The sequence below is a fragment of the Paracoccus marinaquae genome (assembly GCF_018860165.1).
Lineage (GTDB): Bacteria > Pseudomonadota > Alphaproteobacteria > Rhodobacterales > Rhodobacteraceae > Paracoccus > Paracoccus marinaquae.
This window is the reverse complement of sequence record NZ_JAHKNG010000035.1, coordinates 1-41,293: the sequence shown is the minus strand read 5'-3', so window position 1 is coordinate 41,293 and position 41,293 is coordinate 1. Positions and strand designations below refer to the sequence as shown.

The 41,293-nt window shown below is 62.3% G+C and carries 42 protein-coding genes and 4 pseudogenes; 12 read left to right on the top strand and 34 right to left on the bottom strand.

Translation table 11 applies throughout. The features are described 5' to 3' along the window. Window positions 1–122: 122 nt before the first annotated feature. From KNW02_RS15920 to KNW02_RS15880, 9 genes are all read right to left on the bottom strand, one after another. Entirely contained in the window at window positions 123–311 is a 189-nt protein-coding gene (locus KNW02_RS15920) for a transposase (protein ID WP_252733977.1), read from the bottom strand. 101 nt (window positions 312–412) lie between these two features. After that, complete coding sequence (locus KNW02_RS15915) at window positions 413–955, bottom strand: hypothetical protein (RefSeq protein ID WP_216034259.1); 543 nt, start codon at window positions 953–955, stop codon at window positions 413–415. Between the two features lie 102 nt (window positions 956–1,057). Beyond that, on the bottom strand, window positions 1,058–2,275 hold the full coding sequence (locus KNW02_RS15910) for a pentapeptide repeat-containing protein (protein WP_216034258.1): 1,218 nt from the start codon (window positions 2,273–2,275) through the stop codon (window positions 1,058–1,060). After that, complete coding sequence (locus KNW02_RS15905; protein ID WP_216034257.1) at window positions 2,265–3,029, bottom strand: hypothetical protein; 765 nt, start codon at window positions 3,027–3,029, stop codon at window positions 2,265–2,267. Before KNW02_RS15905 ends, KNW02_RS15910 begins: the two co-directional genes overlap by 11 nt. A gap of 13 nt (window positions 3,030–3,042) precedes the next feature. Beyond that, window positions 3,043–3,615, bottom strand: a complete 573-nt coding sequence (locus KNW02_RS15900; protein WP_216034256.1) for a recombinase family protein — start codon at window positions 3,613–3,615, stop codon at window positions 3,043–3,045. A 298-nt stretch (window positions 3,616–3,913) separates the two neighbouring features. Beyond that, window positions 3,914–5,188, bottom strand: coding sequence for a phosphopyruvate hydratase (gene eno / locus KNW02_RS15895; RefSeq protein WP_216034255.1), 1,275 nt, complete (start codon window positions 5,186–5,188; stop codon window positions 3,914–3,916). 23 nt (window positions 5,189–5,211) lie between these two features. After that, window positions 5,212–6,621: a pyruvate kinase gene (pyk, locus tag KNW02_RS15890; protein WP_216034254.1), complete on the bottom strand. Its 1,410-nt coding sequence runs from the start codon at window positions 6,619–6,621 to the stop codon at window positions 5,212–5,214. 20 nt (window positions 6,622–6,641) lie between these two features. Then, complete coding sequence (locus tag KNW02_RS15885; protein WP_216034253.1) at window positions 6,642–7,898, bottom strand: glycerate kinase type-2 family protein; 1,257 nt, start codon at window positions 7,896–7,898, stop codon at window positions 6,642–6,644. A gap of 7 nt (window positions 7,899–7,905) precedes the next feature. Continuing rightward, a complete protein-coding gene (locus tag KNW02_RS15880) occupies window positions 7,906–8,979 on the bottom strand; it encodes a tartrate dehydrogenase (RefSeq protein ID WP_216034252.1) in 1,074 nt (357 codons plus the stop codon). A gap of 184 nt (window positions 8,980–9,163) precedes the next feature. Between KNW02_RS15880 and KNW02_RS15875 the strand changes: the two genes are divergently transcribed. Next, window positions 9,164–10,078 carry a LysR family transcriptional regulator gene (locus KNW02_RS15875; protein WP_216034251.1) on the top strand — a complete coding sequence of 305 codons (915 nt, stop codon included), beginning with the start codon at window positions 9,164–9,166 and terminating at the stop codon, window positions 10,076–10,078. A gap of 138 nt (window positions 10,079–10,216) precedes the next feature. Further along, a complete protein-coding gene (locus tag KNW02_RS15870) occupies window positions 10,217–11,482 on the top strand; it encodes an SLC13 family permease (protein WP_209057917.1) in 1,266 nt (421 codons plus the stop codon). A 443-nt stretch (window positions 11,483–11,925) separates the two neighbouring features. On the opposite strand, the gene KNW02_RS15865 is transcribed toward KNW02_RS15870, so the two are convergent. After that, window positions 11,926–12,159, bottom strand: a complete 234-nt coding sequence (locus tag KNW02_RS15865) for a PIN domain-containing protein (protein ID WP_209057915.1) — start codon at window positions 12,157–12,159, stop codon at window positions 11,926–11,928. A 139-nt stretch (window positions 12,160–12,298) separates the two neighbouring features. Between KNW02_RS15865 and KNW02_RS15860 the strand changes: the two genes are divergently transcribed. Both KNW02_RS15860 and KNW02_RS15855 read left to right on the top strand, forming a co-directional pair. Continuing rightward, a complete protein-coding gene (locus KNW02_RS15860; RefSeq protein WP_216034250.1) occupies window positions 12,299–12,541 on the top strand; it encodes a type II toxin-antitoxin system ParD family antitoxin in 243 nt (80 codons plus the stop codon). After that, entirely contained in the window at window positions 12,538–12,846 is a 309-nt protein-coding gene (locus KNW02_RS15855) for a type II toxin-antitoxin system RelE/ParE family toxin (RefSeq protein ID WP_209057911.1), read from the top strand. Before KNW02_RS15860 ends, KNW02_RS15855 begins: the two co-directional genes overlap by 4 nt. 299 nt (window positions 12,847–13,145) lie before the next feature. On the opposite strand, the gene KNW02_RS15850 is transcribed toward KNW02_RS15855, so the two are convergent. Beyond that, a complete protein-coding gene (locus tag KNW02_RS15850; RefSeq protein ID WP_216034249.1) occupies window positions 13,146–13,667 on the bottom strand; it encodes a hypothetical protein in 522 nt (173 codons plus the stop codon). Window positions 13,668–13,824: 157 nt separating this feature from the next. Here KNW02_RS15850 and KNW02_RS15845 point away from each other — a divergent pair. Then, window positions 13,825–14,043 (top strand): annotated as a pseudogene (locus tag KNW02_RS15845) (IS110 family transposase); the annotation flags it as partial. A gap of 234 nt (window positions 14,044–14,277) precedes the next feature. Here the strand turns inward: KNW02_RS15845 and KNW02_RS15840 are convergent. The 9 genes and pseudogenes from KNW02_RS15840 to repA all read right to left on the bottom strand — a co-directional run. Then, a pseudogene (locus KNW02_RS15840) lies at window positions 14,278–15,083 on the bottom strand (transposase); the annotation flags it as partial. A gap of 80 nt (window positions 15,084–15,163) precedes the next feature. Continuing rightward, window positions 15,164–15,244: pseudogene (locus tag KNW02_RS21305) on the bottom strand (DUF6927 domain-containing protein); the annotation flags it as partial. Window positions 15,245–15,275: 31 nt separating this feature from the next. Beyond that, window positions 15,276–15,794, bottom strand: a complete 519-nt coding sequence (locus KNW02_RS15835) for a type II toxin-antitoxin system YhaV family toxin (RefSeq protein WP_216034248.1) — start codon at window positions 15,792–15,794, stop codon at window positions 15,276–15,278. Further along, on the bottom strand, window positions 15,791–16,117 hold the full coding sequence (locus KNW02_RS15830) for a type II toxin-antitoxin system PrlF family antitoxin (protein ID WP_209057874.1): 327 nt from the start codon (window positions 16,115–16,117) through the stop codon (window positions 15,791–15,793). Before KNW02_RS15830 ends, KNW02_RS15835 begins: the two co-directional genes overlap by 4 nt. A 126-nt stretch (window positions 16,118–16,243) precedes the next feature. Next, on the bottom strand, window positions 16,244–16,702 hold the full coding sequence (locus KNW02_RS20915) for a DUF6927 domain-containing protein (RefSeq protein WP_252733976.1): 459 nt from the start codon (window positions 16,700–16,702) through the stop codon (window positions 16,244–16,246). Window positions 16,703–16,801: 99 nt separating this feature from the next. Then, on the bottom strand, window positions 16,802–18,973 hold the full coding sequence (locus KNW02_RS15820) for a ParB/RepB/Spo0J family partition protein (protein ID WP_216034247.1): 2,172 nt from the start codon (window positions 18,971–18,973) through the stop codon (window positions 16,802–16,804). A gap of 168 nt (window positions 18,974–19,141) precedes the next feature. Then, entirely contained in the window at window positions 19,142–20,353 is a 1,212-nt protein-coding gene (gene repC, locus KNW02_RS15815) for a plasmid replication protein RepC (RefSeq protein WP_216034246.1), read from the bottom strand. A gap of 212 nt (window positions 20,354–20,565) precedes the next feature. Continuing rightward, entirely contained in the window at window positions 20,566–21,498 is a 933-nt protein-coding gene (gene repB / locus KNW02_RS15810; protein WP_209057868.1) for a plasmid partitioning protein RepB, read from the bottom strand. Further along, window positions 21,482–22,675 (bottom strand): plasmid partitioning protein RepA, encoded by a 1,194-nt coding sequence (gene repA / locus KNW02_RS15805; protein ID WP_216034245.1) that lies wholly within the window; start codon window positions 22,673–22,675, stop codon window positions 21,482–21,484. Before repA ends, repB begins: the two co-directional genes overlap by 17 nt. 209 nt (window positions 22,676–22,884) lie before the next feature. Between repA and KNW02_RS15800 the strand changes: the two genes are divergently transcribed. Together KNW02_RS15800 and KNW02_RS15795 are read left to right on the top strand one after the other, a co-directional pair. Continuing rightward, window positions 22,885–23,112 carry an AbrB/MazE/SpoVT family DNA-binding domain-containing protein gene (locus tag KNW02_RS15800; protein ID WP_216034261.1) on the top strand — a complete coding sequence of 76 codons (228 nt, stop codon included), beginning with the start codon at window positions 22,885–22,887 and terminating at the stop codon, window positions 23,110–23,112. Further along, window positions 23,102–23,497 carry a PIN domain-containing protein gene (locus KNW02_RS15795; protein WP_216034244.1) on the top strand — a complete coding sequence of 132 codons (396 nt, stop codon included), beginning with the start codon at window positions 23,102–23,104 and terminating at the stop codon, window positions 23,495–23,497. The genes KNW02_RS15800 and KNW02_RS15795 overlap by 11 nt, the downstream gene beginning before the upstream one ends. A 21-nt stretch (window positions 23,498–23,518) precedes the next feature. Here the strand turns inward: KNW02_RS15795 and KNW02_RS15790 are convergent, their stop codons facing one another. After that, complete coding sequence (locus KNW02_RS15790) at window positions 23,519–24,403, bottom strand: recombinase family protein (RefSeq protein ID WP_216034243.1); 885 nt, start codon at window positions 24,401–24,403, stop codon at window positions 23,519–23,521. 181 nt (window positions 24,404–24,584) lie between these two features. Between KNW02_RS15790 and KNW02_RS15785 the strand changes: the two genes are divergently transcribed. After that, window positions 24,585–24,827, top strand: a complete 243-nt coding sequence (locus KNW02_RS15785; RefSeq protein ID WP_216034242.1) for a type II toxin-antitoxin system Phd/YefM family antitoxin — start codon at window positions 24,585–24,587, stop codon at window positions 24,825–24,827. Beyond that, window positions 24,827–25,228: a type II toxin-antitoxin system VapC family toxin gene (locus KNW02_RS15780; protein ID WP_216034241.1), complete on the top strand. Its 402-nt coding sequence runs from the start codon at window positions 24,827–24,829 to the stop codon at window positions 25,226–25,228. The genes KNW02_RS15785 and KNW02_RS15780 overlap by 1 nt, the downstream gene beginning before the upstream one ends. 32 nt (window positions 25,229–25,260) lie before the next feature. Here KNW02_RS15780 and KNW02_RS15775 read toward each other — a convergent pair whose 3' ends face one another. After that, window positions 25,261–26,358 carry a tyrosine-type recombinase/integrase gene (locus tag KNW02_RS15775; RefSeq protein WP_431356766.1) on the bottom strand — a complete coding sequence of 366 codons (1,098 nt, stop codon included), beginning with the start codon at window positions 26,356–26,358 and terminating at the stop codon, window positions 25,261–25,263. A 126-nt stretch (window positions 26,359–26,484) separates the two neighbouring features. On the opposite strand from KNW02_RS15775, the gene KNW02_RS15770 reads away from it, so the two are divergent. After that, window positions 26,485–27,372, top strand: coding sequence for a DUF1403 family protein (locus KNW02_RS15770; protein WP_216034239.1), 888 nt, complete (start codon window positions 26,485–26,487; stop codon window positions 27,370–27,372). A 2-nt stretch (window positions 27,373–27,374) separates the two neighbouring features. Continuing rightward, window positions 27,375–27,983 carry an SMC-Scp complex subunit ScpB gene (gene scpB / locus KNW02_RS15765; RefSeq protein ID WP_216034238.1) on the top strand — a complete coding sequence of 203 codons (609 nt, stop codon included), beginning with the start codon at window positions 27,375–27,377 and terminating at the stop codon, window positions 27,981–27,983. Here the strand turns inward: scpB and KNW02_RS15760 are convergent. From KNW02_RS15760 to KNW02_RS15750, 3 genes are read right to left on the bottom strand one after another with little or no spacing between them, the layout of a single operon-like run. Continuing rightward, complete coding sequence (locus KNW02_RS15760) at window positions 27,980–29,011, bottom strand: TniQ family protein (RefSeq protein WP_256447748.1); 1,032 nt, start codon at window positions 29,009–29,011, stop codon at window positions 27,980–27,982. The two genes, scpB and KNW02_RS15760, sit on opposite strands and share 4 nt — an antisense overlap. Next, a complete protein-coding gene (locus tag KNW02_RS15755) occupies window positions 29,008–29,889 on the bottom strand; it encodes a TniB family NTP-binding protein (RefSeq protein WP_216034236.1) in 882 nt (293 codons plus the stop codon). Before KNW02_RS15755 ends, KNW02_RS15760 begins: the two co-directional genes overlap by 4 nt. A 1-nt stretch (window position 29,890) precedes the next feature. Further along, on the bottom strand, window positions 29,891–31,552 hold the full coding sequence (locus KNW02_RS15750) for a transposase family protein (protein ID WP_252733974.1): 1,662 nt from the start codon (window positions 31,550–31,552) through the stop codon (window positions 29,891–29,893). Between the two features lie 116 nt (window positions 31,553–31,668). Between KNW02_RS15750 and KNW02_RS15745 the strand changes: the two genes are divergently transcribed. After that, window positions 31,669–32,667 (top strand): hypothetical protein, encoded by a 999-nt coding sequence (locus KNW02_RS15745; RefSeq protein WP_431356767.1) that lies wholly within the window; start codon window positions 31,669–31,671, stop codon window positions 32,665–32,667. Between the two features lie 287 nt (window positions 32,668–32,954). On the opposite strand, the gene KNW02_RS15740 is transcribed toward KNW02_RS15745, so the two are convergent. The 9 genes and pseudogenes from KNW02_RS15740 to KNW02_RS20910 form a co-directional block, all read right to left on the bottom strand. Then, a complete protein-coding gene (locus KNW02_RS15740) occupies window positions 32,955–33,176 on the bottom strand; it encodes a hypothetical protein (protein ID WP_216034235.1) in 222 nt (73 codons plus the stop codon). 13 nt (window positions 33,177–33,189) lie between these two features. After that, a complete protein-coding gene (locus KNW02_RS15735) occupies window positions 33,190–34,551 on the bottom strand; it encodes an NADH-quinone oxidoreductase subunit N (protein ID WP_078523489.1) in 1,362 nt (453 codons plus the stop codon). 5 nt (window positions 34,552–34,556) lie between these two features. Then, window positions 34,557–36,017 carry a complex I subunit 4 family protein gene (locus KNW02_RS15730; protein ID WP_216034234.1) on the bottom strand — a complete coding sequence of 487 codons (1,461 nt, stop codon included), beginning with the start codon at window positions 36,015–36,017 and terminating at the stop codon, window positions 34,557–34,559. Window positions 36,018–36,028: 11 nt separating this feature from the next. After that, window positions 36,029–37,927, bottom strand: coding sequence for an NADH-quinone oxidoreductase subunit 5 family protein (locus KNW02_RS15725; protein ID WP_216034233.1), 1,899 nt, complete (start codon window positions 37,925–37,927; stop codon window positions 36,029–36,031). Continuing rightward, complete coding sequence (gene nuoK, locus KNW02_RS15720; protein ID WP_050532696.1) at window positions 37,924–38,235, bottom strand: NADH-quinone oxidoreductase subunit NuoK; 312 nt, start codon at window positions 38,233–38,235, stop codon at window positions 37,924–37,926. The genes KNW02_RS15725 and nuoK overlap by 4 nt, the downstream gene beginning before the upstream one ends. After that, window positions 38,232–38,750 carry an NADH-quinone oxidoreductase subunit J family protein gene (locus KNW02_RS15715; protein ID WP_078523484.1) on the bottom strand — a complete coding sequence of 173 codons (519 nt, stop codon included), beginning with the start codon at window positions 38,748–38,750 and terminating at the stop codon, window positions 38,232–38,234. The genes nuoK and KNW02_RS15715 overlap by 4 nt, the downstream gene beginning before the upstream one ends. Further along, window positions 38,747–39,634: a complex I subunit 1/NuoH family protein gene (locus KNW02_RS15710; RefSeq protein WP_252733971.1), complete on the bottom strand. Its 888-nt coding sequence runs from the start codon at window positions 39,632–39,634 to the stop codon at window positions 38,747–38,749. The genes KNW02_RS15715 and KNW02_RS15710 overlap by 4 nt, the downstream gene beginning before the upstream one ends. 8 nt (window positions 39,635–39,642) lie before the next feature. Next, window positions 39,643–40,635: an NADH-quinone oxidoreductase subunit D-related protein gene (locus KNW02_RS15705; protein ID WP_051487980.1), complete on the bottom strand. Its 993-nt coding sequence runs from the start codon at window positions 40,633–40,635 to the stop codon at window positions 39,643–39,645. 204 nt (window positions 40,636–40,839) lie between these two features. After that, window positions 40,840–41,064, bottom strand: a pseudogene (locus KNW02_RS20910) (heavy metal-binding domain-containing protein); the annotation flags it as partial. Window positions 41,065–41,293 lie beyond the last annotated feature (229 nt).

Genomic DNA, 41,293 nt, shown 5'->3' with positions numbered 1-41,293 from the left:
TAGAGCGTTCCGTGGGTTCTCCGCATGTCTTCCTCCATCGCAAAAGGACGGCACCCGCCGCCCAACGTTCAGGATACAGACAGATCCGCCATGGGCCGGGCCGATGGAAAAGACATGCGGTCTTACGTCTCTTGTTTTGGCTCGTTGGCCCGTGGCGCAAAACGCGGGTCCTTCAACCATTTGAAAATAAGGTTCGCATTGACCGCATACCGCCGCGCCACTTGCGCAACCGACATCCCCGGCGTCGTCGCCTGCGCGCAAATCTCGCGCTTCTCCTCGTCAGCCCAAAACCGCTTCTTCCGCCTGCTCATAGAGCGCCCCATAGTGTCCACTATCGATGGTGGACACTTAGCCGCCTCCAGCAGCGCGCGTTAGGTCGGGTTCAACGGACGCTCACTTAAAGCCAGGAAAATTAATTCTTCTTTAGCTTCTCGTCCAAGTAATACTTTGAGCAAAAGAGCATGTTTGCGATTAGGTAGCCATCTAGTTGTTCGTCAACGCTATTGGTGGGTGGCAAATTCTGCTCTTCCTGCCACATTCGTTCGTTGTGGTCCTGTCCATCGACAGCAACTGCCTTCCATAATGTACCAACGACCTTTTCCAAAGTTGGACGTACGCCATTGATAGCGCCGTCGATATCAAAATCATCTGCCAGTGCCGCCTCTTTAAGTACATCAGGGAAGCGATCCATGAGGCCCTTTCTTATTGGACTGTTTTCTCTCATCATCGCACTGAGATAAGGATCTCGCGCACTCACGCGAACACTTCCGTAAGCAGCTCTGACTCGTTGATCGAAACAATCATACACAAAGTAAGTCATCTCATATTGCGTACCAAAGTCGCGTTTATCTTGTCCCCACGAGAACAGTTGAGCATTAGATGCTGATGTCGAGGTGAGTGCGACAAGAAGACTGATCGTAGCAGTTTTGGCGCGTTTTTTGGCTTTCGTGCACATCGGGTTTTTACCCTGCTTATCAAGAATTGATATGTTAGTCGGCCTAGCGCAGCACAACCACGCTGTCGCCATCCCAGACTTAGCCACTTCAGCACCAGATGTTCATCTAGGCAACTTGCTCTTCTGTTTTTCCTTGTGCTCGCGGCGGTTGGCAAGCCGCGCCCTCGCAGCCATCGACCTGATTGGGTCGTCACGGGCGAAGATGGTGCGGAGCACAGGCGCTGAATAAAGGACCTCTGCCTGCCTTTCATAGATGATAGCAGGGGTTACGGGCGAGGATTTCGACGAAATCTTCTTCTTGTGGGACGCATGAGGGTTCAGCCGCGCCTCGATAGCGTCGAGGCGGTGCGTGATAGCCGCGGAAATCTGCGTCCCCGCTGCTTCCTCGAAAAGCTCGGACAGATCCAAGACATCCTCGGCCTTCACGTCATCGAGCAGAGCCAACCGATTGACAGCAGCCAAGTGATTCCGCCCCAGTCTAATGGCGGCCTCAAGAATCAATTCCTTTCGAAGGCCCGCGTTCTCTTGGCGCAAGAATAGTCCCTTCATGCTCTCGAAATTCTGCATGAAAATGCCGGTGTTCGCGCTTGCCTTAAAGGCAGACAGGCGGACACGCGGCGATTTTGCAGCGCACAGTTGGACGATTAAGTTTCTGACATCACTATCATGCCCGTGAAGACTCGATGCGATGGTCGTGAATTTCTCGATTAGTGGGGTGTTCTCACTTTGCCGCGCGAAGATACTCAGCATGAGCTCGTGGAGTTCGGTTCGGGAGCTGGTGAAGCTTCTGAGGAAGTAGAACAGGTCGGTACGCTTGGTGAGGTCAATGTCGTCGGCGAGCAGCTTCTGGCAGAGGATCGCCGCAGTCCTTTTGTCGGCCTTTTTCAGGATTGAGTGCCTTTCGCGCTGGTTTCTATAGCGTGCATGAAACCAGCTGGATATTTCAAAAGGATCGCCTTCAAGCAGAGTGCGATACATGCGGTCAGCCATCGGATTATCTTTGAATAGACGCAACTCTCGGTAATACGTCGCAAAACATGACCCTTGGAGATCGGCTCCTTCAAAATTTGTGCTGCTATCAAAGATAACATCGGCGCCGTAGCTGCCACGCAGGTCAGCGCCGCGAAAGTCGAACCCGCGCAAGTCGGCCTTCGAAAAATCAGCGTCCCGGAGGTTGCTGCAACGGAAGTCTCGCGCGGGGTCCAGGCCCAGTGCGATGCAGGCTTCCGAGAATTCACCAGATGTGGCCGCGACCGCCTCAAAGGCGGCCTCAAGATCACCGGGATCCACAAGCGTCTGTAGGCTGGCGTCATTCCTCATCTGGCAACTGAATATTCGCGGACGATAACGTGATTTCACCAACATACTTGCCGGTCCCGCGGAGGGCGGAATCAATTGACTTCGAGATAAAGATGTCCATCAGTCGGCGCTGTGTTCGGCTGAACCTTTCGAAATATCTCAATGAACGCTTGTCCTTCGCGACCTGGGCGATCGCGACGTCCCTCTGCCTAACGGTTGCGCGCGCCAGCACAGTTGTTCGGTTGGCTCGCTCGGCGCGAGCAAACCTTACCAAGCTATCACTTTCCAAGTAGGTACCGTTGAGAGGGCTGTCGTCTGCTTCCCGGACTTCCCAACGGAGGTTAGGCAATGCCTTTACTAGGTTGTGCACGAGGAGGTCATGTGAGGTCAGGGTGGTTTCCCGCTGCACAGACACATGCATCTCACCTGAAGCAGAGGCTCCAAGCGACGGACCGGTTATGTCAACAGTCGCGTTCGCTGACGCCTTGAACCCCTTGGCTACGTGATTTTTCTGGGTGATGACCCTGTCCATCTCGGAGGTCGGTGGCCTGCGCGACTCGCCATAGCGGCTTTCCGGCACCGGCGACGCTCCTTCAATATCTAGGGATAGCGTCAACTTTGATATCGAGATTTCGCAGGTCTCGTCACCCAGATCTAGATCTCCAGAGGCCAGCCGCAATTCAACGAGGCAGTCCAGCTCGTTTTCGCGCGTAGACGAAGGCTCCACGCGGACGACCAGCTCGCAAAGCTCGGAAACGGCGTTCGTGGTATTCATATGGCCTCCGAGGCTATTCAATTTTTTCGTCCGCTTTGGTGCCCGAGGCTTTCAGCGCGCGGTAAACGGTCATGCGTGACACACCTAAATCGCGGGCGATCTTGGCCTTGCTCGCGCCTTCGGCTGCCAGCCTTCGAATTTTCAGGTCATCGACCTGCTTTCGCCTGCCCTTATAGACACCCTTCTGCTTTGCCGCCTCGATGCCGGCTCGCTGGCGATCACGGATGAACGTCAACTCCATGTCAGCGACCATCCCAAGGACGGTTATCACCATACGCCCCATTCCGCCTGCCGTGGTCACCTCAGGCTCAAGAACACGCAATGATGCACCCTTGGCATCCAACTCATGCACCAGGTTCAGGACGTCGCGGGTCGAGCGGCCGAGGCGATCAAGGCGAAGCACGACCAGTTCGTCATCTGCGCGCAGGAACTCCAGAATGGTTGCGAGTTCGTTCCGACCATCGCGGGACGCACCCGAGCCAGTCTCCGCACGGACTATCTCGCAGCCGGCCGCTTTCAGCCTGGCCTTCTGGATCTCAAGATCCTGGCTCGATGAGCTGACGCGGGCGTAACCGATCCGGGGCATGGCATTCTGTAACTTTAGGGTGGCTTCTACAATGATACTGTCACTATGATCTCCGCGCCACTCATTTGTGGCATTTTCGAGTGTCACAGCCGGTAGTAACCTGTGGGTGTACCCAAATGGGACACAGTTCAAGATGGATGAGCACCGCAGCTCAGCCGCGGCGGACCATCGGCTGTGACCGGCAGCGCTAATCCGCGTCGCGAAAGCGGCCGGTCTCGTCTGCCCCCCCGGCATCTTCACCCCGACCGAGGGCCTCGCCGGGGCAACCCCATCTGGCAAGCCAGATACTTGTTTGGCCTTAGCGCAGGATGCTGCGGCCGGCATATTCGCCGGTTTCGCCCAGCATTTCCTCGATGCGGATCAACTGGTTGTATTTCGCCAACCGGTCCGACCGCGCCAGCGAGCCGGTCTTAATCTGGCCGCAATTGGTCGCCACGGCCAGATCGGCGATGGTCGCGTCCTCGGTCTCGCCGGAACGGTGGCTCATTACCGAGGTATAGCCCGCACGGTCGGCCATGCGCACCGCGTCCAGCGTTTCGGACAGCGTGCCGATCTGGTTGACCTTGACCAGCAGACTGTTGCCGCAGCCCTTCGCGATGCCATCGGCAAGGCGCGTCGGGTTGGTGACAAACAGATCGTCGCCGACCAGTTGCACGCGACCGCCCAGCTTGTCGGTCAGCAGCTTCCAGCCCTCCCAGTCGTCCTCCGAGCAGCCATCCTCGATCGACAGGATCGGGTAGGCGTCGCAGAGCGCGGCGAGATAGTCGACATTCTCGGCCGGGCTGAACGATTTGCCCTCGCCCTTCATCTCGTATTTGCCGCCCTTGAAGTATTCCGTGGAGGCGCAGTCCAACGCCAGCATGATGTCGTCGCCGGGGGTGTAGCCGGCCTTCTCGACCGCCTTCAGGATGAAATCCAGCGCGTCGCGGGTGGACGACAGGTTGGGCGCAAAGCCGCCCTCGTCGCCGATGCCGGTCGACAGCCCCGCCGCCGACAATTCCTTCTTCAGCGTGTGGAACACCTCGGACCCCATGCGCACGGCCTCGCGGATATTCCCGGCGCTGACCGGCATGATCATGAATTCCTGGATGTCGATCGGGTTGTCGGCATGTTCGCCGCCATTGATGATGTTCATCATGGGCACCGGCAGGATGCGCGCCGAGGTGCCGCCGACATAGCGATACAGCGGCTGGCCGGTGGCCTCGGCCGCGGCCTTGGCGACCGCCAACGACACGCCGAGGATCGCGTTGGCGCCAAGCCGGCCCTTGTTGGGTGTGCCGTCCAGTTCGCACATCATCGCGTCGATGGCGCGCTGTTCGGTCGAATCCTCGCCGATCAGGTTCTCGGCCAGCTCGCCATTGACGGCGGCCACGGCCTCCAGCACGCCCTTGCCCATGTAACGGGCCTTGTCGCCGTCGCGTTTCTCGACCGCTTCATGGGCGCCGGTCGAAGCACCCGAGGGCACCGCCGCACGACCCATCGTGCCGTCTTCCAGCGTGACGTCGACCTCGACGGTCGGATTGCCGCGGCTGTCCAGGATCTCGCGTGCGAAAATGTCGATGATGGCGGTCATGGGGTCCCTTTCGAAAGATCGGCTCATGCGAATGTCGCGACGCGGATATTGTTGGTGCTACCTGATTGACCGAATGGCACCCCGGACAGAACGACCAGCCAGTCGCCGGCGCTGGCCGAAAGCAGTGACCGACATTCATGCAGCGCCGTTTCGACCATGCCGTCATAGTCATGAACGGAATCCTCGGTCAGTGCCAGGGCACCCCACAGCAGCGCCATCCGGCGTCCGACATGGGGATCGCGGGTCAATACGATCAGCGGCAGGAACGGGCGGCGGGCCGAGACCCGGCAGGCGGTGCTGCCACTGGAGGAATAGGCAACGACCGCACGGGCGCCAAGCGATGAGGCCAGCGCAGCACCGATATCTGCGATGGCGTCGGCCGGCGATTCTGCCGGTTCGCGCGATGCGGAGATCGCGCGGGCGTAATGCGAGTGAGCTTCGGTGCTGCGGATGATGCGGTTCATCACCGCGACGGATTCGACCGGATAGGCGCCGGCGGCGCTTTCGGCGGACAGCATAACGGCATCGGCACCGTCATAGATCGCGGTGGCGACGTCCGAGGCTTCTGCCCGCGTCGGCGCGGGCGACAAGGTCATCGATTCCAGCATCTGCGTCGCCACAATGACCGGGCGGCTTGCGCGACGGCAGAGTGCGATCAACTCTTTCTGCCGTGCGGGCACCTGCTCGGGCGGGATTTCGACGCCCAGGTCGCCGCGTGCGATCATGATCGCGTCCGATTTGCGGACGATTTCCACGATGTCATCCAAAGCCGACGGCTTTTCGATCTTCGCTACCAGCCCGGCGCGGCCATCAATGATTCGCGTTATCTCATCGAGGTCGCTGGCGTTCTGCACGAAGGACAGCGCGACCCAATCAACGCCATGCAGCAATCCGAAGTCCAGATCGCGGCGATCTTTTTCGGTCAGGACCGGCAGGTCCAGAACCGTATCGGGCAGGTTGACGCCCTTGCGGTCACTTACCTTGCCTCCCTCGATGACCTCGGCCTCAATTCGATCGGGCGCGACGTTGCGCACCTCCAGCCGCACCCGTCCGTCGTCAATGAACAGTCGATCACCGGGTTCGAGTGCCGCGAATATCTCGGGGTGCGGCAGGGGCAACTCGGCGCCCTCAGCAGTCTCACCTTGCGCAAAGGTGACGATCTGACCGCGTTCCAAATCACGCTGCCCGCCGCCAATCCTGCCAAGCCGGATTTTCGGGCCCTGAAGGTCCTGCAGGATGCCGATCGGGACGCCAACCTCTGTTTCGATGTCGCGTATCGCCGAGATGACCCCGGCGTGGGTGTCATGATCGCCGTGACTGAAGTTCAGGCGAAAGGTATCGACGCCGTTATCGAAAAGCCGGCGCAGCATGGTGGGCGAGGCACTGGCGGGGCCGACGGTTGCCACGATCTTGGCGCGTCTGTCGCGGATCATCATTCTGTCCTTTCCATGGATCAGAGCACCATGATCGCCCTGAAATCGTTCACATTCGTCAGTGTCGGTCCGGTGCGGATCAGCGCGCCGATCCGGTCAAACAGGCTGTAGCTGTCATGGCCCTCCAGATAGTCGCGAGGGGCCAGACCGGCGGCTTCAGCCAGAGACAGTGTCCGCGGACCGATGATGGCACCGGCGGCATCTTCGGTCCCGTCGATCCCATCCGTATCGGCGGCCAGCGCATGAATGCCAGGATGGCCGTCCAGCGCCAGAGCCAGAGCCAGCAGGAATTCGGTGTTTCGACCACCGCGACCGGGGACAACATCGCCGATCGTGACCGTTGTTTCACCGCCCGAAAGCAAGACCGCCGGTGGTCTGGCGGGCATGCCGTGACAAGCGGCCGAACGTGCCATACCCGCCATTGCAATGCCCAGTTGGGACGCCTCGCCCTCCAGCGCGTCGCCCAGAAGCAGCGTCGTGAGTCCGGCAGCGCGGGCGATATCTGCCGCAGCTTCCAACGATATCTGCGGCGTGGCGATCAAGCGGTAGTCGGGGGTGAAATCCGGCTGAGCGGACGGTGATTTCAGCAGGATCTCACGCGCGGGCGCCGGCAGGTTTGGCCCCAGTCTCGCCACAAGATGCGACAGGTCGTCCTCCGCGGTCGGATCGGGCACCGTCGGACCCGAGGCAATCGCCGCCGGATCGTCGCCCGGCACGTCCGATATGGCCAGCGTCACCAGCCGCGCCGGTGCTGCCGCCTGTGCCAGCCTGCCGCCCTTGATCAGCGACAGGCGTCGGCGCACGCGGTTCATGTCCTCGATGGTCAGCCCGGATGCCAGCAACAGCCGGTTGACGGTCATCTTGTCGCCCAGTGTCAGCGGCGGCGCCGGCAGGGTCATCAGCGCCGAGCCGCCGCCCGAGATCAGGGCCAGAACCAGGTCATCCGGGCCGGCCTGCCGGACCGTCCGCAGGATTTCGGCCGCCGCCTTGTGCCCGGCCTCGTCGGGAACCGGGTGCGAGGCCTCCAGCACCCGGATCCGGTCGGTCTGCACGGCATGACCGTAACGGGTCACGACCACGCCCGACAGATCGACATCAGGCCAGGCCCGTTCAACGGCCAGGGCCATCGCGGCGGCGGATTTCCCGGCGCCCACGACGATGCAGCGGCCAGCGGGCTTTTCGGGCAGATGCCGGGCGAGGACGGCGGCGGGATCAGCCGCCGCAATCGCCGCTTTCAGCATCCGTCGCAACAGATCTTGCGCGTCCTCCTCCCTCATGGCGCCCTCAGATATTCTCGCCGCGGATGGCGTCGCACACGGCGTCCGTCACCTGTTGCGTGGTGGCGTTTCCGCCGACATCAGGGGTCATCACGCCATCCTCGCAGACCTTTTCGACGGCGCGCATGAGCCGGTCCGCGGCGTCTTTTTCGCCCAGATGCTCCAGCATCTGCGCGGCGGTCCAGAAGGTTGCGACCGGGTTGGCGATGCCTTTTCCGGTGATGTCGAAGGCCGAGCCGTGGATCGGTTCGAACATGGACGGATAGCGACGTTCCGGGTCGATATTGGCGGTCGGCGCCACGCCCAGGCTGCCCGCGAGCGCGCCGGCAAGATCCGACAGGATGTCGGCATGCAGGTTCGTAGCGACGATGGTGTCGAGGCTTTGCGGGTTCTTGACCATCCGCACGGTCATTGCATCGACCAGCATCTTGTCCCAGGTCACATCTGGGAATTCCTGCGAAACCTCGGCGGCGATCTCGTCCCACATCACCATGCCATGCCGCTGTGCGTTGGATTTCGTCACCACCGTAAGGAACTTGCGGGGACGTGATTGGGCCAGCGTGAAGGCATAGCGCATGATCCGGGTCACACCGACGCGGGTGAAGATCGCGACTTCGGTGCCGACCTCTTCGGGCAGGCCCTTATGGGCCCGGCCGCCATGGCCGGAATATTCTCCTTCCGAGTTCTCGCGCACGATCACCCAGTCCAGATCGCCCGGTCCCACGCCGGCGAGCGGCGACTGGATGCCCGGAAGGATGCGCGTCGGGCGCACATTTGCATATTGGTCGAAGCCCTGGCAGATCGGCAGCCGTAGCCCCCACAGCGTGACATGATCGGGCACATCCGGCGCGCCCACGGCGCCGAAAAAGATCGCGTCGAAGGCTTTCAGCTGCTCTGGTCCATCCTCGGGCATCAGGGCGCCGGTCTTCTTGTAGCGCTCCGAGCTCCAGTCGAACTCGGTCACGTCGAAGGTAAAGCCTCCGTCGCGGCGGGACAGCGAGTCCAACGCCTGAAGGCCGGCGGCGATGACTTCAGGGCCGATGCCATCGGCGGGAATGGCGGCGATCTTGTAGCTTTTCATGGGTCTCTCCTCATGCGGTTCCGGGCGCCGGCTGGGTCGCGGGGCGGGCCATGGCGGCCCAACGCATCTCCTCCCTCGCGACGCCCTGCGGCGATCACAGGGCGAAACTGCGCCTCAGCCTGCGATTCCGCAATTTGCGTAGAATTATATATGAGAAGGATATAATCTGGCGGAGGAGGAGATCATGGATATTCAGCAGATCAGGTGTTTCCTGGCCGTGGCCGGGGAACTGCATTTTGGGCGCGCAGCCCAGGCCATGGACATGCTGCCCGCTTCGCTCAGCAGACAGATCAGACTTCTGGAGGACCGCTTTGAAACGCGGCTGTTCCTTCGCACAACGCGCAATGTGGCGCTGACTGAGGCCGGCATGACGATACTGGACGACGCCCGCGCCCTGGTCGCACAGGCCGATCGTTTTGAGCAGCGCATCCGCAGCGTCAGGCGCCGTGAGACGGCCGTGCTGAAGGTCGGCGCCATAGACAGCGCGGCAGCCGGATTGATGCCGCAGTTGTTGCAACTGTTGCGGGCACGGCGGCCTGACATCGAAATCCAACTGGTCGAGCAGAAGACCATCCACCTGCTGCCGCGAATCCTCAGCGGCAGCCTCGATATCGCCTTCTGCCGCCCACCAGATATCCGCGATCCAAAGATCCATTTCCAGACCCTGTTCTTCGAAACAGCCATGGTCGCCCTGCCCGTGGGCCATGCACTGGCCGGTTATTCCGAACTGACGGTCAATGATCTTGCCGACGCGCCGTTGATCGTTCCCGATCGCCGCTCTCGCCCGCATTCGCATGACTTGACCATCAAGCTATTTACCGATGCCGGTCTCACCGCACGAATTGCGCAGATCGCCGAGGAAAAGCACACGATCGTCAATCTCGTGGCGACGGGAACGGGACTGGCGATCGTGCCACGATGGGCATCGCGGATCGCTGTGGCAGGCGTCATGTTCGTTCCGCTGGTGCTTCCCGAGGGCACTACACGCGGGAAGCTGATCCTGGCCGCCGCTTGGGCACGTGGCACCCGCGACGATCAGCGCGACGCGCTACTGGCAGTTCTTGACGAAAATCTGCAGGTCATTGAGGACAGCGCCTGACAGATCAGCTCCATCACAAAACCATTGCAGGAATTAATATAATTTCTGGCGAATGTATCGCCGCGAACCTTCCACGTATCCCGGTTTCGACCTGCACCTAAGACACGAGGGGCAGAACCGGAAACCTGGGAGGAAACCATGGACCCTGCAACAATTACCCTGCTGCTACTGCTGTTCGCGATCGTCATGTTCGTGTGGGAGCGGATTCCGCTGGCCCTGACAGCCATGATCGTCTGCGTCGGCCTTGTACTGACCGGCGTGCTTGACGCAGGTGAGGCCTTCGACGGCTTCGTCAACAGCAATGTCATCCTGTTCGTCGACATGTTCATCATTGGCGGCGCGCTGTTCCAGACCGGCATGGCGGCAGAGATCGGCGGTCTCGTCACGCGCTTTGCCAGGACCGAACGGCAACTGGTCGTCGCGATCATGCTGATCACCGGTCTGATGTCGGGTGTGTTGTCGAACACCGGCACCGCAGCGGTCCTGATTCCGGTCGTGATCGGCATCGCCGCCAAATCCGGGTTTGCGCGCTCGCGCCTGCTGATGCCGATTGTCTTTGCGGCGGCGATGGGTGGCAATCTCAGCCTGATCGGAGCGCCCGGCAACATGATCGCCCAAGCCGCGTTGCAGGAGAATGGGCTCAGCTTTGGTTTCTTCGAGTATGCTCTTGTCGGACTGCCGATCCTGCTGGCAGGTATCCTCTTCACCGCCACGATCGGCTTCAGGCTGCTGCCCGATCACAAGACCGAAGAAATGGCAGCCAATAGCCTTGACGAGACCACGTCATCCGTTCCGCAATGGAAAAAGAACGCATCTCTGATCGTCCTGCTCGTCACCATTCTTGGCATGGTGTTCGAGCAACAGATCGGAATCCGCCTTCATATCACCGGTGCCATCGGAGCCATTTCACTGATCCTGTTGGGTGTCATCAGCGAACAGCAGGCCTATCGTTCGATCGACGCCAAGACCATCTTCCTCTTCGGTGGCATTCTGTCCTTGGCTGCGGCGATGGAAAAAACCGGTGCGGGCCAGATGATCGCCGAAACCGTTCTTGGCGTTACCGGCCCCGAGACGCCGATGTTCGTTTTCCTGCTGGTCATCTTCCTGCTGGCCGTCGTGATGACCAACTTCATGTCAAACACCGCGACGACCGCGCTTCTGGTGCCGATCAGCCTGTCGATCTCGACACAGATCGGTGCCGATCCCCGAGCCGTCCTGATGGCTACCGTGATCGGCGGGTCACTGGCCTATGCAACCCCCATCGGCATGCCAGCCAATGTCATGGTCTTGGGGCCGGGCCGGTATACGTTCATGGACTACACGAAGGCCGGTCTACCGCTGATCCTGGTCTCGACGGTTGTCGCAATGATCCTGCTGCCGATCCTGTTTCCGTTCTTCCCGTAGATCGGGTGGCGTTGGGGACGGAGGAAAGACCGCGAGGGAAACTCGCGGTCTTTCTTCGTGTCCACGAAACCGGCAGCAGCTCAGGATTCTACGCAAGCTTGAACGCTGACGAAAAAGCAGCCTAATCATTGAACCAAAAGCTCTCCGGTAAAACCGCATCAGTTCAATGACCACCAGGCAGCCGCCAATGCCTATCTGTCCGAAAGGCTCGGCAGGCGTGTCGGGCCGGAGCAGGTTCTGAACAGATCGCCGAAGCGGGAGATGACCATCTCCCACGATGACATCGTGCGCCTTGAACGGGAAATCCCGCAGGAGTTCGAGCTCTATGAAGGTGCCGCGTAGGACGCGGGGCAAACCGCGCAGGGCTGTTCAGGGGTGGGCGGAGCGCTCTAAATATCTGATTCAACGTGTATTAATTTGTGAATATTCCATAATGTTTGTTATTACGCATAATTTTGTGGCCTCTGCCCCTCTTGGAAAACCGCATTCAGTAGCGATGAATCGAATCTCAGGCTCAGGGATGATCTGATCCAGTTTTCAACACGCAGACCGCGAACGCGGGAAAATTCGTCCGTGTTGTCAGTCACGAGCACCGCACCAATAGCGCCGGCATGAGCCGCGATCAGCAGATCGCTCGGACCAAAGGGCCTCCCGGCGGCTTCAAGCTCGGCACGCATACCCCCCTACTCCGCGTCAGCAGGCATAGCCGAGAAGCTGGCCGACCGGCGCGGATGGCAGGCGCGGCACTGGGATCGGAATTGATAATAATTCATAAGTCGCCTATCTTGACCACATGGCGAGATTGGAGAACACGCAATGATCAGCGCAGAATTGGGAAAATCTTTGGAATCCTACATCCAGCGGCTCGTGGAATCGGGCCGCTACGGCTCCAAAAGTGAAGTGCTGCGGGAAGGGGTGCGGCTGGTCGAAGAGCGCGAGAAGCGCCTTGCGGCGCTGGATATGGCCATAGAACGCGGCTTGGCAGATATCGAGGCGGGCCAAACTCATGCAATTGAAGACGTGGCTGTGGAACTCGCGCAGCGGTATGCCTCTGCATGAAGGTCCGCCTATCATCCGAAGCGCGGCAAGATCTGATCGCCATCGGTGATTACATCGCGCGGGACAATCCGCCCCGTGCGCAATCCTTCGTGGCCGAATTGGCTGGCAAATGCGCCAGCCTCGGCCAGATGCCGAAGGCTCACCCTCTGGTGCCGCGTTACGCGCAAAAAGGCGTTCGACGGCGGGTGCATGACAACTACCAGATTTTCTATCGCGCCGATGACAACGAGGTTTTCGTGATCCGTGTGCTGCATGGTGCGAGGGACTACGCTGCTCTGCTGTTTCCCGAGGATGATCCGCAATGATGAACGCTGATTGCCGCAACGAGATCATCGCCCGTCGCGGTGCCCCGGCAACCGAAGCCGAATTGCAGGCCCTGTCGGCGTAGCTCGTCGATTACTTCTCGCGCACCCGGCACGGTGGTGACCTCGACCGCGCCGCTGTTCGCTCGATCCGTGGCCGTCTCGCTCCGTCGGCTAACGCTAGCGCATCACCGGCAACTTCAGCGGCACCGCCGCAAATGCGTCACACGTTGAGTTGCCTGAAACAGGGATCATGGCGATCCCCTGCCCCCCTGCCCCCATGATGCGAGAGCGTTAGACGCTCATGTTGACTGAACGCTCCCGGCAAGATCGAGGATCTTGCGCCAATGGAGCCAGACCCAAAAACTGACATAGGCTGCGGCGATCAGGACGGGGACCGTGGGGTTCATGCCGATCAAGGCCACGAATTGAAGCGGCACAATCGAGATCAGAATGTGCAGTGGTGCCACCTGGCCGACAGCCTGTCTCAAAGCCTCTTTGGAGGTGATGCCGCTATAGCTGGCACGCTGGTCCGCTTCCGTCGTTCGCCGCCGCGCCGCCAGTTCACGGGCATCAAGGATCTGCGCCATTTCCTGACCTGCGGCGGTGTCGCTCCCGAAGAGCTCCCGTCCTTCATCCAGCAATTGGGCCGCAGCCTGTTCCCACGCCTCGCATTCCTGATCCAGTTCGTCGATCTCCTTCTGCCACTGCCGATCGCGCGCCGCTCTGGCTTGGGCGGCTTTGCTTTCCTCATCGCGTTGGCGCGCCAGGAACGCCGCAACTTCGCGCTGACTTGCAGTCCTGATCTGAATGGGCCGGGTCATGGCTCGATCTCCTTTCAGATGGAGTTTACCATGTTCGCATCGAGCGAGAAACATTTCATGAACAAAGCCCGCTTTTCTGCTAGAAACCGTGACATGAAGTCCCCTGCCCTTATTGTCCTCAGCCTCCTGGCGCTGTCGATCCTCTCCATCGACCCGGTTGGCCGGCCAGACCGCTGTTCTCAAGCGGACCAACAGCTTCCGCGACAAGTTCGAGCGCTACATCTCCAAGGATCGACACAACGCTCATCTGCGCCGCAAGGCTTACACCGCGATCGCGGCCAAGATGGCGCGCACCGTACACGCCGTAGTCAATCACGGCGAACCCTATCGCCCCTTCTTCGAGGGGGTGAGCCCAGGCGGAAGGACCTCTCTCTGACGAGCCGTGGAGGCAGCTTGCTGACCTCGTAGATAATGTTCGGGCCTTCTGCTTGGGATTTGGGATCTCGTATTGAGGACGGTGAGGGCCGCCAGAGCGCGTACCCTGTGTTTGCTATGGAAGAGATCATTTCTTGACGGCAGAGCCCGTCTGGGCAACCTTAACAGGGCATCCGGGACACCGGATGCCCCATGACCTGCTGACCTAAGCAGCCAGATCTTCCCCACATAGGACGTTGTCACTGACAATGCTGGCAAGCTTTCCATAGATGCGGACAAGGGCATCCAGTTCCCGAGCAACCCGGGCACCGGAAATGCTGGTGTCGGCTATCAGGCAGAGATTTTCGCGGCAGCAATCGTCGTTCACCGCCAGAATGCGGAACTTGCGCGAGGCACCGAACGTGTCGGACAGGAAGTCCAGGGACCAGCGCTCTCCCGGCCTCAGAGCTTCTGGCATGGGTGTCCGTGAGCCACGGGCGCGTTTCCGGCCCCGTCGTCGCCTGACGCCAAGCTTCTCTTCCGTGTAAAGCCGATACAGCTTCTTGTGGTTCATGATCATACCATTGCGTTCCAGCATCACCCCGATCCGCCGATAGCCAAACCGGCGCCGCTTGGCTGCGACGGCCTTCATCTCTTTGCGTATCTCGGGATTGTCCGGCGGGCGTTCACGCCGGACCGTCTTGGGATCGACACCGACAAGTCGGCAGGCCCGGCGCTGCGAGATGCCATGATCCCGCATCGCTCTGAGCGCTGCCTCTCGCCGCTCATTCGGCGCCGTCAGCTCTTTCCCAGCAAGTCCTTCAGCACAACGTTGTCCAGCATGCTGTCCGCCAGCAGACGCTTGAGCATGGCGTTCTCGTCTTCCAGCGCCCTCAGCTTGGCGGCGTCAGACACCTCCATGCCGCCATACTTGGATTTGAACTTGTAGAACGTGCCTTGGCTGAGGCCGTGCTTGCGGCACACCTCCGCTGTCGGCATTCCGGCTTCCTGTTCCTTGATCATCCCGATGATCTGCGCCTCGGTGAAACGGCTCTTTCGCATCTGTTTGCTCCGTCGAAAGGTCGAGCAAACTCTACATCAGAACGAGGGAAGTTTCGGGGGGCAGGTCATCAGCGAGAAACTCAGCCACCCTGACCCGCCAAAAACTCCGCCAGCACAGGACTGGCCTCGCCCTTTGCAGAGCTGAGCAGCTCCGAGCAGGCCCTGGGCCACGGCAAGGCTTCTGAAGGCCGCTTACCGGTCAGGCACCGCGTCAAGGGACGTCTCGAACCGCTTGTCCTCCGCCGCAGCATCTTTCAAGAGCGCGTCGAAATCGTCAGGTGGATTGCCATCTTCCAGCATCCCTTTGAAGGTCGCATAAGCATCCGTCTTGCTGCCGTAGGCGCGCAGGGTCTTGTCGTCGTTCACCCATGCCACCACGATGATCTTCGCATCGCTGTTGAACCGGTAGAACAACCGATACTGCTGGAAGAATTTCGCCCGGAACCAGTGCTTGCGGTGATCGCCGAGTGTGCCGCCTTGCCGGAAGGCGGCGGCACCGGGATCTGCCGGTATGGCCTCGGTGACCAGCTTGAAGATGGCGGCCAGCCGCTTCGCGCAGTTCTTCTTCTGCCAGGTCTTGGGATCGCGCGCCCTACGCGTCTCAACCTCCTCGATCAGCCCTTCGAGCTGGTCCAGAAAGAGCGGATGCGCATAAATCGACCATCCGTTTACGACAAGGGGCGCTTGGGCGGGCACGCTATCGCCGCTCATTCATCCTCGCGCGATAGCGGCGCATCGAGATCGACGTCAACGTCTCCGACCAGAGCTGCAAGACGGTCATGCAAAGCCCCATCGAACGCCCGAATGCGGTCTGGATGCGCCTTGATATCGGCCTCGACAAAATCGAGAAAGACTCCGAGCACGGGATCTTCCTCGTCGCTGCGCACGGGCTCGATATAGACCCTGCCACTCGGCTCGGTGCAGTAGCGAATCTGGTCGCCCTTGCCCAGCTTGAGCTGTTTGCGCACACCCGCCGGCACGGTCGTCTGATACCGATCCGTGAGTTTCGAGACATCTTGTGCGAGCGCTGTCATGGCAGTCTCCTGAAAGAAGAGGGTCTTTGCTGTCCACCGACAGGTAATGCATTTGCATTACCGTGTCAAGGTAAGCCGCAGGATCTGCTCTCGCCGGGCGGGTCGAGCAACCCACCGGCGCAGCCCCTATTCTCGCGCCGCAAAATACTCCGCCAGCACTGGGCTTGCCGCACCCTTCGCGGAACTGAGCAGCTCCGAGCCTGCAAGCGGGGCCTTCGAGAGCCGCACGAGCCCGCCAGTTTCCTCGATGCGGTAGCAGCGGCGTTGTTGCCGCCCCCGCCTGTAGTGCGTCGCGGTGACGATCTGGCAGGTGCTGCCATCGGTGAGCGTCACAGGGGTGACAAGCCTGATCTTGTCGCCTTCCTCGTAGTCCGGGATCGCAGCCCAATCCCGGCAGCGCTGACGCCAGCCATGACGGACGGTGTACGGTCGGGGCGGCTCCTTCTTCACGAGACGGTCAACGTCGTTCGATCTCTTCCAGGCGGCAAGCTTCTTGGTGAAGCGTGCCGGCGGCTTCGAACTGCCGTCGGTATAACGGATCAGCGCCCAGAGGGGAGCTGTGACGATGATGGTGGTCGCAGACATGATTCCTCATCCCGAATGCGAGTGTTCGCATTCAGCATATTGATATTGCTGGCTTTTGTTGGAATGAGGGCGGGTTTCCCCGCCCCCGGATGGCTCAGATCACTCTGCGGCCATCATCGACGCGGGGTTCTCCGGCAGGTTGGCCGTCAGGAAGGCGGGGAGATCAATGTCGTCGGGCTCGCCCGCATCTTCCCCCTGCCCTTCTGCAATCGCCTCGCCGTCGCATGCCACCAGATCGGCCCGGCGCAGGACCTCGGGCAACCTGCCGGTGCCCTTGAGGAGTCGCTCGGCTTCGGTCGCCATCTCACCCTTCTTCAGGTGGTCGAAAAGCTGCGCGGTCCCCTCCCCCTTAGCCTCGCGCACGGTTTCGAGGATCCGGGCCTTCGGCACGCGGTTGAGATAGCCATCGACCGTCGGCTCCCAACCTGCCTCGACCATGTCGAGATCCACCGCGCGCGCCACGAGATCGGCATGCGCCATGCGGCGGGTCAGGCCTCTGGCGGAGATGCCCGCACCGTAGGGGTTCACCTTCACATGGAGCGCGTTGATCCCGAAGCTTAGGCAGTGCGCCAGCAGCGCCAGACGGCTGCCCTCGTCGAGAACGGACAGATAATCCCAGAGCGCAACATCGTCGTCGAGGGGCAGATCGGCCTCCCAGGCGGCTTGCCGTTCGTCGACCAGCTTGGCCACGACGCTGTCCTTCAAATCGGGCGCCTGCGCCGACATGTAGACATGGCGCACCGATGCCTCGAGACAGCTGCCCGTCGCAGAGGAGGTGCGGAAGGTGTCCGTCACGAGCTTCAGGAGCAGGAGCGTCAGCGCGACGTCCGGCGAGCGCCCGATGGCCTCGCGCAGCGCGAGTGTCCGATGGGCGGTCAGTTCCATGACCAGCCGCTCAGTCAACGGCTTAAGCGCCCCGTCGTCGTCCTCCTCGCACGCATCCGCGCCGATCGGTTGCCCGTCTGAGGTGATGACGGTGCCGCCCCCGGACGTCACTGACGGTTTCCAGCTGGAACCGCAGACATCACCCCCCTGCCCCATGGTATCCTCAGCATCACCATCCTGGACCGCGGACTCCTCACGCGGCTCGTCTTCGGGCCGGACATAGCCGCGATAGACCGCAATGCTGCCATCCCGATCCAGCGTCACGAAGACGCCCGCGCGCCCGACCTCGGCCGGGTCGTAGATCAAGGGCCGCTGTTCGAGCGCTTCCATCGCCATCTCGAGCGGCCCGAGCCGCGCGTCGATCTCCTCGCGATATTCGTCCTGACCAGAGTATTCCTCCTCCAGCGCACGATACTTGGCGAGAAGCGCGGCGTGAGACGCGCTTTCCTCGTCGGTCATCTGTGCGGGATCACCGGCGGGACGCCGCAGACCGTGGCTGTAGCCATAGGGCAGATCGGTCGCCACCTCGATCGACTTCCAGCCCTCCGAGGCCAGCGCCTCGGCTTCGGCCTGAAGCTTCTCGGTGACCAGCCGGTCGAGCAGAGCAGGGTCCTCGAGCCAGCCACCGTCATCGCCCTGGAAGAGATCACGCAGCACGACACCGCCCGCCGCCTCATAGGCATTGACACCCACAAAGACCGCGCGGCGATCCGAGGCCCGGACCGAGGTTTCCGTCAGCATGCGCCGGATGGCGTAGGGCTCTTTGTGCCAGGAGCTCTTCACCGCATGCCAGACCTGCTCCTGACGCGCGTGATCCGGGTTCACCGTTAAGGTCATCAGTTGTTCCAGCGTCATGCCATCCTCGGCATATACCTCGAGCAGGGCAGGGACCACGGAGGCGAGCTTTAGGCGCTGCTTCACGATCTGCGGCGTCACGAAGAACGCCGCTGCGATCGCTTCTTCGCCCTGACCATTCTCGCGCAAAGCAACGAAGGCGCGGAATTGATCCAGCGGGTGCAGGGCGACGCGCTGCATGTCCTCCGCAAGCGAGTCATCTTCGGCCAGAATCTCGGAAGCGGCATCCCGAACGATGCAGGGGATCGGTGCGGTCTTCGCCAGCCGCTTCTGCTTCACCAAGAGCGACAACGCCTGGAAGCAGCGGCCACCGGCCGGGATCTCGAACATGTTGGTCTCGACACCATCGGCATCAAGCACCGGCCGGACATTCAGGCTCTGCAGGAGCCCGCGGCGGGCGATGTCCTCGGCCAGTTCTTCGACCGAAACGCCGGCCTTGATGCGACGCACGTTGGACTGGCTCAGCACGAGCTTGTTGAAGGGGATATCCCGCGATGGGGACAGGACGACGTTCTGGGTTGCTTTCGCCATCAGATCTTCTCCACGACGGGCGCCGGAAGCCACTCTCCCGATCTCACTTCCCGTCACCCCTCAAACCCCCAACCTTTTCCTCTCGAACATCCTGTTGCTGCCAAGAGCCGACTTAACAGCTGTTAAGTCATGACACGCGAGCCATGGACGATCTGCACTTAACAGCTGTTAAGCCGCACTCCGCCGACCGATCAACGCCATGACCATCGGCCCGCAGGAAAACTCACCGGCTGCGGCCTTGGATGTCAGCGCGCGAAGATAGCCACCCGGCGAACGGATGTCGGCAAAGCGCTCCAGTATGGCGACAACGACGATCGACGCCTGCTCGGGGCCCATCAACCGTTGCGCTTCTTCCCAGGCGGATGCACTGATCCCCATGGCAGGCCGGACGTGGCAAGCCGCGTCGAAAAGCTGGTGCCAGTGCCGGATATCGCCTTGGTAAAAAGTTTTGAGGGAAGGGCAGGCGGCAAGTACTAGGTGGAGCGGGATTTTCGGGACTTGTCGTGTGTCCGGCTCTTCAACGGCAGCAACAGGCGCATCCGTATCATCATCTCGCGCGTCGGCCGACGCCGTGCCTTTTTCTAAGGCAGGTTCAAGATCTATAGATTCTTTATTTGAATTATGATGGTGACGATCAAAACAGGCAGCATTGGTGTTCATCTCTTCTGTTTCAGGGCCATCAATGACGTTCCGCGCCTGGTCGAGAAGGGCTTCAAGTTCGACCCGATAAGCCGCAAGGTCCTCAAGCGGCAGCTTGCGACGTAGGGCGCGTGCCGTGAGGGCGGCCGTGTCGCGCAGCTGATCCCAGAGGCCAAGGCCAGGCCGGATCTCCTCTCCGAACTCCGAGAGGGCCGCGAGATCGCGCCGCATGAGGCTGACGACCTCCCTCAACCGCCTGACACGCTCCTCGGCCTCACGCACGGCCTCTGCGGCCCGCGCGATCTCCTCGGACCGGCAGTAGAGCGGCGAGAGGTCGAAGCCGAAAGCCACACGCTCTTCGCCGTGCTTGCGGACATAGCGCTTCCCGTTGGGGCTATCGCGCCGCATGAGCAAGCCTGCCTCGACCAGGCGCGCCAGGTGACGGCGCATCGTGGAGCAAGGCATGCCGTTCAGTCGCTCGCAGATCGCCTTGTTGGAAGGGAAGACGACCATCTCGGTGTTCCCGCCAAGTGCATCATCGGGAAAGAAGCTGAGCAGCCCTTGGAGAACCGTCAGATCGCGCTCGGAAACCCCAAAGGCAGCCTGCGCCTTGGACAGCTCGCGCAAGAGCTCCCACTTGTTGACGGGCTTGCCAGGAACGGACGCCTCGGGTCGCTCGACTACGCGCAGATGGGCGTGCGAGATCGGCCGCATAAACGACGAAATCGGTGTGTACTCCATGTTTTTAGTTCACGAAGGCAAAATTTCCCTAGCCCGCGAATCGCTTTGCGCTTGCGGGAAAGGGGCCAGATCGCTACATTCAGAGGTGCGAAAACTGAAGTTTTGTAGCGGGCTGGTCCCGTGCGAAACCTAAGAAAGGTCTCGTGAAGCTTGCTTCTCGGGGCCTTTTTCTTTTCTGCCTGTCTCGTGCCTCCTGTGTTTGTTGCTCTTCCTCAGTCTTCCGAACGCTTCCAGCGCTCGTGAAGCTCGGCGATCAACTGCGGGGCATGGCCCTCCAACCAGCTGACGAAATCACTGTCCTCGGCCTTCAACTCGAGCTTGAGTTGCTTGCCACGACGTCCAGTAGTGACAGTGGCTGCACCGACGCCCGGAATGACCGTGCCAGGCTGCCCGCGAGGGCGAGACGAGGACGCGGTCTGTTCAGGCTTTCCTGCAGCGGAGAGGACGGCCAAGAATGCATTATCGGATTTCTCGTTTATCCCACCTTGGTGGGTTGTCTTCGCCTCACCGGCCAAAGCGGCAAGCCGTTCGCGATCGACATCTTTAGACCCAAGCAACTTCTTGAGCTCTTCCCATCGGGGCCTTCCGATGCCCGGCGCCGCGCCAATGGCCAGGATCAAGTCCTCCCCCACGGTGCGAACCACGCTTAACAGCTGAGAAACGCCTGCTTCAGTCAAATTGAGAACCTCGGCGACACCCTTGTTTGTGCGTTCAGATGCGCTCAGATGGTCACCGTCCAGCAAGGCGGCGGCGACAAGCGCGCGTTCGATGAAGCTAAGATCCCGACGCTCCTGGTTCTCCAAAAGCTGATCGCGAAGCGCCTGATCGCCCTCCATCTCCGTGACGATGGCGCGGACCTTTATGCCGAGTTCCCTGCAAGCTTCCAGCCGACGACGGCCATAGATCAGGCTGTAGCGCTCACCCTCAAGCGGCCGGACAAGGATCGGCACGCGCTGACCATTCTTGGAAATCGAGGCTTTGAGACCCTCGGTCTCGATCTGCAAACGGTCATCGAGCCGACCTGCGGTCTCGATTTGGTCAGGCTCGATTTCGAAGACGCCGCCGCGCAGCCTGCGCCCTTCCAGTGCGTCAGGCGCATTGCGCAGGGTCTGCAACGGCATCCCGAGTTTAGGCTTTCTTGCCATTCCGGCCCCACGTGTTCTGGATGATCGCAGCGATCTCGTCGTTTACAGCGTTCATGGACTCGATTGCGCGGTCGAATGTCTGACGCGTGAAGTCCTTCTTGTCGGCCTCATAGAGCGTCTGCTTGGTCAGCCCCGCGTCAGAGATAGCCGTCGACTCAACCATATGGTTGGTGAGGACTGACCTACCGAACAGTCCACGGATAAAGGCAATGACCTCGGTCTGTGGGGCATCGCCCACCTTGTATCGGGTCGGTAGGAACCGCAGCCAGTCGAAACGAAGATTTGCACCGGCATCCCGGATGACACCGAGCAGATCAGCGGTCATGCGCAGGAACTGCGACATGGACATCAAATCGAGCATCTGCGGGTGAACGGTTACAAGGACGCCGGAGGATGCCGACAAGGCGGACATGGTCAGGAAGCCGAGCTGCGGGGGACAGTCGATGACGACGACGTCGTAGTCTGCTTCGACACTGTCGAGCGCATCACGCGCCCGCGCGAAAAAGGCACGCGCACCACCTCGCTGAATGGCGGCCGGCGTCTCGTGCTCGAATTCCATGAGTTCGAGGTTGCCGGGAATCAGATCAAGACCGCGGATGTATGTCTTGCGGATCACATGCGAAATCGGAACCGGCTCATCGTAGCGCACCGCGTCATAGAGGGTCCCGCCCTCCATCAGGTCCAATTCAGGCTGGATGCCATGCAGCGCGGAAAGGGAAGCCTGTGGATCGAGGTCGATCGCAAGCACCCGATATCCCTTGAGCGCCAAGCGTTGCGCCAAGTGCGCCGACGTGGTTGTCTTGCCGGACCCACCCTTGAAGTTGACGACAGAGATAATCTGAAGCTCATCCCCGCTGCGACGTCCCGGTACGTAGGTGCCAGGCTTTTTTGCATTTGCCTCAAGGGCGTGGCGGATGTCCCAGACATCATCCAGCGTATACCGACGGTGACTTCCCGCAGTCGTTTCGACCTCAGCGATCTTTCCTTCTCGATGAAGCTTGCGAAGATAGGTATGGTCGACCCCAAGCAACTCGGCCGCTTCACCGCTGGTCAGGCTGCGCATGACCTTCTTGGCGTCGGGGGGGAAGTGAGCCGCACGTTGCGCGTAAAGGTTCGACGCGAGAAGCTCTGCGTAGTGCCCGATGGCAATGTCTAGGTCCTGCTCAGCGTCGCTCATCTCTGCCTCGATCCGTGGGCGCGATTTTTATGTGACCACGCGGTATTTTTCGAGACTATTGCCCGACATGCCAGATTCGCGCAAGCTCTTTCTAAATCTGGTGTCAGTAGCTGCGTCGTGCACAAGCGTGGCTACGGTTTGGTGGCAGGCTTGTTCTTGGAGCCCTTTGGATATACATTACACAGGGTATATCCACCTAGGAGGCCATGATGCAGGTCGCAAAATGGGGCAACTCGCTTGCCGTCCGTCTGCCCGCGGAGCTTGTCCGAGAACTTGGCTTGAAAGAAGGCGATCAGATCGACCTGGTCAAGGACGACGGCCAGGTGAGGGTGAGGCGCCTCGCGCGGGCGGACGAGGTGCTGACCGGTCTGCGGCGCTTCCGGGGCAAGCTGCCTTCTGAGGACCGCTTGAGCCGCGTCGCTGCGCATGAGCGCTGAGTTCGCGGACACGAATGTTGTCCTATACGTGCTCGACGAAGGCCCGAAGGCCGACCGGGCTGAGACAATCTTGGGGCAGGGACCCCGGATCAGCGTCCAGGTCCTGAACGAGACGCTCGTAAACTGTCGGCGCAAAGCCGGGCTCAGTTGGGAGGAGACGGGGGCGTTTCTGGAAGGCCTGCGCGCATTGTGTCCTGTCGAAGAGCTGACCCTGCAAACCCATGACGTCGGCCGTGCCTTGGCGGAGAGCTACGGGTTCTCAATATATGATGCGATGATCGTGGCGAGCGCTCTGATTGCGGGCTGCGCCACGCTGTGGAGCGAGGACATGCAAGATGGACTGCTCGTTGAAAACCAGCTGCGGATAGTGAACCCGTTTGCGTAAGGGGGTGGCTGTCCGCCGCGTCTACCCTAGCAGCCCCAGCCTCTCGGCTCGCTCCAACAGCATCTTCACGGATGACGGCTGCCAGCTGGTCCGCCCGCGCGGCGTCCGCTCCCGCATCTTCTCGAGTCTGTTGCAGATTTCTTTCAGCGTAATTTCTGGGTTTGCGCCCTTGATACCGGCAACGATGGCGGGCAAGCGGTCGTCGGTATCGCGGCGACCGGCACGGCCAAGTACGGTTTCCGGCAGGAAGCCGTCGCGGACATAGGCATTCACGGCGCGCAACAATCGGCTTTGGGTCCATTGACGTTCGTAGGGCAGGGGGCCGTTGATGATGCGCAGCACGTCTTCCCAGGCCATGTCGGGCCGCAGGCGGCGGACATGGGGCACCCAGTCCTGCGCGGTTTCGTTCAGCCGTTCCATATAGCCGCCCTGTCGCGCCAGCCGCACCTTGCGAAGCGCCGCGGGATCGCGAGCGCGCAAGCCTGGATTGCCGCCGATCCGGCCCTTGCTGCGCGCCGAGGACAGCCCCGCCTTGGTGCGTTCGCGGATCAGGGCGCGCTCGAACTCGGCCGCGGCGCCGAGAACTTGCAGGGTGAACTTGCCCTGCGGCGAGGACGTGTCGATCGGATCTGTCAGAGAGCGGAAAAAGGCGCCTTTCGCCTCCAGCCGCTCGATCACTTCCAGCAAATGCGAAAGCGACCGCGCCAGGCGGTCGATGCGCACAACGACAAGGGTATCGCCCTTGCTAATCCGCTCGAGCACGCGGGCCAGCACGGGACGCGCGCGGTTTCCGCCCGAGGCTTGTTCCTCATGGATCTCCGCACAACCCGCGGATTTCAGGGCCTGCGACTGGGGCAGGGGGGTCTGATCCTCGGTCGAGACGCGCGCGTAGCCGATCAATGGCATCAAAGCAGGCCGTTTGCAGTTTCATGTACCAGCAATAAAGGACCGATTGGCGAAGACAGTGGCGGCGGGTGAGTTTTCTCATCCGAACTTCACCATCTGAAGCTTGCGACATGGGTGCGTCTTGACATGTTCAACCTAAGGCGCCATTTATCTAGACAGATAGCTAGCTAGGTGATACGCCATGTGGACTGTTCAGGATGCAAAAAACAAGTTCAGCGCAGTCGTCGATGCGGCATTGGCGGGAACGCCGCAAGAGGTCACGCGGCGTGGAAAACCTGCAGTGGTCATCCTGTCTGCGGATGAATATCACCGGCTACTTGAAGGTGCCGTAAGGGCGCGAGAGAGCTTTGCAGAGCATCTGATGGCCTTTCCCGGCGGGGACTTCCCGCGCGCCACGGCCGTCCCGCGTGACGTAAGCTTCTGATGTACATTCTCGACACCAACGTCATCTCGGCCGTGCGCCGCGCGGACCGTGCTCCCCAGGTGGCAGCCTGGTTACGTGGCAAGGCTGAGCAGGACCTTTTCCTGAGTGTTATCACGCTGGGCGAAATCGAGCGCGGCATTCGCCAGCAGGAGATCCGCGATCCAGCGTTTGCCAGCGACCTCCGCAGCTGGCTTGATCGCACGGTCTTGCTGTTCTCGGATCGCCTACTTCCATTTGAGGCCGAGGATGCGCGCATCTGGGGACGGCTCTCGGCCGAGATCGGCCATAACGGCGCTGATCTGATGATCGCGGCATCAGCGCTACGCCATGGCGCTATCGTCGTGACCGGGAACGTCAGTGACTTCGCGCCGACCGGGGCTGCGGTCGAGAACCCGTTCTAGACGCACTACAGATTCGATAGGGCAGGGGGGGCTTACAGTCCAGCGGCCTTTGTAAGGTTCACGCGGAACCTGTCGCGACGGCGCTGATAACGGCGGGTCATCTCTGCGCTGGCATGACCGAGCTGCTTTTGAACATAGCGCTCATCAACTTCCGCGCTGCTGGCAAGGCCTGCGCGCAGGGAGTGGCCCGAGAAAAGACGGACGCGCTCTGCCTCGGGCAAGTCGGGGCGCAGACCAGCCTCACGGGCGCAGGTCTTGATCAGGCGAGCGACGTGTTTGTCCGACAGCCGTCCGCCTGTAGCTTTCAGACCGTTGCGCGACGTGGCGACGAAAAGCGGGCCGAAGTCGATCCTGGCGTAGTGCAGCCATTGACTCAATGCACGGACCGGGCAGGTCTGGTCGGAGGAGCCGCGGGCGATTTCGACCTCGCGCCAACCGGTCTTGCCGCGCAGGGTGAGGAGCACGCCGTCCTCCAAGATCTCGACCCAGCCGCCGGAGTCAGGCGTGTCATCCTTGCCGTGGTCGAGGCTGACAATTTCGGACCGACGCAGGCCACCAGCAAAGCCGATCAGCAGGATCGCCCGGTCGCGCAGGCCGCGCAAATCGTGGGGGAGGGTTGCCAGCATGTCGCGCAGGTCTTCCGGCAGAATGGCCTCTTTCTGTGCTGGTGGCCGTGCGTGCTTGCGGCGGATGCCAGCCAGGACGCTGGCAATGTGCCGATCTTTGCGGTCGAGCCGCTCTCCGCGCTGCGCATAGCCCCAGGTCAGGCCAGACAGCCGCCGTTCTATAGAGGAGGCCGAGAGGGCAGGTGCTTTGCCGCTCGGCGCTGCCAGATCGGCGATGTAGAGGCCGATCAGCTGGGACGACGAGGGGAGAGGGTCCGCGCCACGCATCCGGCACCAGCGCGCGAAGTGGGCCCAATCCTTGGTGTAGGCCTTCAGCGTGTTCTCCGACGCCGCCTGACGCGCATAGTCACGCGCCGTTTCGACCAGGCGGTCGAGCGTGCCCGAGCCAGCGACATGGGAGGGCAGGGCGATCGTGTCGCGCTCCGTATCAGCGCTGTCGTCCCGCTCATGGCGATCGGGACGTTCCGGGGGTTCTGAAGGCGATTTCTCGGGCGTTTCGGTCATACCGTCGAGCATACTCCCCCGACGTCCGATAATGCAATCTTATTGGACATTGTGGAGCCAACAAAGCTGCGGCGCTATTGGTGCATTTAGCTGGTAGAAAGCGCCGTCACAATATAAGCTGCCGACATGGGAAAACCGCGCGCCGAGCCTTTGGAAACCTTGCCGATGCTGCCCCCGCTGCCGGGCTGGATCGTCTCTGCGCCGTCCGAGCCGCCGGAGGCTGCGGCCTTCCGGTCCGGGGCCGCGCTGGCGCATCTGGGTCAGGCAATGGCGTCGGGGGATGTGCCTCTGGCGCTGTGGCGCGATCGTCTGGCCCTGACGGCGGCCGAGAACTGCGCTGCGATGGCGGGGCGAAGGGAAGGGCAGGGCGCCTTGCGCGATGCCCTGCACCTGACGGGACCGGGCGACGACCCCGGCCCGGCGGGGCGGATCGCACGGCAGTGGTCACGCGCGGCGGCGCGGCCGGTTTCGGTCGCGCATCTGGTCAATACGCTGGACGGAGTAACGGCAGAGCGGATCGCGCTTTGCCTTGATGCCACCGGACCGACCCCAGTGGACCGCGCGGCGCAGGTCGTCGAGGCGGTGCTGACCGATAGTCCGCGAGCCGAGGCCGCCGCCCTGATCCTGGCCGATGCCGCGTTGGCAAAAGCGTTGGGGGCAACGCATGTGCTGCCGCTTCTGGCGCTGACGCTCAAGCCCCGCGATATACGCCTGCGGGGCGATGATCTGCGTCTGGCCTGTCACCGCGCCGTTGTCTCTGCCGTCGGGCAGGCGCTGCAGCTGGCCTGCGATCTGGCCCGTGCGGCGGCCCGCCTTCGGGCGGTGGCCCCGAAGCTGCGCGCCAAGGCGGCGGGCCGGGCGGTCGATCTGTTTCTGTCGCGCGATGCGCTGGTGCCGGGGGCATTGGCCTTTATGTCGGATCGGGCCGCGCGACGGCTCTGCGACCGACTGGTGGCACTCGGCGCCGTGCGCGAACTGACAGGGCGGGACACGTTCCGCCTGTACGGGGTCTGAGCATGGGGCGGCGCGAGGACACAGAACTTGACCGCGAATTGGCCGTTCTTCCCCCTGAGTTGCGCTGGCGGGAGTGGATGCGCCGGATCGAGGCGGTGCTGTTTGCAAGTAGCGCACCGGTGGCGCGCGAGGATCTGGCGCGGGTCGTGGGGCAGGGGGCCTCGATCGATCTGTTGATCGAGGATCTGGCAGTGGATCTGGAGGGCCGACCCTATGAGGTGGCACAGGTGGGCAAGGCGTGGATGCTGCGCACGCGCGCGGCCTATGCCCCAGCGATCCGCGCTGCGGCAGATGTGGACAGCCAGGCGCTGAACCTGTCGGACTACGATCTGGCCGTGCTGGCGGCGATTGCGTATCACCAGCCGGTCAGCCGCGACGGGTTGAAGGACATCTTTGGAAAAGAGATCAGCCGTGACCTGATCGGCCGACTTGCCGAGCGGGACCTGATCGGCACCGGCCCCCGTGAGCCGAGACGTGGCGCGCCTCATACCTTCGTCACCACCGAGGCGTTCTTGGCTGCCTTCGGGATGGAGTCCTTGCGCGACCTGCCAGACCCCGAGCAATTGGACGATGCAGGCCTGGCAGGCCCATCGGGGGCCACGGAAGGTTAGGCGACCGGCCGGGCCTCAACAGGAAATCGGCGACTTTGGTGAAGCCGGATTGCTGCCCGCAGCAAGGCGGCCAGATCAGGCTCTCTGGAGGAGGAGGCCGGCCTCGGCCCGGCAGTTTCGCCAAGCCGATCTCTGAGCGTCCTGACCAACCCCTTGTGGTTTTCGGAGGCGCGGGCCAGCCCGAGCCAGAAGGTCAGCGGGCCGCGTTCTGTGGGGTCCCTTACCTCGATCTGCCGCTCTGACAGCCGCTGGAAGAAATGGTAGCGAACCCGATGCGACAAGAACGGGATCGTTGATGTCGCCGTTCCGACGGGCACTGGGTGTTTCATAAGCTGCACGGCAAGAGACTTCCGGTCGCCCTGCGCGCGCCCAGCGGAATCAAGGCGCAGCAGATCGTCGATCAGCCGCTCGAGGCGCCGGGCGCCCGTACTTGCCGGGCCAGTCGGTTTTACGAGAGGGGCGTCGCAGAAGGCGCAGTACTGTTGTGGCACAAGGCGAGCCTGACGAAATGGCGCAAGGCTCTGCCCACAAGACGGGCAACGGTCGCGCAAGCGGCAGCCATGGCGAAAACAGGACACGCGGGTTGCCAAGGTCCAGCTCCGCCGGAAATAGGGCACCTCGTCTTCCCCCAGGCAGGAGGGACAGAACTGCAACCAACAGGACTGCGCCGTCGATGTCCCTGCATCTTGCGGCCGGGTCCGCAGCCGCAAGCGCAGGGTCGAGAGTGGACTGTTGGCCAGACAAAGACCGTCGATCTCGTCGGGGCAGATCGCCGTATGGTCGAGCAGCAAGCGACGAACAGAATCCGGCAGATGCCGGTCAAGTTGCGCCGACCATGTCTCGCCGGCCACCCCGAGCACCGCTCCAAAATAGCGCGGCGGCACACCATTGGCATGTGCAAGCCGATGCAGCCAGCTTGACAAAAGCTCCCCAGGAGCTGGCCGGACGTCCACCGGCCAGCGATGCCCCGCGGCCACTCTATAGCGGCGGGCCGGGGAGACGGTGATCCTCTGCGCACTGCTGGTCATGTCATTGAATGGCGCAAGGCCGAGTTCCGTCGCCGTGACAGCGGTACATAGCCGAGGGCCATGACGGTGCTGGACGTGATCCTTTCCTCACCGCTCTCAACAGCTGCCACCGCCGTCCGGGTGACGATGTCGACCACCTCGCCAATCAGCCCTTCTGACAGATCATGGATCATTTTGGCCAGGGGAGGTCGTGAGAGGTTTGAGGCATGCGCAAGCGGCATGCTGGCCTCGAGACTGTCGAGAAGCGTGGCGAAGTCTTCGTCGAATCCCCACCGTGACACTGCGACCGTATCGAACCGCGAGCCCATTTCTTCGGTGTCGTGCAATGCATCATAGACAGCGATTTCGCCGACAAGCACGGGCGAGATGTCATGCACGCGTGCGATCCGCCGCAGGAACGAGAAGATTGCCTTCACATCCTGTCGGCGTCCGCGCAGCGCACTGTGGAATTCGTCGAAAATGAGCAGGCGCGGCTTCAGGCTGTCGAGAAGATGATCGACCTGTTCGCTGGCGCGGGACAGGCTACGCCAGCCGGCAGCCTGCGGGGCGCGCAGTCCGGACAGAATGCTTGCGTAGAAATGCGACAGGCCTGCCCCCTCCCGGGTCTGGATCACCCAGACCCTTTGCCGGTCGGCACGGCGCAGATGTTCGACGGCGAAGCGTTCGGCGATCATGGTCTTGCCGTTGTGATAGGGACCAGCAATCAACAAGCCGCGTGGACGGAGTGATGGCGGGCGTTCCAACAGCCGCCGCATCGCATCATGTGCCGCAGAGGCACCGGGATGGCCTATCCAGCGTGGCGCCCGAATATGAGCAATGCGGGTGGCAGCATCCGCATCGAGCAACGCTGAGGTTGATGGTAGGAGATGGTCGGCCATGCTACCAAGTCTCCACAGGAAAGACGCGGCGGGGTCGGTCGGGTTCTGGTCCGGTATGGGTCGCCTCTGAAACCTGCCCGACATTTTGATACGCCTTCGGCGCGTCTGCGGCGTGTCGGGCCCTGGTCATTTCCCGCAGGTGAGCCTTCTTGGATTTGGCCCCGGCGACGGTCGCCGCGATTTCCCGGCGCAGAAGCGTCTTTTCCTGCGCCGGTCGTTGTTGGCTCTCACGCGTGCGCGCTCGGTCGGCTTCATGCTGCCAAAGGGTGATTGGCATGGTCATCCCATCCCGCCGCTTTACCGGACGCCAGATCCGCGTGTCGGGATCGGCGATGTAGATCCGGCTGATGTCCCGGGGGTCGTAGCATAGATCCAGAGGTGGCAACCGGTCACGGCGGGCGACGAGAGGCCCAAGCCATTGCTCGAAGTAGTCGATGGCGAACAGGCTGACGCCCTGGGGAGAGATGCGGCGTGTTGTGCGGGGGAGAAAGTTGAGCAGGACTTGGTCAGGATCATCGATCGGCCGGTCCGTCGGTGGAAGTCGCAGCTCCCATTCGAGGCGAGGCACGGTCAGCTTGCGCGCGTTCTGGGTCTGGTTGTGATCGACGATTGCCAGGGCGATGCAACGCTCGAGGGCCGCGAAGGTCAGACTTGCCCTCTCATCGGACGAATAGTCGCCACGGTCCGCGATGGACCGCCCGGTCTTGCCGGGAAGGGAGCGAAGCACCGTGTTCACTTTTCCAAGGAGGCGCTCGACAACCCCACCTCGGTGAACTGTGCCCTTGTTCCGGGTTCGGACGGTGATCCCGAAGTCGGCGCATCCCGTCGTGAAGGTGCTGCTTTGAAACTCCTTGGCGGAGTCGACAACGATCTGCTTCGGGCGGCCGCACATTTCCCATGGGTGCGCAATCCCGCGTTCGGCCAGCCAGTTATCCTTGCTGCATATCGCGTGGGCAAGGCACAAGGCGACCGAGAGCCGGGACGGACGCTCGAGGGTCAGACAGAAGCCGATGATGGCACTCGTCGCCACATCGGCGGCGATGGTCAGATAAGGTCTGCCAACGAAGATGCCATGATCGTCGATCACCTCGACGAACTGGATGTCGGCCGGGGTATGATCGATCTGGACGACCTCAAGGGCGTGGGCGGCACGGATGTATCCCGGACGCGGCTTCAGGCGGTGAAGATGCTTGCCACCGGAAAGCCGCCGCCGCGCGATCTCCTCTGGGGTGAACACGCGCGGGATCCGCTTGGCCACAGTGACATAGGACGGGGGCTTGTACCCTTCGCTGTCACAGCGCGCACGGATTTCGTCGACGATGGGCGCGAGATCGGGTTGCTCTGGCTGCAGCCACATCTTTCGCAAAGTGTCGGAAATGATGGCTTCCACGCTGGCCGATATCCTCGCACGCCGCGCGCCATTCGTCCGAGGAAGAAGCGACGAGACACGGCGGTCCTCCCGATACCGGGCGAGGTGATTGTAGACCTGACGCGTCGAAAGGCGCAGTTCCACCGCTGCCCGGCTGACAGCCTCCCGCATCGGCAAGTCGCCATCGAGAACCCGGTCAAGTTCGCGAGCGATCCGAACCGCCTTCGACCAAGCCTCGTCTGAAGCGCGGTAAGCTGCCCGCTCCAAAGGCCGATCTTTGCTGAGCGCTGTCATGCCGCCGTGCCCTTCAAAACCTATTGAAGTCCATAATGAAATTGAAATCGCAAAGCAGAAACCCGCGCCACTTCCGGAGGTACCTTGCGGAAATCATGTGAAAACCACGCAGTGAAATCGTGAAGGAAAAGCGACACTGGTTTCTGCCGGGACCACTCGATGAAGAACCAAATGATTTGCCTCCCGGGCCACGGGCAGAACCGCCCGACACTGCTGTCATCGAAGACTGGGCAAAGGCAGAAAGCGTTCAAGCTGCTCGACTGGCACGGGTCGCTGGGCGTCTGGGTGCTCTGGATGACCGACTGCTGCGCGGCCCGGAAGGCTGGCGGCATCGCCTCGCTTTGATAGAGGCAGCGAACCTCAGCTGGTTCGCGGGGGACCGGGTGAGTTCTGATCGTCTGGCGCTCTGGATATCGATGCGGCTTTCGGGCGCACAGGATGACCCTAATGCCCTTGCAAGAGTTGGATGGGCTGTTCGGCGCCTGACAGGCGGTCCCGGACCGGTGGCCGACCTGGCCGCCTTCCTGGATCGCCGCGATCCCGAGAGCATTGAAGACAGCGCTGAGCGTTTCGAAGGTCGCGCGGGCGGATGGCTGGATGTAATGACAGCCGCAGCCGAGCTCCACCCAATCACCAGGGCTTGCATGGGCTTTCATCTCTGGAGTCTGGCGGGCCTCGGACAGCACGGCGACCAGATCGAAGCCGCCGTCACCGCGTCCAGGATCGCGGCCTGCGACGAAGGCGGCGCCGTCTTCGCACCGCTGGCTATGGGCGGGGCAAGGGGGCTGCGCTTCTCGGGTTTGCCAACCGAACGCTTGGCACGCTGGTTGGATGGGATGAACAGCGCAATTCTGACGGCGATGCGAACACTTGACGATATTGAAGCGTGGACGGGTCGGGCAGAAAACGTCATGGCGCAATTGTCTGGCCGCACGCCGCTTGCCTTGCGAAGAACTTTCTCTCAGTGGCCCTTGGTCTCCGCCCCAATGGCTGAGGCGACGACTGGAGCCAGTCGCGCCGCCGTTCAGCGCAATCTGGCGTGGATGGAGGCAAGCGGTTTGATCCGCGAAGTGACCGGGCAGGGGCGCTTTAGGATGTGGAAAGCGACAGGCTGACAGATCGTCCAGTGATGGATGGTAGCATTTTATAAGTGAATACAGTTGCTTGCGGCATCCCCTGTGCAATCTGTGTTCAGGGGGCGATCGTGCGTTGTCGCGCTCTAGCGGGTCTGGCGTTCCGTCTGGCGCCATACGTGCCGCATCCGGACAATCTGGATTGGGTCGAGATTATCGTTAATCAGGAAAGCCTCGACTATGAAGGCACGATGATCCTAGATTACCTGATGCCGCGATGGATGATCTAGGTGATCTATCTGTCCCCGATCATTCCGCCTCCAGCGGTTTCAACCTGTTTGCACATGCGATGATGCGCGTTGACGATTGCGGCAGTGGTCGATACCCTGTTCGTGCTTTATGCGTAGATTTTTTTTTGCCTGCTTGCCGGTCTCGGGACCCAGCACCTCATCTACATCATCGCGCGCAAAAGGTGCGCGCGCGAATGTCCGATGCTCTTCGCTTGAACGCGTCTCAAACCGGCGGGCTGGCCCGGTCACCTTCAAATCCATGCCGATGTCTGGTCTACGGCCCGGGCAGGATTCCGGCCGCGAGCCCGATGAGCAGCGTGGCAAGCACGGTGACCACGACTGTTCCTTGGGTCAGAACTGCGCCCACCTCTGACGGGTGCTCTGTCGAAGAAGTTCGATACATCGGCACCATCAACCGCAGGTAAACTCCAAGTGCCAGCACCGAGTTCAGGACGCCGATGATCGCAAGCCACAGATACCCGGCCTCGACCGCTGCCGAGAGCAGGTAAAATTTGCCCACGAAGCCGAAGAGCGGCGGGATGCCGGTCAGTGACAGCAGGAACACCACCATCGCCGCGCCGAGCCACGGACGGGTGCGCCCGAAGCCTTCGAGATCGCCCAGATCGCGCCCGGCCAGCAGGACAACCGCAAAGGCACCGAGGTTCATCGCCACGTAAGCGGCGGCAAAGACCAGAATGCCCGGAACGGCAAAGCCGCTGGCCCCGAGGGCCACGACGCCCATCAGGAAATATCCCGACTGTGCCACCGAGGAATAGGCGATCAGGCGCACAAGGTTGGTCTGCACCAGTGCGGCGAGGTAGCCATAGGTCATTGTCGCCGCCGCGATCACGGCCAGCGCCAGAGGCCAGCCACCGTCACGGGGCAGGTCGCGCAGGACCTGCGCGAACGCGAAAAAGGCGGCCGCCTTGGTGATGACGGACAGGTAGGCCGCGATCGACACGGGCGCCCCCTGATAAGCGTCCGGTGCCCAGAAATGAAACGGCACCAGCGATCCCTTGTAGCCCAGACCGACGATGATGGCGATCAACCCGGCGATGGTCACAAGTGTCTGGCCCTGCAACTGGCCCAGCTCCGAGAACAGGGTCGAGCCGGTGCCGCCGAACCAGAAGGTCAGCCCGTAGATCATCACCGATCCGGTGACCGCGCCGAAGACGAGGTATTTCATCGCTGCCTCGGTGGCCGCATCGTCGCGCGGCCAGGCCACAAGCGCGAAAGAGCCCAGTCCGGTCAGCACAACACCGATCACCACCACCATCATGTCGCCAGCCCCCGACAGCATCAGCGCGCCAAGGGTCACGAGCACGACGAGGGATTGAACGCTGCCTTCGCGCGGGCGACCGGTGATTTCGGCCCGGACGAGCAGCAGGGACAGAGCGGTGCCGGGCAGCAGGATCAGCTTGGCCCAGCCCGAAATCAGGTCTATCCGGTAAGTGCCGCCGAAGACGGTGGCGTCAACGCTCAGCATCGGCAGTGTCAGCAGGGTGGCCGCCGCAAGCCCGGCCAGACCGATGGCCAGCACCAGCCGCGCCGCGCGGAACATCTCGGCGACGATCATCAGCATCGCCGCGGCGGCAAGCGTAAGCTCCGGCGCCAGAAGGGCAAGATCGCGGCCCATCTCCATCAGTTGCCGAGGCCCGTCATGGTGGTGTGGATCATGTCAATCAGCCAGCCGGGTGCGACACCGATCAGAACGGTCAGGACGAGAAGCGGCAGGACCACCAGCTTTTCGCGCCGGTCCAGATCGGGCATGTCGGCCCATTTGTCGTTCATCTCGCCCAGAAACACGCCCGCGATGGCCCGCAGATACAGCGCCGCCGTGACAACGATGGCGAGGATCGCGATCAACCCCCAGGGCATGCCGTTCAGCGTGGCAAGGAAAATCTGGAACTCGGCCGGGAAGTGCGCCAGGCCCGGCAATCCGAGAGAGGCGAAAGCCGACAGGATGAAGGCCCAGCCAAGCCACGGCACACGGCCCAGCAGCCCGCCGAAATCGCCGATTCCGCGGGTATGGGCCCGGTCCTGCAACATGCCCACAAGGAAGAAGAGGGCGCCCGTGACCAGCCCGTGGCTGACCATCTGGAGGGTCGCGCCATCCAAAGCTATGGTCCGGATGCGCGGCTCTGTCGCCAGTGCAGCAATGGCGACGCCCATCACCACGTACCCCATGTGGTTAACGGACGTGTAGGCGATCATCTTCTTTAGGTCGCTCTGCGCCAGTGCCGCGAAGGCCCCGTAAAGCGCGCTGACCACCCCGAAGGCGAGGATCACCTGTCCGGCCTGCGCGAAGGCCTCGGGCGTCATCTGGTAGGCAAAGCGCACCAGCCCGTATGTGCCGAATTTCAGCATCACGCCGGCGAGGATCACGCTGCCCGCCGTGGGCGCCTGCACATGCGCCGCCGGAAGCCAGGTGTGGACCGGGAAGGCCGGGATCTTGACCGCGAAGGTCACGAGCATTGCAATCAGCGCCAGCATGGCGGGAAGCCCGCCCAGTGTGGTACCTTCGACCCAGACACGCATGTCGAAGGTACCTGAGCCGAGGTAAAGCCCGATGATCGCCAGCAGGAGGGGCAACGAGCCCACAAGCGTATAGAGGAAGAACATGAGCGCAGCCCGTTGCCGCTCTTCATAGCCCCAGCCTGCGATCATGAAATACATGCCCACCAGTGAGACCTCGAAGAAGACATAGAAGAGCAGGCCGTCAAGCGCCATGAAGGTGCCGAGCGACGCGGTTTCCAGCATCAGCATCAGCACCACATAGGAGGCCGCCCGCTCCCCGATCCGCGCCGAATACAACGCCGACAGAAGAAACAGAAGCGAGGTCAGCAGCACAAGCGGCAGGCTCAACCCGTCCACGCCCAGTCGGTAGGCTGCGCCAATGGCCGGGATCCAGGCGATTTCCTCGACCTGGGCAAAATCTCCGGCCACGATGCCCCGCGCCCAGATCCCCAGCGTGATGAGGAAGACGGCCCCCGTCGCGGCGATGGACACCGTGTGTGCCTTTTTCGTGGAGCGGTCGGGCAGCGCCATAAGCGCGAGACCGGCAAGGATGGGCAGGAAGGTGGCAATGGTCAGAAGCGGCATGAGCGCGATCCTCAGAAGAAAAGCGGGGCGGCGAGGAGTACGCCGGTGACAAGGGCGATTCCGGCGACGGTCATCGCCATTTCGCGGTGGATAAGGCCGCTTTGCAGGCGGCGGGCGCGGGTGCCGAGGGCGACTGTGCGATCGACAAGGCCAAAGATTGCGCGGTCGATGGTGTCACGGTCGGTGCGCAGGCTGATCTGTCCGAGAGACAGGTTCAGCCTGCCAACCGCGTTGACCAGCGCCAGAAGCCAGTATTCGGCGCGCTCGATCCGGTGTGACAGCGCTTGTGCGCCTGTGACGATGCCGCCCAGCACGACACGGCGGATGATCCAGCTATCCAGACGGTCGCACAGCCGCGCCAGGGCCAGCGCCGGGCGGACCACGAGGGCGTCCAAACCCCCTGCAATTGGAAACCCATCCCGCGCAGGTGCAAGCAGCGGACCCAGAAGGCGGGCGGGGGCCAGCAGCCAGCCAAGCGCCAGCCCGGCCAGACCCACCGCCAGCCCCATGGCCGGGACGATCCAGCCGGGCTCGGCCAGATGCGCGCCCAGCATCGCCTCCAGCGGTTTGAAAACAAGGCCGAGCGTGGCGGCGAGTGCCACGAGAACGCCCATGCCGACGGCCATAAGCGGCACTGGATCGTGGGGCTTCTCCGGCGTGCCGGACCACAGCACCTTCAATGCCCGGCCCATATAAGCCCCGGTCAGCACCGACCCGGCAAGGGCCAGCGGCAGCAACCACGCGGCAGAGGGGCTATCGAGAGCCGCGGCGAGTATTGCGTCCTTGGAATAGAAGGCAGCGAGCGGTGGCAGCCCGGCCAGCGCCAGAGCTGCCACGGCAAAGCCCGCAAAGATGCCGGGCCGGGTGCGACCTGCGCCCGCAAGCGTGTCAAGATCCGTGCTCTCGCGGTCGTGCTGGAAGACGCCGGCGCCAAGGAACAGCGCCGACTTGATCGCCGCATGGGCGATCAGGTGCAGAAGGGCGGCGATGGGAACCCCGGCCCCCACCGCGATCAGCATCAGCCCGTACTGGCTGGCGGTTGAGGCGGCGAGCAGACGCTTGAGGTCCGTTGCGGCCAGTGCCATTAGCCCGGCAATCACCGCCGTCGCCCCGCCGACAATCCCGATTGCCAGAAGCGCGCCGCCAGGCAACATCGGTGCGGTCCGGATCAGCAGGATCGCCCCCGCCGCTACCAGCGTGGCCGAGTGGAGCAGGGCAGACACCGGCGTTGGTCCCGCCATCGCCCGCATCAGCCAGTCCTGCATCGGCACCTGCGCCGACTTGCCCATCGCCGCGAACAAGAGCAGCAGGCCCGCGATCAGCGCCGGGGTGCCGGTGGTGGCAAGCGTGGCCGATATCTCGGAGGTTCCGGCGATACCGATCAGCAGGAAGGCCGCGAGGTAGAGGCCCAGATCGGCCGTCCGGGTATAGAGGAACGCCCTCATGGCCGCCCCGGGCACTCCGTTGCGTCCGTGCCAAAACCCGATCAGAAGGTAAGAGGCGAAACCGATCATTTCCCACGCCGCCAGAAGTGTGATCCAGTCGCCCGACAGCACCAGAAGTTGCATCGCGGCCACGAACATCAGCATGGTGCCGAAAAAGCGGGGGCGTTCCGGATCCTGCGCCATGTAGCCCGCCGCATAGGTCAGGACCATGGCCGCGACGGTCGCGACGACCAGCGCCAGCGTTGCCGTCAGCGGGCTGGCCACCAACCGGATCGGCAGGTCCGGCAGGAAAGGCAGACTGGCCGTGATATCCGTACCGCCCGCCACCCCGGCGAACAGCGCAATTGCCCCGGCAAGGCCCAGGGCTGCGCCGATTAGCGCAATCGCCTCCGGCGCCCGCCGCAGCGCAAGGGCCGTCAGGCCCGCGCCCAGGGGCGCGAGGATCGTCAGCGCCAGCCAGATCACCCCTTGAGCTCCCGCGCTTCTTCCATCTCGACCGACCCGCGCGAGCGGAACCGCGCGATGGCGATGCCGAAACCCACGGCCATCTCGACCGCCATCACCGCCATGACAATTAGCACGAACATCTTCGCCGCGGTCACATCGGGGTGCAGATAGCGCCAGAACGCCACGAGATTGAGCAGTGCCGCGGCAAGGATCAGCTCGACCCCCATGATGATCATGACAAGGTTGGTCTGGCTGAGCGCGCCATAGAGACCAACGCCGAAAAGCGCCGCACCGACGCTGAGCGCGATCATGAGCTCGGGGATCATGGGGTGTCCTCCTCTTGCGGGGCGATGGCGACCATGGTCGCGGCGATCATCGCGGTCAGGATCATCAGCGCCGCGCTTTCAAAGATGAACATCGAGCGTCCGAGGATTTCGCGTCCCAGCAAGCGCGCCTGTTCATCGGCCCCGGGCACGTCGGGCACGGGGCCTTGCCAGCCGGCGGTCCAGATCACCACAAGCGCGGCAACCAAGCCAATCCCGCCTGCCCAGAGCGACAGGCGTTTCTGGTGTGTCATGTCCATCTTGCCCATGCCGCCGGGGTCCATCATGAACATGACCATGAAGATCGCCATGACGCTCATCTCGGTGGCCATCATCATGATCTGGAGCACGCCCAGGAACTCGGCTTGCATGACAAGGAACATCGCCCCGATGGCGGTCTGACTGAAGAGGAGCGCGATGGCCGAACGCACCATGGAATGCGTGCGAAAGACGACGATCCCGAACCAGATCGCGGCAACACCGAAAAACGCGAGAAACAGGGCGGTGGCAAGGCTCATATCGGCACCACGAGGGCGATGACGCCCACAAGGAAGATATTGGCCAGCGCCAGGGTGATGCCGAGCTTCCAGCTCAGTTCAAGATACTTCGCCTCGCGCAGGCGCGGCAGTCTGGATCCGAGCGCAAGCATCCCTGCTGCCACGGCGAGCGTCTTGAGCGCAGTCCAAACCCAGCCCGGCAGCCACGGGCCAAGCCAGCCTCCGAGGTAGAAAGTGACGGTTGCGCTGGCCAGTGCGACGATGATCACAAGCCGTGCCAGCCGCAGGACGGCCAGCCGCGCGCCGGTGTATTCGGCCTCGACTCCACCCGCCAGATCGCCGCCGCCGGTGGGCAGGTCGATGGGCGGCAGCCAGGCGACACCCATCGCCGCGATGACGAACAGGACGAAGCCGATGGGCTGATAGGCGACGTTCCACAGCGCCGCCTGAGACAGGACGATCTGGGTGGTGGAGAGCGACTCCGCCCGCATCGCCACTGCCGTTATGGGCATCACGATCAGCATGGCATAGGCGATGAACTGGCCCAGAAAGCGCCAGCCGCCGATCATCCCATAAGCTCCGTTTGGCCCCCAGCCCGCCATGATAAGGGCAACCAGTACATAGGCCAGCGCGGCGTTCAGAAACAACGCGCCAATGGCCAGATCGGTAATGATCAGCCCCGGCGCCAGCGGGATCACCGCCACCGACAGCAATCCCGCGACCAGCAGTAGGACCGGGCCGGATTCGAAGAAGAGCCGGTCGGGCGTGCGGGGCATGATCTGTTCACGGCCCAAAAGAGCAAGTGCCGAAGTCGCCGGGCGTGTCAGGCTCAGGCGTCCGTGAACCGCCCAGCTTTCCAGAACGGCCACTGCGTAGCAGCCGACAGCAAGCGCCAAAAGGATCATCGCGATACTCATTGTGACGCGCTCCAGGGATCAAGATCGAGCGAGGCGATTGCGGTCAGTGCGTCGGCAAGTTCCATCTGCTTTATCAGGTCGGGCACATGCGCAGCGAGTGCCGCGAAAGGTGTGGTCAGATGGGTCGAGGAAACCATGCCACCCTTCAATGTCAGGTGCAGGGTTGCCGGTCCGCGCGGTGTTTCCAGTGTGGCCATGCCATGGCCGTCGCCTTTTGCACGCGGCATCACTGGTATCGCAATCGCGCCCGCCTCGGCTATCAGATCAAGGCTTTGCGCAATCTCCGCACAGCGTTGGCGTAGCCGCGCCATCGCGTCGCCTTCATCCTGCGTGATCGGTTCGAAACCTAATTCGTCGTAGACCCCGTCGCCGTGTCTGGCATCGGACGCATGGCCCGCCGCACGTGCCACAGGACCTTCCGATGCTCCCTGAAGCGTCCCGATCCCGGTCAGTTTTGGTCCCATAAGTGATCGGTTGAGTGCAACGTGCAGAAGGCTCGTTATAGAGGTTGCTTGCTCTGCCACCTCATCCGCTTTAGCCGTCCGGACGCGGTGTTCCATGGCCGCCGCCCGGCGCCCCAGCGGTGCAAGGCCCGCTTGTCGAGCCAACCCGGCAAGCCAGTTGAGATGGCTTGCGATCCTTTCGCGTTCAACCGCCGCGGCGCGCGCCGTCAGCACGTCTTTCGGCGCGGTCTGCCCTGTTGCAGCTTCGGCAGCGCGGCAGGCCAGTTCGCGCATCGCCACAGGTGACAGGGGCACCGCGTCTGCAAGACTTGCAGCAAAGTCTTCGAGAGCAACGCCTGATGGCAGCGCTGCCGCCTCCATCCCTCTGATCTCGGCGCCCGCGACGCTGTCTCCATCGAGGGTCAGAACCATATGCAGTCCGCTTGGCAGACCCGGGAAGAATGGGCCGAATGGAGCGTCTATCCATTCCATCACCAACCCGTCGGGGCTGACCGGTTTGCCTTCCGTCAGCTCGACCATGGACATGAAATGTGGCTCGATCCCCGGGATGTCGGGCGCTGCGCCGTGGCCTGCGTGGCCATGATGCTCGCTATGCGCATCCTGCTGCCCGTGTGCGCCATGCGCAGCGTGCCCCCCTTGGCCCTCTTGGGCTGGCGTGTGCGCGTGGTGCTTGTGACTGCCATGTCCACTGTGCGCGTGGCCTCCGGCCTCGGCCTGCGGAACGAGGTCCATGCCGCATTTGGGGCAGGAACCCGGTGTCTCGGAGGTCACCTCGGGGTGCATCGGGCAGGTGTAGGGGCCTGTCGGCTCCGAGGCCGGTTTGGCGTGATGGCCGTGGCCGTGATGCGCATGATGACCTTGGTGCGCGTGCTCTCCGGCCTCGGCCTGAGGGACGAGGTCCATGCCGCATTTGGGGCAGGAGCCGGGCGTGTCGGAGGTGACCTCTGGGTGCATGGGGCAAACATAGGAAGTGGACGCCTCGGCGCTGGTCACAGCATCCGCGTGATGATGGGCCTTTTCTGCTTGCGTAGAACCCGTGGACGATTTCTCATGGCCCTCATGGCCCTCATGGCCCTCATGGCCCTCATGGCCCTCATGGCCCTCATGGCCCTCATGGCCCTCATGGCCCTCATGGCCCTCATGGCCCTCATGGCCCTCATGGCCCTCATGGCCCTCATGGCCC

Bases quoted from the DNA above. Each gene is read 5' to 3' on its own strand.
- KNW02_RS15750 (WP_252733974.1), bottom strand. From the start codon at position 31,552: ATGACAGCGCTCAGCAAAGATCGGCCTTTGGAGCGGGCAGCTTACCGC.
- KNW02_RS15795 (WP_216034244.1), top strand. From the start codon at position 23,102: ATGAGCGCTGAGTTCGCGGACACGAATGTTGTCCTATACGTGCTCGAC.
- KNW02_RS15770 (WP_216034239.1), top strand. From the start codon at position 26,485: ATGGGAAAACCGCGCGCCGAGCCTTTGGAAACCTTGCCGATGCTGCCC.
- KNW02_RS15905 (WP_216034257.1), bottom strand. From the start codon at position 3,029: ATGAATACCACGAACGCCGTTTCCGAGCTTTGCGAGCTGGTCGTCCGC.
- KNW02_RS20915 (WP_252733976.1), bottom strand. From the start codon at position 16,702: ATGTCTGCGACCACCATCATCGTCACAGCTCCCCTCTGGGCGCTGATC.
- repA (WP_216034245.1), bottom strand. From the start codon at position 22,675: ATGAGCGACGCTGAGCAGGACCTAGACATTGCCATCGGGCACTACGCA.
- KNW02_RS15865 (WP_209057915.1), bottom strand. From the start codon at position 12,159: ATGCGTGCCGAGCTTGAAGCCGCCGGGAGGCCCTTTGGTCCGAGCGAT.
- KNW02_RS15730 (WP_216034234.1), bottom strand. From the start codon at position 36,017: ATGCCGCTTCTGACCATTGCCACCTTCCTGCCCATCCTTGCCGGTCTC.
- KNW02_RS15900 (WP_216034256.1), bottom strand. From the start codon at position 3,615: ATGCCCCGGATCGGTTACGCCCGCGTCAGCTCATCGAGCCAGGATCTT.
- KNW02_RS15775 (WP_431356766.1), bottom strand. From the start codon at position 26,358: ATGACCGAAACGCCCGAGAAATCGCCTTCAGAACCCCCGGAACGTCCC.
- KNW02_RS15915 (WP_216034259.1), bottom strand. From the start codon at position 955: ATGTGCACGAAAGCCAAAAAACGCGCCAAAACTGCTACGATCAGTCTT.
- KNW02_RS15850 (WP_216034249.1), bottom strand. From the start codon at position 13,667: ATGACCCGGCCCATTCAGATCAGGACTGCAAGTCAGCGCGAAGTTGCG.
- scpB (WP_216034238.1), top strand. From the start codon at position 27,375: ATGGGGCGGCGCGAGGACACAGAACTTGACCGCGAATTGGCCGTTCTT.
- KNW02_RS15755 (WP_216034236.1), bottom strand. From the start codon at position 29,889: ATGGCCGACCATCTCCTACCATCAACCTCAGCGTTGCTCGATGCGGAT.
- KNW02_RS15740 (WP_216034235.1), bottom strand. From the start codon at position 33,176: ATGGATTTGAAGGTGACCGGGCCAGCCCGCCGGTTTGAGACGCGTTCA.
- KNW02_RS15920 (WP_252733977.1), bottom strand. From the start codon at position 311: ATGAGCAGGCGGAAGAAGCGGTTTTGGGCTGACGAGGAGAAGCGCGAG.
- nuoK (WP_050532696.1), bottom strand. From the start codon at position 38,235: ATGATCCCCGAGCTCATGATCGCGCTCAGCGTCGGTGCGGCGCTTTTC.
- repB (WP_209057868.1), bottom strand. From the start codon at position 21,498: ATGGCAAGAAAGCCTAAACTCGGGATGCCGTTGCAGACCCTGCGCAAT.
- KNW02_RS15855 (WP_209057911.1), top strand. From the start codon at position 12,538: ATGAAGGTCCGCCTATCATCCGAAGCGCGGCAAGATCTGATCGCCATC.
- KNW02_RS15715 (WP_078523484.1), bottom strand. From the start codon at position 38,750: ATGAGCCTTGCCACCGCCCTGTTTCTCGCGTTTTTCGGTGTTGCCGCG.
- KNW02_RS15880 (WP_216034252.1), bottom strand. From the start codon at position 8,979: ATGAAAAGCTACAAGATCGCCGCCATTCCCGCCGATGGCATCGGCCCT.
- KNW02_RS15830 (WP_209057874.1), bottom strand. From the start codon at position 16,117: ATGACAGCGCTCGCACAAGATGTCTCGAAACTCACGGATCGGTATCAG.
- KNW02_RS15820 (WP_216034247.1), bottom strand. From the start codon at position 18,973: ATGGCGAAAGCAACCCAGAACGTCGTCCTGTCCCCATCGCGGGATATC.
- KNW02_RS15835 (WP_216034248.1), bottom strand. From the start codon at position 15,794: ATGAGCGGCGATAGCGTGCCCGCCCAAGCGCCCCTTGTCGTAAACGGA.
- KNW02_RS15790 (WP_216034243.1), bottom strand. From the start codon at position 24,403: ATGCCATTGATCGGCTACGCGCGCGTCTCGACCGAGGATCAGACCCCC.
- KNW02_RS15800 (WP_216034261.1), top strand. From the start codon at position 22,885: ATGCAGGTCGCAAAATGGGGCAACTCGCTTGCCGTCCGTCTGCCCGCG.
- KNW02_RS15910 (WP_216034258.1), bottom strand. From the start codon at position 2,275: ATGAGGAATGACGCCAGCCTACAGACGCTTGTGGATCCCGGTGATCTT.
- eno (WP_216034255.1), bottom strand. From the start codon at position 5,188: ATGACCGCCATCATCGACATTTTCGCACGCGAGATCCTGGACAGCCGC.
- KNW02_RS15705 (WP_051487980.1), bottom strand. From the start codon at position 40,635: ATGTCCATGGTCGAGCTGACGGAAGGCAAACCGGTCAGCCCCGACGGG.
- KNW02_RS15780 (WP_216034241.1), top strand. From the start codon at position 24,827: ATGTACATTCTCGACACCAACGTCATCTCGGCCGTGCGCCGCGCGGAC.
- pyk (WP_216034254.1), bottom strand. From the start codon at position 6,621: ATGATCCGCGACAGACGCGCCAAGATCGTGGCAACCGTCGGCCCCGCC.
- KNW02_RS15860 (WP_216034250.1), top strand. From the start codon at position 12,299: ATGATCAGCGCAGAATTGGGAAAATCTTTGGAATCCTACATCCAGCGG.
- KNW02_RS15885 (WP_216034253.1), bottom strand. From the start codon at position 7,898: ATGAGGGAGGAGGACGCGCAAGATCTGTTGCGACGGATGCTGAAAGCG.
- KNW02_RS15870 (WP_209057917.1), top strand. From the start codon at position 10,217: ATGGACCCTGCAACAATTACCCTGCTGCTACTGCTGTTCGCGATCGTC.
- repC (WP_216034246.1), bottom strand. From the start codon at position 20,353: ATGGAGTACACACCGATTTCGTCGTTTATGCGGCCGATCTCGCACGCC.
- KNW02_RS15875 (WP_216034251.1), top strand. From the start codon at position 9,164: ATGGATATTCAGCAGATCAGGTGTTTCCTGGCCGTGGCCGGGGAACTG.
- KNW02_RS15710 (WP_252733971.1), bottom strand. From the start codon at position 39,634: ATGATCCTTTTGGCGCTTGCTGTCGGCTGCTACGCAGTGGCCGTTCTG.
- KNW02_RS15785 (WP_216034242.1), top strand. From the start codon at position 24,585: ATGTGGACTGTTCAGGATGCAAAAAACAAGTTCAGCGCAGTCGTCGAT.
- KNW02_RS15760 (WP_256447748.1), bottom strand. From the start codon at position 29,011: ATGACCAGCAGTGCGCAGAGGATCACCGTCTCCCCGGCCCGCCGCTAT.
- KNW02_RS15735 (WP_078523489.1), bottom strand. From the start codon at position 34,551: ATGGGCCGCGATCTTGCCCTTCTGGCGCCGGAGCTTACGCTTGCCGCC.